Source organism: Cohaesibacter sp. ES.047 (genome assembly GCF_900215505.1).
GTDB lineage: Bacteria > Pseudomonadota > Alphaproteobacteria > Rhizobiales > Cohaesibacteraceae > Cohaesibacter.
The window spans coordinates 4,195,082-4,252,752 of the sequence record NZ_LT907844.1 but is presented as its reverse complement, the minus strand read 5'-3'; the positions used below and the strand labels follow the sequence as shown (position 1 = coordinate 4,252,752).

The 57,671-nt window shown below is 55.4% G+C and carries 51 protein-coding genes (2 of these 51 running past the window's edge); 21 read left to right on the top strand and 30 right to left on the bottom strand.

The features are described from left to right. Nucleotides 1-738, top strand: partial view of a hydantoinase B/oxoprolinase family protein gene (locus CPH65_RS19500; protein ID WP_096175396.1) — the 3' portion only. It extends 885 nt beyond the left edge of the window; 738 of the gene's 1,623 nt are visible here — the last part of the coding sequence; its start codon lies beyond the left edge, outside the window; its stop codon occupies nucleotides 736-738. Nucleotides 739-881: 143 nt separating this feature from the next. Here the strand turns inward: CPH65_RS19500 and CPH65_RS19495 are convergent, their stop codons facing one another. Continuing rightward, a complete protein-coding gene (locus CPH65_RS19495; protein ID WP_096175395.1) occupies nucleotides 882-1,622 on the bottom strand; it encodes a GntR family transcriptional regulator in 741 nt (246 codons plus the stop codon). A gap of 304 nt (nucleotides 1,623-1,926) precedes the next feature. Here CPH65_RS19495 and CPH65_RS19490 point away from each other — a divergent pair, with 304 nt between their 5' ends. Further along, a complete protein-coding gene (locus tag CPH65_RS19490; protein WP_096175394.1) occupies nucleotides 1,927-2,910 on the top strand; it encodes an SIS domain-containing protein in 984 nt (327 codons plus the stop codon). A gap of 295 nt (nucleotides 2,911-3,205) precedes the next feature. Next, nucleotides 3,206-3,946, top strand: coding sequence for a metallophosphoesterase (locus CPH65_RS19485; RefSeq protein ID WP_096175393.1), 741 nt, complete (start codon nucleotides 3,206-3,208; stop codon nucleotides 3,944-3,946). 177 nt (nucleotides 3,947-4,123) lie between these two features. Here CPH65_RS19485 and CPH65_RS19480 read toward each other — a convergent pair whose 3' ends face one another. Together CPH65_RS19480 and CPH65_RS19475 are read right to left on the bottom strand one after the other, a co-directional pair. Next, nucleotides 4,124-5,140 carry an Ldh family oxidoreductase gene (locus tag CPH65_RS19480; RefSeq protein WP_096175392.1) on the bottom strand — a complete coding sequence of 339 codons (1,017 nt, stop codon included), beginning with the start codon at nucleotides 5,138-5,140 and terminating at the stop codon, nucleotides 4,124-4,126. A 98-nt stretch (nucleotides 5,141-5,238) separates the two neighbouring features. Next, nucleotides 5,239-5,673, bottom strand: a complete 435-nt coding sequence (locus CPH65_RS19475; RefSeq protein ID WP_197703891.1) for an aminotransferase class IV — start codon at nucleotides 5,671-5,673, stop codon at nucleotides 5,239-5,241. A gap of 254 nt (nucleotides 5,674-5,927) precedes the next feature. On the opposite strand from CPH65_RS19475, the gene CPH65_RS19470 reads away from it, so the two are divergent. Then, on the top strand, nucleotides 5,928-7,562 hold the full coding sequence (locus tag CPH65_RS19470) for an FMN-binding glutamate synthase family protein (RefSeq protein WP_096175391.1): 1,635 nt from the start codon (nucleotides 5,928-5,930) through the stop codon (nucleotides 7,560-7,562). A gap of 11 nt (nucleotides 7,563-7,573) precedes the next feature. Further along, nucleotides 7,574-9,289, top strand: a complete 1,716-nt coding sequence (locus CPH65_RS19465) for a thiamine pyrophosphate-dependent enzyme (protein WP_096176515.1) — start codon at nucleotides 7,574-7,576, stop codon at nucleotides 9,287-9,289. 50 nt (nucleotides 9,290-9,339) lie between these two features. On the opposite strand, the gene CPH65_RS19460 is transcribed toward CPH65_RS19465, so the two are convergent. From CPH65_RS19460 to CPH65_RS19435, 6 genes are all read right to left on the bottom strand, one after another. Beyond that, complete coding sequence (locus CPH65_RS19460; protein ID WP_096175390.1) at nucleotides 9,340-10,698, bottom strand: phosphatidylserine/phosphatidylglycerophosphate/cardiolipin synthase family protein; 1,359 nt, start codon at nucleotides 10,696-10,698, stop codon at nucleotides 9,340-9,342. A gap of 371 nt (nucleotides 10,699-11,069) precedes the next feature. Then, entirely contained in the window at nucleotides 11,070-12,482 is a 1,413-nt protein-coding gene (locus CPH65_RS19455; protein WP_096175389.1) for an FAD-binding oxidoreductase, read from the bottom strand. 5 nt (nucleotides 12,483-12,487) lie between these two features. Further along, entirely contained in the window at nucleotides 12,488-13,387 is a 900-nt protein-coding gene (gene dapA / locus CPH65_RS19450; protein ID WP_096175388.1) for a 4-hydroxy-tetrahydrodipicolinate synthase, read from the bottom strand. A 71-nt stretch (nucleotides 13,388-13,458) separates the two neighbouring features. After that, complete coding sequence (locus CPH65_RS19445) at nucleotides 13,459-14,760, bottom strand: TRAP transporter large permease (protein WP_096175387.1); 1,302 nt, start codon at nucleotides 14,758-14,760, stop codon at nucleotides 13,459-13,461. Between the two features lie 3 nt (nucleotides 14,761-14,763). Then, nucleotides 14,764-15,279 (bottom strand): TRAP transporter small permease, encoded by a 516-nt coding sequence (locus CPH65_RS19440; RefSeq protein ID WP_096175386.1) that lies wholly within the window; start codon nucleotides 15,277-15,279, stop codon nucleotides 14,764-14,766. 106 nt (nucleotides 15,280-15,385) lie between these two features. Continuing rightward, a complete protein-coding gene (locus tag CPH65_RS19435) occupies nucleotides 15,386-16,411 on the bottom strand; it encodes a TRAP transporter substrate-binding protein (RefSeq protein WP_096175385.1) in 1,026 nt (341 codons plus the stop codon). A 317-nt stretch (nucleotides 16,412-16,728) separates the two neighbouring features. On the opposite strand from CPH65_RS19435, the gene CPH65_RS19430 reads away from it, so the two are divergent. Both CPH65_RS19430 and CPH65_RS19425 read left to right on the top strand, forming a co-directional pair. Continuing rightward, nucleotides 16,729-17,358, top strand: a complete 630-nt coding sequence (locus tag CPH65_RS19430; protein ID WP_244574458.1) for a helix-turn-helix domain-containing protein — start codon at nucleotides 16,729-16,731, stop codon at nucleotides 17,356-17,358. 4 nt (nucleotides 17,359-17,362) lie between these two features. Beyond that, entirely contained in the window at nucleotides 17,363-18,463 is a 1,101-nt protein-coding gene (locus CPH65_RS19425; RefSeq protein ID WP_096175383.1) for an alpha-hydroxy acid oxidase, read from the top strand. Between the two features lie 68 nt (nucleotides 18,464-18,531). Here the strand turns inward: CPH65_RS19425 and CPH65_RS19420 are convergent, their stop codons facing one another. Next, nucleotides 18,532-18,921, bottom strand: coding sequence for a metalloregulator ArsR/SmtB family transcription factor (locus CPH65_RS19420; RefSeq protein ID WP_096175382.1), 390 nt, complete (start codon nucleotides 18,919-18,921; stop codon nucleotides 18,532-18,534). Nucleotides 18,922-18,934: 13 nt separating this feature from the next. Further along, nucleotides 18,935-19,924, bottom strand: a complete 990-nt coding sequence (locus CPH65_RS19415) for a cation diffusion facilitator family transporter (RefSeq protein WP_096175381.1) — start codon at nucleotides 19,922-19,924, stop codon at nucleotides 18,935-18,937. 499 nt (nucleotides 19,925-20,423) lie between these two features. On the opposite strand from CPH65_RS19415, the gene CPH65_RS19410 reads away from it, so the two are divergent. From CPH65_RS19410 to CPH65_RS19400, 3 genes are all read left to right on the top strand, one after another. Further along, nucleotides 20,424-21,551 carry an alpha/beta hydrolase gene (locus CPH65_RS19410; RefSeq protein ID WP_157747817.1) on the top strand — a complete coding sequence of 376 codons (1,128 nt, stop codon included), beginning with the start codon at nucleotides 20,424-20,426 and terminating at the stop codon, nucleotides 21,549-21,551. Nucleotides 21,552-21,617: 66 nt separating this feature from the next. Further along, nucleotides 21,618-23,324 carry a mechanosensitive ion channel family protein gene (locus tag CPH65_RS19405; protein WP_096175379.1) on the top strand — a complete coding sequence of 569 codons (1,707 nt, stop codon included), beginning with the start codon at nucleotides 21,618-21,620 and terminating at the stop codon, nucleotides 23,322-23,324. Nucleotides 23,325-23,445: 121 nt separating this feature from the next. After that, on the top strand, nucleotides 23,446-24,573 hold the full coding sequence (locus CPH65_RS19400; protein WP_096175378.1) for a calcium:proton antiporter: 1,128 nt from the start codon (nucleotides 23,446-23,448) through the stop codon (nucleotides 24,571-24,573). Nucleotides 24,574-24,858: 285 nt separating this feature from the next. Here CPH65_RS19400 and CPH65_RS19395 read toward each other — a convergent pair whose 3' ends face one another. After that, on the bottom strand, nucleotides 24,859-25,848 hold the full coding sequence (locus CPH65_RS19395) for an aldo/keto reductase (protein ID WP_096175377.1): 990 nt from the start codon (nucleotides 25,846-25,848) through the stop codon (nucleotides 24,859-24,861). Between the two features lie 90 nt (nucleotides 25,849-25,938). On the opposite strand from CPH65_RS19395, the gene CPH65_RS19390 reads away from it, so the two are divergent. The 3 genes from CPH65_RS19390 (at nucleotide 25,939) to CPH65_RS19380 (ending at nucleotide 29,408) form a co-directional block, all read left to right on the top strand. Continuing rightward, nucleotides 25,939-26,850: a LysR family transcriptional regulator gene (locus CPH65_RS19390; protein ID WP_244574457.1), complete on the top strand. Its 912-nt coding sequence runs from the start codon at nucleotides 25,939-25,941 to the stop codon at nucleotides 26,848-26,850. A 295-nt stretch (nucleotides 26,851-27,145) separates the two neighbouring features. Continuing rightward, nucleotides 27,146-29,062 (top strand): PAS domain S-box protein, encoded by a 1,917-nt coding sequence (locus tag CPH65_RS19385; RefSeq protein WP_157747816.1) that lies wholly within the window; start codon nucleotides 27,146-27,148, stop codon nucleotides 29,060-29,062. Then, on the top strand, nucleotides 29,034-29,408 hold the full coding sequence (locus CPH65_RS19380) for a response regulator (RefSeq protein WP_096175374.1): 375 nt from the start codon (nucleotides 29,034-29,036) through the stop codon (nucleotides 29,406-29,408). Before CPH65_RS19385 ends, CPH65_RS19380 begins: the two co-directional genes overlap by 29 nt. Nucleotides 29,409-29,549: 141 nt before the next feature. Here CPH65_RS19380 and CPH65_RS19375 read toward each other — a convergent pair whose 3' ends face one another. The 9 genes from CPH65_RS19375 to CPH65_RS19335 all read right to left on the bottom strand — a co-directional run bounded on the left by CPH65_RS19375 (nucleotide 29,550) and on the right by CPH65_RS19335 (nucleotide 38,316). Then, on the bottom strand, nucleotides 29,550-30,371 hold the full coding sequence (locus tag CPH65_RS19375) for a creatininase family protein (protein WP_096175373.1): 822 nt from the start codon (nucleotides 30,369-30,371) through the stop codon (nucleotides 29,550-29,552). 2 nt (nucleotides 30,372-30,373) lie between these two features. Next, nucleotides 30,374-31,426: an ADP-ribosylglycohydrolase family protein gene (locus CPH65_RS19370; protein WP_096175372.1), complete on the bottom strand. Its 1,053-nt coding sequence runs from the start codon at nucleotides 31,424-31,426 to the stop codon at nucleotides 30,374-30,376. Beyond that, nucleotides 31,423-32,367 carry a carbohydrate kinase family protein gene (locus tag CPH65_RS19365; RefSeq protein WP_096175371.1) on the bottom strand — a complete coding sequence of 315 codons (945 nt, stop codon included), beginning with the start codon at nucleotides 32,365-32,367 and terminating at the stop codon, nucleotides 31,423-31,425. The genes CPH65_RS19370 and CPH65_RS19365 overlap by 4 nt, the downstream gene beginning before the upstream one ends. Then, complete coding sequence (locus CPH65_RS24020; RefSeq protein WP_157747815.1) at nucleotides 32,364-33,467, bottom strand: ABC transporter ATP-binding protein; 1,104 nt, start codon at nucleotides 33,465-33,467, stop codon at nucleotides 32,364-32,366. The genes CPH65_RS19365 and CPH65_RS24020 overlap by 4 nt, the downstream gene beginning before the upstream one ends. Then, on the bottom strand, nucleotides 33,460-34,287 hold the full coding sequence (locus CPH65_RS19355) for a nucleoside phosphorylase (protein ID WP_096175370.1): 828 nt from the start codon (nucleotides 34,285-34,287) through the stop codon (nucleotides 33,460-33,462). Before CPH65_RS19355 ends, CPH65_RS24020 begins: the two co-directional genes overlap by 8 nt. Nucleotides 34,288-34,324: 37 nt before the next feature. Beyond that, on the bottom strand, nucleotides 34,325-35,119 hold the full coding sequence (locus CPH65_RS19350; protein ID WP_096175369.1) for an ABC transporter permease: 795 nt from the start codon (nucleotides 35,117-35,119) through the stop codon (nucleotides 34,325-34,327). After that, nucleotides 35,116-35,946, bottom strand: a complete 831-nt coding sequence (locus tag CPH65_RS19345; RefSeq protein ID WP_172891550.1) for an ABC transporter permease — start codon at nucleotides 35,944-35,946, stop codon at nucleotides 35,116-35,118. The genes CPH65_RS19350 and CPH65_RS19345 overlap by 4 nt, the downstream gene beginning before the upstream one ends. Nucleotides 35,947-36,131: 185 nt before the next feature. Beyond that, the gene (locus CPH65_RS19340; protein WP_157747814.1) at nucleotides 36,132-37,136 is read right to left on the bottom strand and encodes an extracellular solute-binding protein; all 1,005 of its coding nucleotides are present in this window, start codon (nucleotides 37,134-37,136) and stop codon (nucleotides 36,132-36,134) included. A gap of 196 nt (nucleotides 37,137-37,332) precedes the next feature. Further along, a complete protein-coding gene (locus CPH65_RS19335; RefSeq protein ID WP_244574456.1) occupies nucleotides 37,333-38,316 on the bottom strand; it encodes a LysR family transcriptional regulator in 984 nt (327 codons plus the stop codon). Between the two features lie 145 nt (nucleotides 38,317-38,461). Between CPH65_RS19335 and CPH65_RS19330 the strand changes: the two genes are divergently transcribed. The 6 genes from CPH65_RS19330 to CPH65_RS19300 all read left to right on the top strand — a co-directional run bounded on the left by CPH65_RS19330 (nucleotide 38,462) and on the right by CPH65_RS19300 (nucleotide 47,649). Then, complete coding sequence (locus CPH65_RS19330) at nucleotides 38,462-39,967, top strand: amidohydrolase family protein (RefSeq protein WP_096175366.1); 1,506 nt, start codon at nucleotides 38,462-38,464, stop codon at nucleotides 39,965-39,967. 72 nt (nucleotides 39,968-40,039) lie between these two features. After that, nucleotides 40,040-41,557: a class I adenylate-forming enzyme family protein gene (locus CPH65_RS19325; RefSeq protein ID WP_096175365.1), complete on the top strand. Its 1,518-nt coding sequence runs from the start codon at nucleotides 40,040-40,042 to the stop codon at nucleotides 41,555-41,557. 1,195 nt (nucleotides 41,558-42,752) lie between these two features. Further along, entirely contained in the window at nucleotides 42,753-43,727 is a 975-nt protein-coding gene (locus tag CPH65_RS19315; protein ID WP_096175363.1) for a substrate-binding domain-containing protein, read from the top strand. A gap of 116 nt (nucleotides 43,728-43,843) precedes the next feature. Next, nucleotides 43,844-45,781, top strand: coding sequence for a sugar ABC transporter ATP-binding protein (locus CPH65_RS19310; protein WP_172891549.1), 1,938 nt, complete (start codon nucleotides 43,844-43,846; stop codon nucleotides 45,779-45,781). After that, nucleotides 45,778-46,728: an ABC transporter permease gene (locus tag CPH65_RS19305; RefSeq protein ID WP_096175361.1), complete on the top strand. Its 951-nt coding sequence runs from the start codon at nucleotides 45,778-45,780 to the stop codon at nucleotides 46,726-46,728. The genes CPH65_RS19310 and CPH65_RS19305 overlap by 4 nt, the downstream gene beginning before the upstream one ends. A gap of 12 nt (nucleotides 46,729-46,740) precedes the next feature. Continuing rightward, nucleotides 46,741-47,649, top strand: coding sequence for an SMP-30/gluconolactonase/LRE family protein (locus tag CPH65_RS19300; RefSeq protein ID WP_096175360.1), 909 nt, complete (start codon nucleotides 46,741-46,743; stop codon nucleotides 47,647-47,649). Between the two features lie 314 nt (nucleotides 47,650-47,963). Here the strand turns inward: CPH65_RS19300 and CPH65_RS19295 are convergent, their stop codons facing one another. Beyond that, nucleotides 47,964-48,701, bottom strand: coding sequence for a GntR family transcriptional regulator (locus CPH65_RS19295; RefSeq protein ID WP_096175359.1), 738 nt, complete (start codon nucleotides 48,699-48,701; stop codon nucleotides 47,964-47,966). A 476-nt stretch (nucleotides 48,702-49,177) separates the two neighbouring features. Between CPH65_RS19295 and denD the strand changes: the two genes are divergently transcribed. Further along, the gene (gene denD, locus CPH65_RS19290; RefSeq protein WP_096176513.1) at nucleotides 49,178-50,167 is read left to right on the top strand and encodes a D-erythronate dehydrogenase; all 990 of its coding nucleotides are present in this window, start codon (nucleotides 49,178-49,180) and stop codon (nucleotides 50,165-50,167) included. Between the two features lie 296 nt (nucleotides 50,168-50,463). Here the strand turns inward: denD and ugpC are convergent, their stop codons facing one another. From ugpC to ugpB, 4 genes are all read right to left on the bottom strand, one after another. Next, entirely contained in the window at nucleotides 50,464-51,513 is a 1,050-nt protein-coding gene (gene ugpC / locus CPH65_RS19285; RefSeq protein ID WP_096175358.1) for a sn-glycerol-3-phosphate ABC transporter ATP-binding protein UgpC, read from the bottom strand. A gap of 2 nt (nucleotides 51,514-51,515) precedes the next feature. Next, nucleotides 51,516-52,352, bottom strand: a complete 837-nt coding sequence (ugpE, locus tag CPH65_RS19280; RefSeq protein WP_096176512.1) for a sn-glycerol-3-phosphate ABC transporter permease UgpE — start codon at nucleotides 52,350-52,352, stop codon at nucleotides 51,516-51,518. Nucleotides 52,353-52,372: 20 nt separating this feature from the next. After that, nucleotides 52,373-53,254 carry a sn-glycerol-3-phosphate ABC transporter permease UgpA gene (ugpA, locus tag CPH65_RS19275; RefSeq protein WP_096175357.1) on the bottom strand — a complete coding sequence of 294 codons (882 nt, stop codon included), beginning with the start codon at nucleotides 53,252-53,254 and terminating at the stop codon, nucleotides 52,373-52,375. Nucleotides 53,255-53,324: 70 nt separating this feature from the next. Beyond that, the gene (gene ugpB, locus CPH65_RS19270) at nucleotides 53,325-54,638 is read right to left on the bottom strand and encodes a sn-glycerol-3-phosphate ABC transporter substrate-binding protein UgpB (RefSeq protein ID WP_096175356.1); all 1,314 of its coding nucleotides are present in this window, start codon (nucleotides 54,636-54,638) and stop codon (nucleotides 53,325-53,327) included. A gap of 194 nt (nucleotides 54,639-54,832) precedes the next feature. Between ugpB and CPH65_RS19265 the strand changes: the two genes are divergently transcribed. Next, complete coding sequence (locus CPH65_RS19265; protein ID WP_096175355.1) at nucleotides 54,833-55,753, top strand: LysR substrate-binding domain-containing protein; 921 nt, start codon at nucleotides 54,833-54,835, stop codon at nucleotides 55,751-55,753. A gap of 198 nt (nucleotides 55,754-55,951) precedes the next feature. Here CPH65_RS19265 and CPH65_RS25100 read toward each other — a convergent pair whose 3' ends face one another. The 4 genes from CPH65_RS25100 to CPH65_RS19250 all read right to left on the bottom strand — a co-directional run. After that, nucleotides 55,952-56,122, bottom strand: a complete 171-nt coding sequence (locus CPH65_RS25100; RefSeq protein WP_197703916.1) for an integrase core domain-containing protein — start codon at nucleotides 56,120-56,122, stop codon at nucleotides 55,952-55,954. After that, nucleotides 56,061-56,762 (bottom strand): DDE-type integrase/transposase/recombinase, encoded by a 702-nt coding sequence (locus CPH65_RS19260; protein WP_197703865.1) that lies wholly within the window; start codon nucleotides 56,760-56,762, stop codon nucleotides 56,061-56,063. Before CPH65_RS19260 ends, CPH65_RS25100 begins: the two co-directional genes overlap by 62 nt. Continuing rightward, the gene (locus CPH65_RS19255) at nucleotides 56,759-57,076 is read right to left on the bottom strand and encodes a DUF1153 domain-containing protein (RefSeq protein ID WP_096175354.1); all 318 of its coding nucleotides are present in this window, start codon (nucleotides 57,074-57,076) and stop codon (nucleotides 56,759-56,761) included. Before CPH65_RS19255 ends, CPH65_RS19260 begins: the two co-directional genes overlap by 4 nt. A gap of 104 nt (nucleotides 57,077-57,180) precedes the next feature. Next, nucleotides 57,181-57,671, bottom strand: a protein-coding gene (locus CPH65_RS19250) for an IS5 family transposase (protein WP_371359465.1) whose coding sequence is annotated in 2 segments (ribosomal slippage) — nucleotides 57,181-57,626 and nucleotides 57,626-57,671 — 810 coding nt in all; it runs 318 nt beyond the window's last position. Because the reading frame shifts where the segments join, the coding sequence is not laid out codon by codon here.

Sequence of the window (57,671 nt, the reverse complement as noted above, 5' to 3'; positions counted from 1 at the left end):
ATCCTGCCCAATGCCGGTCTGGCTCGTCCGTTGACGGTGACCGCGCCAGAGGGGTCGATCCTCAACTGCAAGCATCCAGCCGCTGTTGAAGGGCGCATCGCGGCCTGTCAGCGCGTCGCAGATATCATTCAGGGTGCTCTTGCCAAGGCCATTCCCGGCAAGGTCGCTGCGGCGGGCAACGGCTGCTGCACTGGTGCCATCTTCAATGGTGCCCATGAGGATGGGTCGATCTGGGTCTATCTCGAAACCATCGGCGGTGGGGGCGGTGCTCGTCCGACCAAGGACGGCCTTTCGGGTATTCAGGTGCATCTGACCAACACGTCCAACCTGCCTGTCGAGGCGCTCGAGCTGGAATATCCGCTTACACTGCTGCGCTATGAACTGGTGGATGATTCTGCAGGTGGTGGAGAATATCGCGGCGGCATGGGGATCAGGCGCGTTTACCGCGTTGAGAAACCTTGCCGTTTCACTGTGGAAGGATCTCGGGTCAGCTCTCGCGCTTGGGGGCTGCAAGGCGGCACGCCGGGTGAGATGACGCATCTCGACTATGGCGATGGACGTGACGACTTCAAGGGCATGACTGACCTGAAACCCGGCCAGATCGTTGAAATCGTGACCCCCGGTGGCGGGGGCTATGGTGACCCCTCCAAACGACCGGTCGAGGCCATCAATAAGGATCTTGCAGAAGATCGTATCTCTGAAGACTTTGCGAAACGGGTTTACGGCTATTCCCTTTGATAAGCAGCCTTGGGATCTCTGGCCTGGCTGGAGATCCCGCCTTTTTTTCGCATTTATCAAACAGTGGCAACGGGGAGGCACATCCCGCTGCCCGATGGCCGGACCGGACGGGGAATGGAATTAAACTTTTGCGAGGCTTTGCCTCAGACTTCGATCACGAGATTCATGCGGGTGCTGGGCGTCAGCAGCATCGAATATTGCAGCGGAATCGAGCGATCATCGCCATACACCGTCTTTTCCACCTCGAAGATGATATCTCCGCTTTTGCAGTGGAAGATGGTGTTCTCCTTGGGGGTGGCAACCCGGCAGCTGATGACACGCTTGGCATGCTTCACCTCACGGCCATATTTGGTCTGCAGCAGGTGGTAAAGCGAGGTGTCATCGTGAATTTCGCTCACCAATCCGGGGAAAAGGTCCAGAGAGAAGTAGGAGCTTTCGATCGTGAAGGGCGTGCCATCTGCGGTGATCAGGCGACTGACATGCAGCACTGTGGCAGACGGATCAATGCCCAGCTTTTGGCCCAAATTCTCGCCCGCAATCTCTTCTCCCAGTTCCATAATCGATTTCTCGACGTGAAAGCGACGCAGACCGAAGCTTTCGGAGAAGCCGCCGAGATTCAACAGGCTGGTTTCCATCTTTGGTACTGTGACGAAGGTGCCCTTGCCATGCCGTTTCTCCAGAAGACCTTCGGCCTCAAGATCCGCGATCGCGCGTCGCACGGTGATGCGGCTGACGTTATATTGCTTGCACAGCTCCGGTTCGGTGGGAATGGTGTCTCCGGGACCAAGGGCACGCGTGGAGATCATCTCCTTGAGCGCGAATTTAAGCTGTTCGTAGAGCGGAACTGCTGCGTTTTTTGCAAGTGTGTTCGCATTCTCAGACAATCGCGTGCCTCTCTTTCGGATCTTCCCCTTTCGGATATTCCCAGGGCAGGGGTCCCCAATCAATCCCAGTGTTTCCTGATGCGGCAACCCAAAGGTGCGCAGACAGAAAAACCAAGGTCCTTGTCACTTGCCGCCGCAGACGACGGCTCACTCGCCGACAGACTAGCCGAACGGGTGACGTGCTGCAAAAGCGTAGGCCAGTTATTTCCGCTTTTTGGGGCGGCAAATGAAAACACCGTGTTGACACCGGTCTCAATAGTGGCCTAAGTATAGAGACGTCATATAACGTCATAAGGATCTCATCATGAATGATCAAGTAAAAAATACCGGCCTTGATGAGGCTATTGCTGCCGTTGCAGCACGCGAGTCAGTCACGGAATTCTATTTTGTCGCATGTGGGGGATCCAACGCCCTTCTCATGCAGGGCCAGTATGTCATGGACCGCGAAGCCAAGGGCATCGCTGCATATTCCTACAGCTCCGCTGAATTCATTGCGCGTGCTCCGGTCCGTCTTGGCAAGAACTCTGTTGTCATCACCTGTTCCCATTCGGGCAACACGCCTGAAACCATCGCGGCTACCCGTTATGCCCGCGAAGCTGGTGCGTTGACGATCTGCTTCACCCACAAGCCGGAATCCGAGCTTGATGAAGCTGCTGAAAAAGCCATCTACTATGAATTCGATCCGCTGACCGTTGGCGAAAAACACAACGCTCTGCTGCTGGTTCAGCTGGTTCTTGGCTCCCTGAAAGAGCTGGAAGGCAACACCAAGATCGATCAGGTCAAAGCCGCTCTGCCGACGCTTCATGACAAGGCTGAAAAAGTCAAAGCCGCTCATGCAGACAATGCAAAAGCCTGGGCCGAATCCTACAAGCGCGAACCTGTCATCTACACGATGAGCTCTGGTTCCTGCCACTCCATCGCCTATTCCTTCGCTATCTGTCTTCTGCAGGAAATGCAGTGGGTCCATTCTGCGGCCATCCACTCTGGCGAATATTTCCACGGTCCTTTCGAAATCACCGATTTCGACACGCCGTTCATCGTTCTGAAAACCCTTGCAAATTCCCGCAAGATGGACGAACGCGCTCTGGCATTTGCTGAGAAATACTCCAAGCGCCTGCTGGTTCTTGATGCTGAAGAATTTGGCGTTGAAGAAGTTGCCGGTGATGCAGCGGAATATCTGGTTCCGATTATGTTCACCGCTCTGCTGCGCACCTATGCCGTTGCTCTCAGCGATTCTCGTGGTCATCCGCTGAGCGTTCGTCGCTACATGTGGCGCATGGAATACTAATCAGACTGCGCGGTCGGTCCAGCTCGACCATCCGCACAGTCACCGGGTAAGTCCCCCAGCGTCCTCGCTGTTGCTCCTTCTTCAGGACCGATAGCGGGGGCGTTGTGCGTTTAGGGGGGGCAGGCGCTTCGCCGCTTCAACTGATCAAATGCGCAGTTGTTTTTCGAACCCATCGCTGTTTCAATCAGTAAGAAAGCGAGATCTGACCTGCCGAGCCGGAGAATTCAATAACCGGGTTTCATAGCCACTCTTGCCATGACGATTTCGGCCAAAGAGAGATTGGGATCCAGACGCCATGAAATTTGCCATAATCGCCGACATCCATGGGAACTCCTCTGCGCTTGAAGCGGTTCTCGCGGATATGGACCATCTCGGTGTTGCGGACGTGATCAATCTGGGCGATCATTTCAGCGGCCCGCTGGATGCAGCCGCAACGGCAGATCTTCTGATCGCGCGGGACTTCCCCTCCATCCGTGGCAATCATGACCGATGGCTGATCGAGACCGCCCCTGAAGATATGGGCCCATCTGACCGGGTCGCATTCGAGCAACTTGAGCAATCCCATTTGGAGTGGCTCCGAAACCTTCGCCCGTCCTTTTATTGGAAGGATGAGGTCTTTGCGTGCCATGGTACGCCAGATAGTGATGCGACCTATTGGTTGGAACAGGTTGATCCGGAGGGCACCGTTAGAAGCGCCGGCTTTGATGACATCGAGGCCCGTGCGGACGGCATCAACGCATCCCTTATCCTTTGCGGGCATACCCATATTCCAAGGCTTGTAAGGCTTCGTGACGGCCGCATCATCCTCAACCCGGGGAGTGTGGGCTGCCCGGCTTACGACGACGATGTGCCTGTTTTCCACCTCATGCAAACCGGGACGCCCAACGCTTCCTATGCGATCGCTGAGAAAGCGGGTGATGATTGGTCCTTCACCTTTCGATCGGTGCCGTATGATCCTTCGCGTATGATTGAGCACGCCCGGTCGAACGGCCGGGACGAGTGGGCCAGAGCCTTGGCGACGGGGTGGATTGAATAGCAGATGGCGGCTTCACGTCCAGCAGCGCTTCACCTTCGCCAATCAGAACAGCAACGATCTGAAAAGCCTGCGTTGTGATCGGCAAACCGGCTTCATGGTTCCAACCGGCCACACTTGCGCTATCGGCAGCCCCGCTACCCTTGTTGAGATGGGGTCAAACAGAGCGCGTGAGCGGGGTTACTCTTGCAGCTTGAGAATATCGTCATGCAGTTGTTTTGAAATTTCAACAAAGCCCCGCTCGAGGTTGCGCGCTCTTGCGGCATAGCGGCGCTGTGATGGCAGGCGTGCCCCTTGATCGACGATATCTGCGAACAGGCGCTCAGCCCTTGCGTCGTTCTGATCCGTGTGCGAGCCATTGAATTGAGCAAGATCGAACGCAATGATCACTTGCCCATGATAGGGTGCGCCGCCTCTTCCTTCAGCGTGATCCATGCTTTCCAAACTGGTCAGATCATCAATAAGGGGGCCGGCCAGCAGCTCAATCATGATCGACAGCGCCGAGCCTTTGTAGCCACCAAATGTGAGCATTGCTCCATCCATGGCGGCTTGCGGATCTGTTGTTGGCTTGCCGTCCTTGTCGACTGCCACGCCTTCAGGCAGCGGCTTTCCCTCGCGCCTGTAGAGTTCGATTTCTCCGCGGGCAAAGGCACTTGTCGCGAAATCAAAGGTGAAAGGATTTTTCCCCTGTCTTGGCCAACTGAATGCGAATGGATTGGTCCCAAGGCTTCCGCGGGTTCCACCTGCTGGCGCGACCCAGGATTGACTGGGCACCATGGACATAGCCGCAAGACCGAGCGATGCCAGCTGCTCCACCACCGGCCAAAGTGCGGAGAAGTGATAGCAGTTGTTGATCGCCAAAGCCGCTATGCCATGCTGTCTTGCCTTGGCGATCAGCTCGGGCGACGCTTGCTCAAAGGCCAATTGTGACATGCCATTTGAGGCATCTGCCTTGACAATGGCATTGGAGGAGGAGGCAATCACCGGTTCGGCGTTGCCATCGATTTTGCCGTTGCTAATTGTGTCGATTGCCATGAACAGCCGGAATAGACCATGTGACTGGCAATCATCGAGCTGGCAGGTATAGAGCATATCCGCAATTGCGTCGGCATGTGCGTTGCCATAGCCATGATGGCGCAGGATCTTTACGCAAAATGGTTTGATGTCATCCAGGGCGAGTTGCACGGTTTTGGTCATTCTCAAACACTCATTCTTTCAATCGAAGATCGCACAATATCACGCGATATTCGAGATTTCGCGCCCTATCTGGTGCATGTTCACCAAAAATCGGTGCGTTATTTCACAGTCTTCGCGATGAGCTGCTTGTAGAGGTCTCGTATCCTGCGCGTCACTGGCCCTGCGCCTTTGTCGCCAATCGGCTTTCCATCAATTTCGGCCACAGGGGTTTGCGCGCCAAACGTGCCCGTCAGAAATGCCTCGTCAGCGCTAACCGCCTCATAAAGCGAATAGTTTTTTTCATAGACGGGAATGTCGTTTGCCTTGCAGATATCGGTCACCTTCTGGCGGGTGACGCCATTCATGCAGTAATCGCCGGTTGACGTCCAAACTTCACCCTTGCGGACAATGAAGAAGTTGCAGGCGTTGGTGGTGTTCACAAAACCATGGGGATCAAGCATAAGCGCTTCGTCTGCTCCGGCCTGCTCTGCCTGAAAGCAGCGGATCACGCAATTCAGCTTCGAATGGCTGTTGTATTTTGCATCCTGGCTCATTGGCAGTCCGCTATAACTTTGCGTGCAAGGTGCATGCAAGATAGCTTATGGCAAGGTCCAAGTGGATCGGAAGGGTCATTCACCGCCACTTGATAAAGCCCATCGCACGTATTTCTACGTCAGAAGATAAGGAACAATACTCTGACGTGCTGGACGAGCCGGCAATGGCAGCATAACTTAAGCCACACAGCCTCCGAAAAAATGTGGGGTGGTTCATTATGCGTTCTGTGTGATGGAAGAAATCGGGAGACATTATGCTTGATACAATGAAGAGAGGGATCATCCCGATTGCGGGCGGCATTCTGGCGGTCGTCGCTTTGATTATGGGATGGTATCTCGTTGCGGTGTTGGCGGCCTTGGTGCTGGCGCTTGGCGTCTATGACTGGACGCAAGAGCGCTGGACCATCACCCGCAATTTTCCTGTTGCAGGGCGCATCAGGTGGCTATTTTATCAACTGCGCCCCTATCTGCGGGTCTATATCGTTGAAGATGATCTGAACGGCAAGCCTTATTCATTTGAAGCTCGAAATCTGGTCCATTCCCGGGCGCGGAATGAAACCGATACGCATCCTTTCGGCACCGAGCGCGATGTGGACGCCGAGGAATATCATTGGGTTGGCCATTCGATTGCGCCTGAGCCGGAGCCGGATACGTCACCGCGGGTTATGGTGGGCAGCGATCAGTGCAGCAAACCTTATTCGGCCTCACTCCTCAATATTTCAGCCATGAGCTTTGGCGCCCTTTCTGCCAATGCGGTAAAGGCGTTGAACATTGGTGCGAAAAAGGGCGGGTTTTATCATGACTCGGGCGAGGGCGGTTTAAGCAGCCATCATCTTGAGCACGGCGGCGATATGGTATGGGAGCTGGGGTCTGGCTATTTCGGAGCGCGGGACAAGGACGGACATTTTGATCCCGAGCTCTTTCGCCATAACGCGAGCCATGATGCCGTCAAGATGACCGAAATCAAGCTCAGCCAAGGGGCAAAGCCGGGCCATGGTGGCCTGCTTCCCGCTGCCAAGGTGACCGAGGAAATCGCCAAGATCCGAAACGTTCCTGTCCATCAGGACTGTCTGTCGCCGCGCGGACATTCGGCATTTTCCACTCCAATTGAGATGTTGGAATTCGCGGCACACATGCGTGACCTCTCTGGCGGTAAGCCCGTTGGACTGAAATTCTGTGTTGGCCAGCCGCATGAACCCTTTGCCATCATCAAGGCTATTCTCAAGACCGGCATAACACCTGATTTCATTGTGGTCGACGGCGGCGAAGGCGGCACGGGTGCAGCCCCGCTTGAGCTTTCAGATTGGGTCGGAATGCCTTTGTCCGAAGGGCTGGTTCTTATGCGCAACGCCCTTGTGGGGGCGGGCCTTAAAGGCAAAATCAGGCTTGCAGCCAGCGGCAAGGTCTATTCGGGTATGGGGCTGGCCCGCAACATCGCGCAAGGTGCGGATTGGTGCAACGCCGCCCGGGCCTTTATGTTTTCCATCGGCTGCATTCAGGCCCAGCGCTGCCACTTGGGCACCTGTCCAACTGGTGTGACGGCTCAGGACCAATGGCGTCAGCGCGGCCTTATCCCAGAAGTGCAAGGAGAGCGCGCCGCCCGCTTCCATGCCAAAACGCTGGAAGCCCTTTCCGAAATCATCGCATCGGCAGGCTTGAAGCATCCGTCACAATTGGAAGCGCATCATCTGATGCACCGCGTCGGCCCTGAAAAGGCCGTGCCTATGGACCGCGTTCACACCTTCCTGCCAGAAGGCATCCTGTTGGATGCGCCAGAAGAAACGATCTTTGCAGACTGGTGGAATGCTGCCAGCGCAGAAAGTTTCCGCCCCGTGATCGATCTGGTTTCCACCCGGGCGACCAAGTCAAAAGAAGAGGCAAAGCAATGAAGGAGAAGTTGATGCAGAATACCGTCGCTGAAATCGTCGTTGATACGCTCGTTGAAGCTGGTGCAAAGCGCTGCTGGGGTATCGTTGGCGATACGATCAACCACTTCACGGATGCGGTTCGCACATCGGACTTGAACTGGGTTGGTGTCCGTCACGAGGAAGTCGGCGCCTTTGCAGCTGGCGGCGAGGCCTACATGACCGGTGAGCTGGCTGTTTGCGCCGGAACCTGCGGGCCCGGTAGCCTTCATTTCCTCAACGGCATTTTTGAAAGTCACCGCAACGGCGCGCCCGTCGTGCTGATTGCCTCGGACGTGGCGAGGGCAGAAGTTGGCCTCAACTTCCCACAGGAGGTCGATCAGCGCCGGATTTATGAGCAATGCAGCGTCTTTTGCGAATATATCTCCCATCCTTCCCAAGCGCGCAGGATAACCACACTTGCGGCACAGGCCGCACTGACCCGCGGCGGTGTCGCGGTGGTCATTGTCAACGGCGATATGTTCCGTGAAAAGACTGACGATGATCTGGCATGGTTCGTTCATCGGCCAAAACCCCGATTGCTTCCGTCCGATGATGAACTGGACGCTTTGGCCGATATCCTCAATGACGCCACAAGTGTGACCATCTATGCGGGGTTCGGCGCGCGTGCGGCCCATGATCAGGTTGTCGCTCTGGCCGAAAAACTGAAGGCACCCGTGGCTCACACCAGCCGGGCCAAGGAATTCATCGAGCCGGATAACCCCTATAATGTGGGCATGACAGGCATTCTGGGCAATCGCGCTGGCGCAAATGCGATTGAAAGTGCCGACATTGTGCTTTGCCTTGGAATGGATTTCGCCTGGACGCAATATTATCCCTCCGCTGAGCGGGTCATCCAGATTGACAGTGACCACACTCATATTGGTCGCCGCGCTCCGGTCAAAATGGGGCTCGTTGGCGATGTCGCCTCAACGATTGATGCGCTGCTCCCGAAACTACAGGACCGCGCGCAGGACGAACACCTCAGCAAGATCCTGAAAGAGTGGAAGGGAGATCGGGCCACCTATGAAGACGATGCCGAAATTCATGATCCCGAGCTTATCCACCCTCAGACGGTGACACGCATGCTTGACCGTCTGGCCGAGGACAATGCCATTTTTACCGCTGACGGTGGCTCGCCCATGGTCTGGCTTCTGCGTTACCTGACCGCCAAGGGTGACCGCCGTTTCCTCACCAGCCTTCTGCATGGCACCATGGCGAACGCCTACCCGCAAGCCATCGGTATCAAATCCGCCTACCCGGAACGGCAGGTCATTGCGCTTTGCGGTGACGGCGGCATGACGATGTTGATGGGGGATCTGCTAACGCTGGTGCAACATGACATACCGGTCAAGCTGTTGGTCTTTAACAACGGCTCCCTCGGGTTTGTTGAGATGGAGCAGCGCGTGGAAGGTCTTCTGGATTCCTTCACGGACCTCAAGAACCCCGACTTTTCCAAACTGGCCGATGCATGCGGTCTGGATGCCTGGCGGGTTGAGAACAGCGATGATCTGGAGCCCGCGATGCAAAAATGGCTGGCAGCAAGCGGTCCGGCCTTGCTCGACGTCAAGGTCAACCGGATGGAGCTTGTTATGCCGCCAAAAATCGAGGCCTCTCAAGTCTTCTCCACCGCCATGTTCGGCATGAAAGCTGTGCTGGACGGACGGACTAAGGAAGTTGTTTCCCTGCTTCGCGACAATTTCATCAAGTAGGACATCAGGAAACAATTGTCTGTGTTGGCATTCTCAGTGGGTGTGTCCCTTCAAAGGATCGGCGAGATGAGCCTGAAAACACCTTCTGAGAACCGCCTCCATAGGCTGCTTTTGGCGAGCTCCTCTGAGGCGTCGGTCATGACACCATTCATCCAGCAGGTGAGGGCAGAGATGTCCTCAACTGACCGGACAAACAGCATTGTCTCGTAGTTTAGCAAGAGGCTTCTGGAATCGAAATTGGCAGAGCCGACAAATGCGCTGTCGTCGATCAGGATGGCCTTTGCGTGAATCATCTTCGTCAATGTCAGGATGCGGACACCGTCACAGCCAAGGGATCGCAGCGCGGGGCCTCTCGCCAGATCGGCGAGCCATTGGTTAGACTTTTCTGGCAGCAGAATACGAACGTCCACCCCGCGCCGGGCAGCGATGGAAAGCGCCTGTGTAAGGTTTGGGGTGGGAGTGAAGTAGGGCGTGAAGATCCATATGCGCGCATTTGCCTGATGACAGGCCAGAACCACAGCATCGTAGAGTAAATCGTCTGCCATGTTGGGGCCTGAAGGTATGAGATTGAGGCTAGAGCTGCCTTTCTCTTCTCTCAGTACAGGGCTTTCAGGCCGATGGCTCCCGCCGACAAACGTCCAGTCTGCAGAGAAAACAGCGATATATTGTTCGACAACCGGGCCTTCTACCACGAATGAAAAATCGATCCATCTTTGTTCATCGCTTTGGGGCCCAAGATAATGGGTGGCCACATTGCGGCCTCCGGCCCAGACCCGTTGCCCGTCAGCAATCACCATCTTTCGATGGTTTCGCAAGCTGATGTTCACACCCTTGGCCCAATCGGTGAAGGGCGAGTAGAGCCTGACCTCGGCGCCAGCTGCCTTAAGCCGCCTCAAGGCAGTCCACGGCGCTTGAAGCGAACCGAACCTGTCGAGAATGAGATGCACGGAAACGCCTGCTTTTGCTCTTTCTTCCAAGAGCGCGCAAAAGGCTTCACCGACCGGGTCCGATGCGAGGAGATAAAACGTGATGTCCAATGAGATTTCGGCATTCGCGATGATATCGCGAAGGCTTTCCCAAGCCTTAATGCCATCTTCATGCATCTTGAAGGAATTGCCAGCGGAACCAGAAAATCCGCTATTTTGGAGCAGGTTGATTACCCGTTTTTCCGGATGATCGGGTTTCGGCTGCGCACCGGCACGATCGGCCAGTTGATGGGCGCTGGACGTGCTCTTGCGAAAGCCGAACGTCAGATAGAGCGGCAACGCAACATAAGGCAGGAGAATGAGGAACAGAAGCCATGCGAGGGTGGCTTGTGGGCTTCGCTTCTGCCCAAGAATGACAAGTGCACTTGCCGCGATCACCAAGCTGATCGCGACGATTGCCAAATGCGTTATCAACCAGCTCATGCTTTCCGACCGCCGCTATGATAGTTCAGCGTTCACAATACTATCATTCTGAAAGGCGCGAAAAGCCCGAATAATGCATCCTCCGCCAAAAACTGTCATGTCTCGAAACCGTGGGAAGGTGAGGGGCCTTTATGCCTATTTCTTGTCGAGCTCACAGACACGGAACATTAAATCATGACGTATCTGGGCCATGGCACACCGCAGGTGGTCATCGATAGCTTCTTTCCGAGGATGGCATTGTCAACAATAGGTTCAGTTAGAAGCGGACAATGCCGCGTGGGCGCCTGAACGTGATGCTCTGAGCCCCAACGACAGGAGAGAGTCGGGGCCCAGGTCTGGCCTTATGTTGAAACCGGCATCATGGGTAGTCCTCACGGGATCAAGATGCTTGGATTCATCAGATTGTCAGGATCCAGTGCCGTTTTGATCCGCTTCATGACATCGAGGCGAATAGGATCTATCAGGCGCGTCATTTCATCGGTGAGCTTGCGACCGATGCCATGTTCAGCAGAGAATGTCCCACCCACCGCCTGAGCGACATTGTGGATGGCTTCTTCCACTTCAAGTTCCTTGGCGGGCTTGTCCGGGTAGGTGTCCCAAATATCTCGGGGGAACATGACGATATAATGGACGTTACCATCGGCAAGATGGGCCACGATCTGTCGGCTTGCCTTCGGAAACATTTCCGCGGTGACAATGTCGGCCTGCCTGACAAATTCCTCCACGGCGGATGGTCGCACAGATGTGTCAAGAACAACGCCAACGCCGTTGAGTTGGTTTGCCTCCGTCACAGAATGGCGGAAGTGCCAGATTTCAGCGGCTTGCGTTTCGTTTTGGGCTATGACGGCGTCGCTGATGAGACCTTCTTCCATCGGTGGAACGAGGACCTCTTCGAGCAAGTCATTGAGATTGTCTGTCACGCGCGGCGTTGCGATTTCGATGATGAGAGAATAGGCCGGGACTTCAGAAAGCGGCATACGCACTTCAGACATGTTGCGAAGCACGCAGTTTATCTCGCCATCGTCAACAAGTTCCAGCGCCTCAACATCGGCCCCGAAGGTTGTTCGCACCTTGCTGCCCACTTTCAGGGCCGCGTCGATATCTTCGAACCCTAGCCATGCGACAGCTCGGCTGGTCATGCGAGGAGCCAGACGAAGAACCGCCCCGGTGACGATGCCCAGCGTCCCTTCAGCGCCCGCAACGAGCTGGGTGATATTGTAGCCGGTGTTGTTTTTGCGCAGGCCTTGCATCTCGTTGAGGATGCTGCCATCGGCAAGAACGACTTCTACCCCCGCAGTGAGATCCCGCATGGAACCATAGCGCAACACGCCGGTTCCTCCGGCATTGGTCGAGACAAGACCGCCGATCTGGGCTGTGCCATCAGACCCGAGATAGAGCGGGAACTGCATGTTGAGTTTTTCAGCTTCCTGATGCACCTCGGCAAGGGTAAGGCCAGCATCAACGGTGAGAAGTCCGGAGAGGGGGTCGGCGTTCCGGAGTTTTCTCATGCGCCTGAGGCAAATGACGACGCCCTTGTCAGGGACCGCACCATAACAGAGACCGGTATTGCCCCCTTGCGGATAGACGGCAATGCCGCGGCTCGTAACAGCGGCAACCGCGCGGGAGACTTCCTCGGTGTTGGCAGGCAACAGCACCGCAAGGGCCGACCCGGTGCGGCGGTGACGGAAGTCCGTCACGTAGGGCGCCACATCGTCCGGGGCGGTCAGGACACCCTTGGGACCAAGGATGTCGACCAGTTCATCTATCAGATCTTTGTGTTTCATCGCATTCAGGCTTCCAGATCCCCGTTGAAACCGTCAAGCGCTGCTCGCAGCATGGCGAGCGTTTCCTCGCTCGGGTCACAAAGCGGCAGACGGACGCCGCCGACATCAGCACCCGCCAGACTCATATATTTCTTCAAAGGACCCGGATTGGTCTCGGCATAGATGGCGCTCAGGACCGGATCGATCTTGTTCTGCAGCGCCAGCGCTGCCTTGAGGTCACCGCCCTTGGCCAGTTCGAAGATTTTTAGCCAATATTCCGGATAGATGCTCGCCGAGGCAAGCACACCGCCCACGGCGCCCTGAGCAATATGAGTTGCGAACAGCGGTTCCTCGCCGGAGAGAATGGCGAGCTTGTCGCCTGACTCGCGCAGGCTTGCGATGAACTGCGGCATGTCATAGTTGGAATATTTCATGCCTATGATCGCGCCATCATCGGCCAATGCACGATAGGTATCCGGTGAGAGGGCCGCACCGGTGCGTCTCGGGATCTCATAAGCGAGCAATGGCAGATCAATCGCTTCACGATAGTTGTTGAAATAGCGGCGCATACCGTCCTGAGGTCCGACCGCATAATAGGGCGTGACAAGCATCAGGCCCGCAGCGCCAGCCTGCTTGAAGTCGTGCCCCGCATCAAGCGCATCATAATAGCCAGTGGAAAGAACGCCCGGCATGACAGGGGCATCGCCGGCGGCCTCAACGCAACTGGCCACGACTTCGCCGCGTTCGGCGCGGGACAGTGAGGGATATTCCCCTGTCCCCCCAATGGGCACAATGCCGGTGGCACCTGCTGCCAGCTGGCGTTTGACAAGCGCTTTCAACGCGTCGTGATCAACGGATTTGTCGTCCTTGAACGGGGTGACGATTGCAGTGAACAAACCGGTAATATCGGCCTTGGTGATAGACATGGAAGGTGTCCTTATTGTTGAAACCTTGTGAGACATGGAAACGCGAGCCGGGAGACGCCCGCACTTGCCTCCTAGAGAAATCCGAACAGTCTTGGCAGCGTCAGGGACAGTGCCGGCACATAGGTGACGAGCCCCAGAACGATGAGATTGGAGATGAGAAACGGTAGGGCCGCCACGACGATGCGCCCCAATGGCACCCCGGATATTGATGACCCCAGATAAAGCGCCAGACCATAGGGCGGCGTCATCAACCCGATCATCACATTGAGTACCATCACAACGCCAAAATGCACCGGATCCACACCCATGGACGCCAGAATTGGTGTGAACAGCGGAGCGAACAGCAACAACTGAACCGAGTCGCCGATCCACAAACCATTGATGAGGAAGAAGACGTTGAGCATCAGCAGCAGCACCCAAGGCTGCAGGTCATACTGGATGATCAATTCACGCAGTTGGTACGGCAGGCGCTCGTTGGCGAGGATCCATGAGATGATGGTGGCAAAGCCGACAATCAGATAAACGGAGGCCGATGTCCGCACGGAACGGTCAAGGATTGCCCAAAGGGTCTTCAAAGTCAGATTGCGATAGGCAAGAAATCCCACAAGCAGGGCATAGGCGACGGCAATTGCAGCGGCCTCTGTGGCGGTGAAAACACCGGACAATATCCCGCCAAGAATAATCAGCGGCATGAAGATGGCAAAGAAGGCGTTGTAGAAAATGTGCAATGCTACAGACAGGGTCAGTCCGGCAATCGGGTTGGCTTTGAAGCCGCGGCGACGGGCCATCACATAAATGACGGACATCTGAGCAATGCCCAGCATCATGCCCGGGATAGCCCCGCCCAGAAACAGCGCTGCCACAGACACGTTGGTCAGAGCCGAGAACATGATGAGCGGGATAGAAGGCGGGATGATCGGGCCCTGAATGGCGGAACTAACGGTCAAGGCAGCGGCGAAATCCTTCGGATATCCGTCTTTTTCCATCATCTTCATCTCGATTGGACCAAGAGCGGAAATATCGGCCAGAGCCGAGCCGGATACACCTGAGAAGAGCATCGAGCCAACGACGTTGACATAGGCAAGCCCCCCACGGAGGCGACCAACCATTAGCCGTGACAACGTGACAAGGCGCTCAGTCATGCCGATCGAACTCATGATCTCGCCAGCAATGATGAAGAGCGGAATGGAAAGCCAGATAAACACATCCATGCCGGTGAAGAATTTATGGGCATAGATATGGAGCATGTCGAACATGCCCGGCTTTATGAAAAAGTACGACAACGAGGCGAAGCCGATCGCAAAGATGACCGGGCTGCCCAGAAACATCAGCAACAACAGGATGCCGATGACGGCGAAAAGCGGCTGTTCCATGGATCACAGCTCCGAATTGAGAATGGAAGGACCGGTGTTGGTTGGGCCGTGGCGGAAATCCTTGATCGCCAGTGCCAGCATCTGCACCATCATCAGTCCCGCGCCAACGGGCACGGCAAGATAGATCCAGAAGAAGGAAATTCCGATGGTCACCGACTTGCGCCGCATGCCGAACATGGCGTTGTCGAGGCCTTTCCAGACCAGAACCGCCAGCAGACCGACCAGTAAGAGCCGGAACAGTGCATTGCGATAGCCAAGAATCTTTTTGGGCCAGAAAGCATCGAAAAAATCGACCCGAACGAGTTGATCGTCGCGCACGAGCAAGCTGCCCGCCAGCATCACGACCCATATCATCAGGTAACGGGAGGCTTCTTCAGGCCAGGGCAGGGAGGAGGAAAAGCCGTAGCGCAGAACAACCTGCACAAACAACATGGCGGCAATGGCCAACAGCAGGACCCGCGCAATCGATCCGGCTATGAATGCCAAGGCAGAGGAGATTTTGTCGATAATCGCAATCATGAGCGCCCTCACTAATCCAGGAGAATTGTGATCTGAAAGAAGGACTGATCAGGGAAATGGTGGGCCGTGGCACGCAAGGCCCACCAGATCACAGACGGTCCACGGCTCAGTCAGCGGTGGCTTCAGCCACGGACGCTTTCAGCTCATCAATGATGTCCTGCCCGATTTCCTTGGCAAGAATCTTGGCGACAGGGGCCTGCGCCGCGTCGACAAACTGCTGGAATTCTTCTGCGTTGGGCTGATAGATCTCGACACCAGCATCACGGATCTTTGCCAGATCCTGAGATTCCTTGGCGGTAATCACACCCAGCATCGCAAAAGTCGCGTTGGCAGCGGCACGCTCAAAGGACGTTTTGTCTTCATCAGACAGGCCCTGCCAATAGTCTTCGTTGATGGTGATGAGTGGCATATTCACCAGATGGTGGTCGAGCGTGTAGTACTTCTGCACTTCCTGAAGGTTTGCCATCAAGATGGTATAGGGTGCGTTTTCCTGACCGTCGACAACACCGGTCTGCAGGGCGCTGTAGAGCTCGGCCCATGCGATCGGGGTTGGGGACGCACCAAGAGCCTTGACCATTTCAACATGGATCGGAATCTGCTGGGTGCGGATTTTCATGCCAACCATGTCTGCGGGTGACTTGATCAACTTTGTGGAGCTGGAGAAGTTGCGGAAAGCTGCTGGCAGATAGTTGAGAATGCGGATGCCGGATTGCTCTGCAATTTTGTCGGAGAGCGACTTGCCAAACTTGCCATCAAGCACTTCACGGGCGACCGCAGTGGACGGGAAGGAATAAGGCAGCTCCAGCACGGAGGCAATCGGAGCATAGGAAGCAATGTGCCCAGCATTCAGACCGCCGACCATCTGCAAGGTGCCGCGCGCATTCTGCTCGGCCAGCGATTCCAGATCCCCCATCTGACCGTTCGGGAAGACCTCGACATCGAATTTACCATTCGACAGGACGCTGAGATCAGAGGAGAAAACCTCGGTCCAGGTCCAGTAGGTGTTGTTGAGCAGATCGCCTTCACCGTCTACGTGAGCGAACCGAACCGTATCAGCCTGTGCATTGGCCGCGCCCAGAAGCAGGGCAGCCGAGAGTGTCACGCCAAGGCGCGCTTTTTTCATGAAATTCATTTGTATCCCCTTTTGATTTGGCCTGAAGGTGCATGTTTTTTATTGGCCAGTTGGTCTGACCTTATTGCATCAAGTCTGGCAGGAGATTTTCGCTTAGTCAATAATTTATATTATACGAAAAATATTGTCGTATTGAATTGCTCTTGGCTTTGCAATGGCATACATTCCCGAGGTTCGCTAGAAGTTGCCAATGCCCAACTTTAAGGCGAGGGATCTAAAATTTATATCTTGCGGTTATGGCCGCTTACTGAGATTTTATACGGAGTATATAATGATGCATAGATTTTCCTATAAGAAAATTTTTTACGGAGGATCGTGTGTCTAGTTTAAAATTGGTGGAGGGCACGCCGCTAATGGGGCAAATCAAAGCACGAGAAGCCGGTCTTGAAGAAGAGGGAGAAGCGCTCGCCGAGCGCATCGTCACCTTGCGCAAAGAACGCAAACTGACCCTTCAGGAATGCGCCAAGCTGTCCGGCGTTGCCGCATCTACCCTGTCCAAGATCGAGCGCCGGGATCTCTCGCCCACAATCTCCACGCTACAGAAGATTGCCGCGGGCTTTTCCATGGAATTGACGGATCTTCTCAATTCCAATCGCCCGGTTTTCTCTCCCGGCCGCCGCTCCATTTCCCGCAAGGGAGAAGGCCGCCCGCATACATCCTATTCCTGTGAGAATGCCCTCTTGTGCGGCGAGCTCATGAACAAGCGCATGATCCCCATCCGCACCTTGGTAACTGCTCGCCACCCCGACGATTACGGGGTCTGGCCAAAGAGCGACAACGAGATCTTCCTGTTCGTTGTCTCAGGCAAGATGGTCGTGCATTCAAAGGTCTATGAGCCCCTTGAGCTGTCCGCAGGCGATTCTGTCTACTATGACGCCAGCAGCGAGCATTGCTGGACTTCTGTCAGCGAACAGGATGCCGAAGTCATCTGGGTCATGAGTACCTGAACCGATGGGATTTCTGAACTACGCGCAAGCACGCACGGCCGCCAAGCGCCGTCTGCCCAAGGGCCTGTTCGACTATATTGATCGCGGTGTGGGCGAAGAAGCCTCTCTAAAGGCTCTGAGCAAGTCTCTGAACGAGACCGTCATTGTCCCGCGCATCCTTTCCGGACTTGTCGAGCCAGAGCTATCGACGACACTCTTTGGCAAGCGCTATTCAGCACCGTTTATCATAGCGCCAACCGCCATGGCGGGCCTGATCCATCAAGGCGGCGAAATGGCGCTGGCCCGCGCTGCAAAGACATTCGGAATACCCTTTTGTCTTTCTACCCAGTCCCTGAGCAGCGTTGATGAGGTCGCCGCTGCAGTGCCGGATCTTGATCTATGGATGCAAATTTATCTCTGGCAGGATCTGAGCTATTCCGAGCAGTTGCTAAAGCGGGCATGGGACGCAGGGGCGCGCGTTGCCGTGATGACCGTGGATACACCCAAGGGATCGCGCAAGGAATGGAATATGCAAAGTGGCTTTGACATGCCGTTTCGCATTTCTCCCAGAAGCGTTGGCGATCTTGCGCTACGGCCCGGCTGGCTTTTGCGGGTCATCCTGCCCCATATGCTGCGCAGCGGGCTTCCCGCCATGAACAACTTTCCACACGGCATACAACCCAAGCTGCTTGGTCGTAAAATACATCCCGGACTGACCATGAGACGTGGGCTGTCTTGGGACGATGTCGCGTGGTTACGAGATAAATGGTCAGGGCCTCTGGTCCTGAAGGGCATTCTGGCACCTGACGACGCCGAAAAGGCCATCTCTATGGGCGCTGATGGGATTGTTGTTTCCTCCCATGGTGCGCGTAATTTCGATGCGTCTCCCGCACCGATCAACGTGCTTTCAGACATCTCGTCTGTCTGTGCTGGTCGGGTAACTGTCATGGCCGATAGCGGGATACGCAGAGGACTGGATGTCCTGCGCTATCAGGAAAAGGGAGCGAGAGCCGTGATGCTTGGCAGGTTGCCGATTTACGCCTTGGCGGCAGAAGGCATGAAAGGTGTCACCAAGGCTCTTGAAATCTTGAGTGAGGAGCTATCCGAAGCCCTGCGATACAGGTGACTGCACGCCCAACTCTCTTCTAGGCAGAGCCGGTGCATTTCAAACTTTGCCATGGCTCCTTCAACCTTCTAGTCCTCCGCATGGTCCTCCACGATATGAACTGCCATGTCTTGAAGGACATGGCTGACGTGGTGGTCAGCGATTTCATAAAAGACTTGCTTGGAGCGCCGCTCACCCTTCACGAGGCGGGCACCGCGCAGCAGTCGCAAATGATGGCTGACAAGAGAATGCGACAAGTCCAACTTATCCGCTATATCGCCGACAGAAATCGGACCGGGCAGGCAACACAGCAGAATTCTCAATCGCGACGAGTCGCCAAGCAGCCGGAACGTCTCGGCAAGAATTGTAAACTCGTTTTGCGATAGTGCGCTGTGATCAAGAGGCTGGGTCTCTTCTTTATTGGCATTTTCTGCCGGGCATTGTCCCGCGGGGCTTGGCTTTATGTTCGCCGACGTCATGGTTTTCGCTCATTTAGTGGTTGTGGCCGATATGCGCCGCGTTCAACTGGGGAGGATTTTCAAGGCTACAGCTCGCGTCGCCTTCCAAGTCAAGCCCGATGGTCGAATGCTCGATATTGAATTTCGTTTCCAGTTCATGTTCCACTTGCTTGATCAGGGCGCGAATATCTGCCTGCGCCGTGGGTTGTACCTGAAGCGTTGCGAGGACGCGGCCCGAGGTCAGCGACCAAACGTGGACGTGGTGGACACTCGCGACATCCGGCACATTATCCTGGATATGCTGGATGACCATATCCGAATTTACATTGGCGGGTGCGCCTTCGAACAGAATATGCAGGGTATTTTTGAGAAGTCCCCAGGCACTACGCAGGATCAGCATCGCAACAAAGACCGACAGGATCGGATCAATCGGGGTCCAACCGGTCAGCCAGATGACAATCGCAGCAAGAATTGCCCCGACAGAGCCAAGCAAATCCCCCATCACATGCAACACTGCGCCTTTGATATTCACATGCTCGGTATCGCCCCGGGTCAGATACCACAGCACGAACAGGTTCACGATCATCCCGATTATGGCAACGATGAGCATTGGCGCTGCCATCACCGGCTGCGGTGCCCCAAACCGCCCAATGGCTTCGTAAATGATCCAGCCCACAATACCAAAGAGCGTGACCGCATTGACAAGTCCGGCAACAACCTCAAACCGTGCGTAACCGAATGTGCGCTTTGCGTCCGGCTTTCTACGCCCCAGTCTGAAAGCCAGATACGCCAGACCAAGCGCGATTGCATCGGTCAGCATATGTCCTGCATCCGCCAAAAGAGCGAGGGAGCCGGAAAGAATCCCCCCCACAGCCTCGACCACCATGAAGGACAAAATGACCAGGAAGGACACAAGGATATTGTGTTCATTGTCCTTAGTTACAGCGGGCACATGAGAATGGCCGTGATCATGACTATGGACATGTCCGGTATCTGCGCTGTGATTATGTGGGGAACCAGTCATTGGAATACTTCGCCTCTTTTGGATACAACATATGTATATGTGTTCATATATCGATCTGTCAACAGGAAAGTCATGCATTTACGTCACCGCCGCATCGAGCTTTGTCTCTTCATGCCATTAGAAATATCGCGTGCAAGACCATCCAAATACGACTGCTGGCGCAGCCGCAGCGCAAGCCCATCGTGGCTCATCCGGCAGCAATGGACCGCGATTTTTGGGGCCCTCGCACAGGCAAAGGTCTCCAGCACCAGACTGGTAGTGACACACTACTTTTGCATAACTTCGGGCCATTTATATTAGTTACTCTTTGATAGAAAAGGGAAATTTAAAGGTTTTGGTTTAGAAAACCATCGAATGAATGAAGACGATTTCGATGACGCCATAGTTCAACCGGATCCTTACTTTGATGATTGAAGAGCGTGTTTCAGTTTGCACCGTGTGCTTGGAGGGTCCACAAGCCTCTGAGGTGATCTGGAGAAAAGCATCCACGGCTTGGCTGATGATGCTGTGTTTATGCGCCGTGCTCGCTGGCTGTGCATCGCCCAAGAGCGTCCAATTTGCCGATCCGACCAAGGCCTCCTCAGCAACTCTGGCTGCCATTGAAACTGAAACCATTCTCGTGGCGACAAGCCGCAAACCAAGCGGCAAGGGTGATTTCAGCGCGGAGCGAAGTGACAAACTGGAATTCTCGAAATACTCAGTCTCCATTCCTCCCAACCACAAAGTGGGACAGATTGAATGGCCGAAAGGTGCCCCTGATCTTGCGCGAAATTTTGCTGTGGTTTCGGATCAATCAATTGATGGCCTCAAGGGCCTCAAGCGACAAGTGAACGAAAAATTCAAAAACCCGTCAGTCCGTTCCATCGATGGGAAGAAGGAAGCCATGCTTTTTGTGCATGGATATAACACCAGTTTTTCGGCTGCCTTGTATCGTACCGCACAGATGAAGCATGACTTTGAAATAAAGGCACCGATGACCCTGTTCAGCTGGCCGTCTGCGGGTATTCCTGAGCTGTATATGTATGATCGAGACAGTATAAAATCGTCTCGCGATCAGTTGGAAGCCGTGGTCACGGCTCTTGCGCAGTCTGATGCGCAAGAGGTTACCTTGGTGGCGCATTCTCTTGGCACAGAATTGCTGATGGAAACCTTGCGCCAGATGGCTCGGTCCAACCATGGCCATTTGCCCAAAAAGCTGCGCACGGTCATACTTATTTCACCTGATCTCGATATTGACGTCTTTAACAGCCAACTAGCCGCCATCAAGACGCTGCCACCAGCTTTCGCGATTTTCGTATCCAAGAAAGATCAGGCTTTGCGTATTTCGTCTTTTCTGGCCGGCGACAAAGAACGCGTCGGCAACAATATTGATGAGACGCGGATCAAGCGTAAAGGCATTGTCGTGGTGGATGTGACCGAAGCAACCGGCGGCGATGGGCTGAAGCATATGACCGTAATCACGTCACCCCGTTTGGTGGCCGTGCTTAAGGGTGTTGCCAGATCAGGGCAGAGGGGGCTGATAACGCGATCGGGCGAGCAATCTAGCCTTTCCGATCAGTTGGTCGATGTCGCCACCTTGCCATTCACCTTTGTGATCAAGACCACAGAAGCAATTATAAATCATTAGCTTCAGTAACAAGCTTGCTGAAGCCAATTGAGATGACGTTATCTAGGGCCATTAGGAGGGCAGTTGATGTATCGAGAAAAAGCGACCCAACTTTTTTGTTTGGTGAGTTTTGTAGTCCTTCTTTGTCTTTCGATGTTGATGGCAAAACCGGTTTTGGCTCAAGACAGCCAAACCAGCGCTGCAAGCCAAATGTCGGGCAGTCCTTTGTCACCTCTGCCAATGGCATCGCCACGGCAGACTTTGACCAGCTTTTTGTCTTTGTCCAAAGACGCGGAAAACTATCTACTGGAAGCCATTGATACGGCATCGAGCAATGACGCTTTTTTCGATACGCCAAAGGTTAAGGGGCTCAAACGCGCCGCTATCCTGAAAATGAAAAAAGCGGCGTCGACACTTGACCTGTCCTTTGTTGCGCCGGAAAACCGTCAAACACTCGGAATCAACTCGGTCCTTCTGCTCAAAGAAGTGCTTGAGCGCATCACTGTTCCGCCCATGGATCAGGTTCCTGGTGCTGAAGGGACTGGAGACGGTGGTGGCCAAGCGGATTGGACGCTGCCCGGCACCGAGATCCGCATCGTCAACAACCCCACTGCAAATGGATACCCGCATTTTGTCTTTTCAGAAGACACCGTTCAGCGCTTGCCAGAATTCTATGAATTGGTAAAAGCGCTGCCACAACAAACCGGCAGTTCAGTTGACTTTTATAAGAGCTTTGTTCTTGGCCCAGGTCTTTTGTTGCCCGTCGAGATGTATCGCTACATCATGCAGCTGCCAAATTGGGCGCTATCTGAACTAGCCGGTCAGGCTGTATGGCAATGGGTTGGTTTCATTTCGATCAGCGCAATTTTTGCTGCCCTCATTTTCCTGATGTTGCGCAAAACGCATTGGCGGGCTGGCACTAGCGGCTCGGCTGGGCGCATTGGTGTGCCTTTCGTGATCGCTGCCATGCTTTGGGCTTACGGTGCAATCTGTAACGACATCATAAATTTAACCGGTAGTGTCGAAGCTGTGCTTGAGTTGATCATCATAATCCTGCAAGCCGTTGCATTGGCATTGGGGATTATAACCACCGCCAACACCGTGGCGTATGCGGTGGTGTCCCGGCCCAAGATCAAGGCGCAAGCTCTGGATGCCAGCTTGATCCGGTTGGGTATCCGGGTGGTTGGGATCCTTTTGGCTGGCTATATACTGGCGCTGGCCGCTTCCCGGGTGGGGTTGCCTCTGTACGGGATCATCGCCAGCCTCGGTGTTGGCGGCTTAGCCCTCGCTTTGGCGGTGCGACCCACCTTGGAGAATTTTATCGGCGGCATTATTCTCTATGCGGATAAGCCGGTTAAGGTTGGGGATCTGTGCCAGTTTGGCAGCACCAAGGGGACTGTGGAGACAATCGGGCTTCGTTCAACCCGTGTGCGTGCTGAGGATCGCACTTTGGTCACTGTTCAGAACGCGGACTTTGTGAAGATGTCCATCATCAACTTCTCGCGCAGGAGCTCTGATCTGTTTACGTCCGAATTTACACTGGCACCGAGCATCGAACCTGCCAATAGTTCACAGGTTATTCAGGCCGTTTCCGAGTATTTGAAGAGCGTGGAGCCGGTGAAATGTGAGTCAGTGCAGGTGTTCGTGAATGACATTCAGAACAATGCGCTTAAGCTTCAAGTGCGCGCCTATGTAAGCACAAAAAGTGAGAAGCGATTTACCAAAGTAAGAGAGGAACTTCTTTTGGGTATTGTTACAATCTTGAAGCAGCAGGAAACCGCCGCTGCATCTTGATGTGGGCAAGGGGCTTCCCTAGTCTCTTTGGCATCACCGACCGACACTTTACAAACTTGGCGCATGGGACACTCGCTGACGGCGAGTGTGCCTTGCAATTGCGCACGTGAAAGAGCCTGCTATGCCCGAACTCCAAAGACCGAAATCGCGTTTTGCCAGTTTTCATGCCCTGAAAAAAGAATGGTTTTTAGGCATTGGCTGGGGAAGCTCCGCCATTTTCTGGGCTTGGTCTGGCAGTTTGTTTCGTGGAATGGACAACACGGCCTGGCTTGTCGGGCTGTTTCTCTTTCTGTTTCTGATGGTGCTTGGTTGTGCGGTCAACGTCGTACGCCACGCAGAACATATCTCCAAGCGTCTTGGAGAACCTTATGGGACGCTCGTCCTCACGCTCTCGATTACAGCAATAGAAGTGATGAGCATCTCGGCGGTCATGATGCACGGAGAGAACAACCCGACATTGGTGCGTGATACGCTGTATTCCGTTGTCATGATTGTTCTGGGCGGAATGGTCGGGCTATCGTTGTTGGTCGGGGCTATTTTTCACCGTGAACAAACGTTCAATCTTCAAGGAGCCAACGCCTATCTTGGGGTAATTGTGCCGCTAGCGGCATTCAGCCTGATCCTGCCCAATCTTACGCACACCACCGATGGCCCCACCCTTTCAACCGGCCAACAGATTTTGGTCGGCGGAATGTCCGCTGCATTGTTCGCGACATTTCTCCTGATTCAGACCGGGCGACATCGATCCTATTTCGCACCGCCTATTGATGATGAAGTCATTGAAGCGGGTGAAAAGCCAAAGTTGCTGCCGCATGTCTTGTTGCTAATCTGCTATATGCTCCCCGTGGTCTATCTGGTTGAGCAATTGGCTGTGCCCATCGACTATATTGTCGAGGCACTTCACCCTCCACATATTGTCGGGGGTGTTGTCATGGCGATTTTGGTCGCGGCACCGGAAGCCATTGGCGGCGTCAAAGCTGCGGTTCAAAACAGGCTTCAGTTGTCGGTGAATATTTTTCTAGGGTCCGTTTTGGCGACGATCGGGCTTTCAGTGCCGATCATGCTTATCTTCTCAAACATCGTGGGTCTTGAGTTGACATTGGGGCTGAGTGGCCCGGATATGCTTTTGCTTGGTACAATCCTCGCGGTCTCCACCATCACTTTCTCAAGTGGCAAAACGCATCTGTTGCAAGGTGTCGTCCATATCTTGCTGTTTGTGGCCTTCATCATGCTTGCTTTTGACGGGTGAGGCGAGGCTTTCGGTTCAAGCTTGGTACTTTTAAAGCCCGCGCCAAAAGCTCTTGAGCCATCGCTATATGGTGCTATCCATCGGCCATGATCCTGATGCTTGTTATATTGAACCACGCAATTGACCTGACGGTGGATGACTTCCGACCCTTGGCCGACCCTTGGCCGACCCTTGGCCAACCCTTGGGCCAACCTTGGGTCAACACTGGGCCAGGCCTCGCCAAGTCCTGCCTCGAATGTCCGCCCGGAGAAGCATTCCAATGGCCTGCTTGCGACCCTGCCAGCTCTAAGCGTTGACGCCCTTCATGCCTTCTTCGGTATAGCGTTCACCGGTCACCGGGATAGTGGACAATATGTCGTCCAGAGTTTGCAAATCGGACGCCGTCAGGTTCACACTTGAAGCCGCGACGTTCTCAATGAGGTAGCTCAACCGCTTGGTGCCGGGGATGGGTACAATGTCGTCTCCCTGCGCAAGCAGCCATGCGAGGGCAACTTGGCCAGAGGTGCACCCTTTCTGGTGCGCAATGGTCTGCACGGCTTCCACGATCCGCATGTTCTGGCGCAAGGCGGTTTCCTGAAACCGCGGCAGGAAGCTGCGGGAATCCCCATCCCCGAATTTTTCCGCCTGCTGGAAGCGGCCGGTCAGGAACCCCCGTCCGAGCGGCGAATAGGGGACAAAGCCGATGCCGAGTTCACGACAGGCTGGCAGTATCTCTGCTTCGACACCGCGCGACCAGAGCGAATACTCCGTCTGTAAGGCCGTCACGGGGTGTACCGCATGAGCACGACGCAACGTGGCGGCGCTCACCTCGCAAAGACCGATCCGGTCAATCTTGCCTTCCTCGACCAATCGCGACAATTCACCCATCGTGTCCTCGATGTCCTGGTTCGAGTTCACCCGGTGAACATAATACAGATCGATCCGCTCCACTCCGAGACGTTTCAACGACGCTTCGCAGGCACGCCGTGCATAAGCAGGGCTCATGTCCAGACTGCGGGCGTATTCGCCGGGTTTGCGAACAATGCCGAACTTGGTCGCAATCTTCAACTGCGCGCGGGTGCCGCTCTGCGATAGAAAATGCCCCAGCAGTTCCTCGTTGTGATGGGGGCCGTACATGTCGGCGGTATCGAGGAAGTCGACACCACGGGACACCGCTTCGCCCAGCACCTTAAGCGAGGTCTCGTCATCCCTTGGTCCGTAAAACTCGCTCATTCCCATACATCCCAGTCCCAGAGCCGATACTTCGAACCCCTCTGACAGCTTGCGTCTTTTCATCCCTTTTCCCTTTCAACGGTTGTGTGTTTGCCCGAAATATGCCATTTTCCATAAATGGGTGGTAGGTACTAAAATGGGGATCTAATTTCCGTGAACGGAAAACGCGATACAGATGGTCATCTCGTCTGGGACGATCTACGCATATTCTTGGCCATCAGTCGCGAAGGCACCTTGAGCGGCGCGGCCAAACGTCTGCGGCTTGGCCTGGCCACCGTATCGCGCCGCATGGAGCGGCTGGAGGCGTCTGTCGGACAGCCACTTTTCGTGCGTCAGCAAACAGGCTATCGCCTGACAGAAGACGGCACCGCGATGGTCGAACGCGCCGAGGAGATGGAAGCTACCGCGCGGTCCCTGACTTCCGGGATGGCGGAAAAACCAGAGGTCTCGGGGCGCGTCCGCTTGGCGACCGCCGAGAACCTTGCCACCGGTTTGCTCCTACCCAAACTGCCCGATTTCCGCGCCAAGTATCCACGACTGACAATTGACCTGGTGACGGATATCGCCACGGTGAACCTGCACCGCAGGGATGCCGACCTTGCGCTGCGCATGGTCAAGCCGGACCGAGGGCATGTGTCGCTTCAAAGTTTGGGCACGTTAGGCTACGGGCTATATGCCTCGGATAGCTATCTGGCGCAGAGGGCGAGCAACGCGGATGCGGCCAAATTCGAAGCGGATGACTTTATCACATGGGGCGAGGCACAGGCTCATTTGCCCGCCGCACAATGGATGGAGAGCCGCTTGCAAGGGCGCGCGCCAGTCCTGAGCACATCAAGCGTCGCGACGCAGCTTGCCGCCTGCCGTGCTGGGGTGGGATTTGCGATCCTGCCGCATTTCTTGGCGAGGCGGGAAGGGCTGATTTGTCTGGACGGTGAACTTGGTATCGATCAGACGATCTGGCTCGTCACCCAGTCCGATCTGATACGGTCACGCCGCATCCAAGTTGTCGCAGAATTCTGCCGCAGTATCGTCCGGCAGCATCGCGATGCGCTTGCAACTGCATGAGATTTGCGTTGACCTGCCTTAACCGATCTGCGCGCTCTGCATCCGCCTCACCGACAGGCAAACCCTCCGAAAACATGCCTTTCAGAATGCAATCAATTTAAGCCATAGCGGTTTAGTTATAAATGTGTCATCCTTAATTACGTAGAGTTGCAATGTAACGAGCTGACCTACTCTTTCTCATTTGCGAGAGCGTGACCTGCCCAACCTGTCAGTTGCTGGTCGTGATGGTTCGCTGGAAAGGCACTTGGCTTTGGAGGAGCATACCTATCGAGACCTGAAAAAAGGCCCCGTGGCCATGGGAATCGGTCTGGTATGCCTCGTGATCGGTACGATCATCATCGGCATCTGGTCTTGGCAGCTTGAAGAGGTTGCTCAAAGCTTCCCAATCATTTTAGCGATGCAATTCAATACGGCATTATGCCTTGTGCTGTTGGGCATAGCCTTCATGCTCGCGGTCAAACGGGTTACCCTGCTGGTCTATGCAATGACCGCATGCGTCGCTCTTATCTCTGGCTTAACGCTGTACCAATATCCAAGCGGCATTTCTCTTGGCATCGATACCCTTTTCATTGAACCGTTTGTCACAATCGGGGCTATTGCACCGGGTAGGATGGCGCCCAATACAGCAATTTGCTTTTTGTTGACTGCTGTCGGTATCAGCATCCCCCGCATTCAATTTGCCAATTACAGTCGGTTGGCTCTGGGATTTTGCGTCCTCGGCATCGCCATAATTGCGCTTCTTGGCTATGTCATTCGCCTTGACCGTGCCCATGACTGGGTCGGTCCGGCGCGCATGTCGCCGCACACGAGCATCGGATTTCTGGTTCTTGGTCTGGGGCTGGTCTATCTGGGCACCGAGCGTGGTCGTGGCCATTTCAAGCTGATTGCTTCATCGGTTTCCGTTGTGGCCTATCTCGCTGTATTGATCATCACATACCTTGAGTTCAGCGCTGAGGAAGCGCGGCTCAATCTGCGATTTACAGCCGGCGGCGGCGCAGACGTGCAGCAGACGCTGTCATCACTCGTGCTGATTTCCGGCATCCTCTATCTGGGACTCACTGGATATGCCTTCTGGTATTCGCAGCGCTATGGCCGGAGCGCGGAGTCGTTGGCGGAAAGCGAGGCGCAACTGGCCGCCATAATCGACAATGCCGTCGATGGCATCATCTCGATTGATACAAGCGGTACCATCCTGAGCGCCAACCGTGCTTGCAAAGACATCTTCGGGTTCACGCGCGCCGAAATGATCGGTCAGAATATCAAGATGCTGATGCCAAAACGCTATAGTGACGAGCATGACAGTTACCTCGACAACTACCACCGCACCCATGAGGCAAAGATCATCGGAATTGGCCGAGAGCTGGAAGGCTTGAGAAAGGACGGAACAGAGTTTCCGCTCGAACTGGCGGTGTCTCGTATCGATTTGCCAAACCGGGTCATCTACACCGGTATCGTGCGCGACATAACCGACCGCAAGCGGACGATGGTCGAGCTGCTTGAAGCCAACGCAGAGCTTGAAGAATTCACCTACCGGACCTCGCATGATCTGCGCTCGCCTATCGCATCGTCAATCGGGCTGGTCCGCATCGCCAAGGAACTGTTACGTGACCGTGAGTATGGCGAGCTTGCCAACACTCTTGTTCGCCTCGAGAGTAATTTTCGACGGATGGACATGCTGATTCAGAACATTATCGAGGTTGCCCGTACCCGTCTGATGGTGGAAGGCTTTGAGCCGATCTCGGTGCGGGCCGTCATCGATGAAGCCCTTGATGATTTGTCCCATATGGAGGGATTCTCGGAAATGGCGATTCACGTCGACATCGATCCCGATTTGAGGATCATCAGCAAACCGATAAAGCTTCAGATGATCGTCTGCAATCTGCTATCCAATGCCATCAAGTACAGGGACCCGCAAGAGCCGACGTCGGAGCTGAACATTTCGGTCCGCAACGAAAGAGGGGCGGTCCGCATTGCCTTTGCAGACAATGGACTTGGCATCCCGCCTGAAGCCAGACCCAATCTCTTTGAAATGTTCAAGCGGTTCCATCCCGACAAGGCATTCGGCAGCGGACTGGGACTCTACATCATGAAGAAGAGCACAGAATCCCTTGGCGGGACCGTGACCTTTGAACCCCAACAAAAGGGCTGCCTGTTTGTCGTTGTGCTGCCCAAGGGAGATAAACATGCCGATGCAGACCATCCTGATCGTTGATGACGATGAATCCGATCAATTTATTTGTCAGTACACAATCCGCAAATTTGATGCCTCCATCAAAACGATATCCGCTTACGATGGTCAGGAAGCGCTTGGAATTCTGCGTGAGACCACACCTGATGCGATCATTCTCGACATCAACATGCCGATTATGAACGGCTTCGAATTCCTTGCCCGTTACGAGGCTGACTTTGACCACCATGTCCCCGTGGTGGCGATGCTGACCAGCTCAGTCCTCGGTAAGGATCAAGAGCAAGCCATGCAATATGATTTCGTCCGAACCTTTTTCGAAAAGCCTCTGACGATGGATCATCTGCAGAAGATGAAAGAGCTGCTCGCGTGATCCAGCCAGTCAGCGGGTGAGCATGATTTGTCGGAGCTATGACTGGATGGCGGTGACAAGAAAATTACCATCCGGGAGGATGCCCGACGGTTTATCGGGATCTGGTCATGAGAGACATGTCTTGGAACAGAACTTTCCTCGTTACGCCCGATAGCGTGCGGGTGGCCAGAGGCCGTCGGGCATCGGGTGCTGGGTGAGATCGGCGATCAACTCGGCAAGGCATGTAGCCGCATGATCAAGAAGGATCTCGCCTTTCTGGGCACTGGCGAGGGATGCATTGCCGGTCACGCCTTCCAGATTGAGATCCTGTGCCTTCCAGCCAAGTCCGCCGACGCGGCCCGCGGATGGATTGGCGGACAGTTGCTTCGTTCCTGCTTCGATCTCGCCGACCGCCGGATGGAAATCGGCAGCCTTGTCCATCCTGACGAGTTCGGGATGCAGTGCGAGCATCATCGAGGTCTCGATATCTCCGCCGTGAAAGCCGGTGCGGATTTCCTCCTCGGTGAAGAGGCCTTCCGGGTAACCAGCGTCAAACCATGTGGCATAGGCTCCCAGATTATTGTGCCGAACTCTCTGATCGAGAGCGACCGCGGCGAGCAGGCCTGACTGACCACCGTGGCTGTTGAACAGAAGAACCCGCTTGAGCCCGGTTGACTGAACGGCGCAATCAAGAACACGGGTCCATGATTGCATCAACTCGGGTGCGGGATGGGCGAGGGAGCCCGCATAGTCCAGATGTTCCTGCGAGGCACCAACCTGTTGCAGAGGCAGAACGACAGCGGGAATGTCATCGGCCAGTTTGGCAAGCGCCCTTGCAACGATGCCGTTGTTGATCAGACAGTCTGTGCCAACCGGCAGATGCGGTCCATGCTGCTCCACCGCAGCGACCGGCAGGATGGCGAGTGTGCTGTCCGGAAGGCTCGCATGTTCGGGCGAGGTGAGTTCAAGCCAGTAGCGTTTCATGATCAGACCTCCTGAATGAAGCGTTGGTTGAAGGCAGCAAGCCCGGCAGCAACACCCGCAAGGTCAAGCTGGTTGACGGCGGCGACTTCCTCGATCAAGGCTCCCGGAATGCTCCCGGTTCCTTTCCAGGCGGCTGCAATTGACCCGGCGAACATCGCGATCGTGTCACTGTCATTGCCGCCGTTGACTGCGGCGGTGATGGCGCCCCAGGCATTGCCATCCGCCGCCTTGACGAGGCCGAAGGCATGAGGGACCGCTTCGGCCATGGCGACGCCATTGCCGACCACTTCGGTCAGTTCGCTTCGCGCCGCTTCGAGATCGCCGTGATACTTGTTGCCAATCTCGAAGGCCAGATCGATGCGGCGAAACACACCGGCACCACCGACAATGCGTCCGCTTATCTTTGCCTGTTCTTCGCCTAGGCGTGCACCCTGAAGGGCGGCCTCTTCAAGGCTCATGGCCGCAGCGCCGCCAAGGCCCGCTGCGATGGCGGCGGCGATTGCGGAGGCACCCGCATAGGCAATCTGGGTGTTGTGGGTGGGCGAGGACAACAGACAGGCAAGCCGCACAGCCTCGTCAATGTCGCCAGCTGCTGCGCATCCGGCAGTCGGCGCACGCATCGCCCCGCCGTTTGACGTACCGAACATGCACGAATAGGTCGCGGGTGTAGCGACATCCTCAACCGCGGCTCCGGCGCGCATGGATTCCACCGCGATGCGGGTTGTGGGGCCGGCAAAGCGCTGGAACATCTCCTCGTCGTGGGACCAGTCGATGAAGCCGGCAATCGCATCGGCAGAAGCCGGCGCCTTGCTGAGGCCGATCAGGCGCTTGGCCATGGCCAGCATCTGGGTGGCGTCGTCGGTCAGCCTGCCCGGTGCAAGGCCCTTGGCAAAAGGGGATTTTTGCGGCGGATGCTGAAAACTGGTCACCGGACCGCCAAACACCTCAAGAATATCCTGCGGGTGCATGCATTCGGTAGCTGCGCCAAGCGCATCGCCCACGCAGGCCGCGGCGAGGACGCCTTCAATGGATTTGGGATCAATGGATAGGGTCATGAGTCTTGAGCTTTCTGATGAACGTCTTTCATCCGGTATTCAGCCATTTTGAAGTCGCAGCAACCGCTTTCAAGGAAAGTGCCCGAGCAGGTGGTTGCAAAGATGAGGGCGCGGTCAAACGTCCGTCCGCGTCGCAGGGCCGTGGTCAGCCCGGCCAGAAAGACATCGCCAGCCCCGGTCGTGTTGCGTGGCGTGACCTTGAGGGCGGACAGGCGGATTTCTTCCGCCCCATTGCTCGCCACAAGACCATCGGCTCCAAGTGTGATGACCACGCGCCGCTCGCCATAACCGGACAGGAAGCGGGCGAATTCCAACGCTGCGTCCTCGACAGGGGCTTCTTTTCCGGCATGGGTCATCCATGCCTCGAGCACCTGCCGGTTGGTGACCACAAGTGACGCATAGGGCAGGACCATTTCCATGGCCTTCCAGCCCCAGCGTTCAATCTCCGGCAGTTCCAGATCAATCATCCGGTCAAGCCCGAGAGCCCCGGCGCGACTGAAGGTGCGGGCTATGGCTTCGGGCTGGTAGAAGTTGGCAATGACGCAGTCACCAGCTTGAAACTCGATGCTCTCTCCGATGGCATTCAGCATGGACATCGGCATCGGATCAATGAGGATGGCCTTCTCGCCCGTGCGGTCGACGATGATTGTCGCAGACGCCGTGCCCGCCTCCATATCCACCTCGACGGCTTCTGTGCTCATGTCCTGGTCGGCGAGCCATTGCAGCAGGGTTTTACCGTCGGTGTCGTCGCCGATGATGGAGACCAGCCGTGCATCCTCGCCGAGCTGGGCAAGGGCGTGCGCACAATTGAGCGGCGGTCCGCCCGCTCTTTCTTCCTTGGCCTTGATAAAGGCCTTCTCGTCGTGGCCGGGCAGATCATCGACCTGAAGGATCCTGTCCAGCACAAGCGGGCCGAGACAATAGATGGCTCCCCGGCTCATGACAGATCCATCCTGTCACCGCTATCGGGATCAAACAACAGGGTCTGAGATGGCTCGAAACGCAAATGTGCCGGAGCGCCGAAATGGGATGGTTTATCGCGGGATTGAACCGCGATGCGATGCTCGCCGATTGCCACATGGGCGAGCCACGAACCGCCCACATATTCGCTCGAATGCACTTCCCCTGCGACCATGCCCTCAGAAGCATCGGCGAAGGACAGCTGGTCCGCCCGCAAGGCCATCTCGGCAGTCCTGCCCTCGAGCTGGTCGAAAACCGACTTTGTGGAGGAGGAGGGCGAGAAGGGCGCGCCTGCGAGGGCATACCCATCGGTCCCTCGCTGCGCTACCGGCAGCAGGATCGCAGGCGGATTGCCCACAAAGCTGGCAATGAAGGCCGAGGCTGGCTGCTCGAAAATGACTTCCGGCGTGTCGTGTTGCAGGACATAGCCGTTGGCCATCACGGCCACCCGGTCCGCCATGCTCATGGCCTCTTCCTGATCATGAGTAACCATCACGGTGGTGAGGCCGATCCGCTCATGCAGCTCGCGGATGTCAACACGGACATTCTTGCGCAGCACCGCGTCGAGGTTGGAGAGCGGCTCGTCAAGCAACAACAGCTTGGGACGGATGGCAAGAGCGCGGGCAAGGGCGACCCGCTGCTGCTGGCCACCGGAAAGCTCATTGGGCATCCGCTTGCCAAGGCCTTCCAGTTTGACCAGGTCCAGTACCTCGGCGACCCGCTCGTCGGCTTCCGCGCCCTGCATGCCGCGCATGTCGAGGCCGAAGCGGATGTTGGCATCCACGGTCATATGCGGGAACAGCGCATAGGACTGGAACACGATGCCGATATCGCGTTTGTAGGTCGGAATGGTGTCGAGACCTTCGCCCGCAAGGGCCATCGAGCCTTGTGTCGGCTCTTCCAGTCCGGCGATGATCTTCAATAGGGTGGTCTTGCCGCAGCCAGATGGCCCGAGCAAGGCAAGGAACTCACCTTCGGAAACATCAAGCGACACGCTCTTGAGTGCCGGTTCCGGACCGCCATAAGACTTCATCACATTCTCGATCAGCAGATGATTGCGGCGCATGGGATGATCAGCCATGGGTGTCTTCCTTGAAGAGGCGGGCAAGAGCAGCAAGACCGACCTTGATGGCCGCAGTCTGGCCGGAGCCGGACTTGTGCACCTCGCCGGTGACCACATTGTCGCCGACAGAGCAGACCGCTCCGCCACGGCGTCCATAAAGGCTGCACAAGGTCAGAATGGCCGCGCTCTCGCGGTCGGTGTTGAGGATGCCTGCGCGACGCCAATAGTCGATGATGCCCTTGTGCTCTTCCTGCAGGTAGCCGCCGGGGCCGGGCTTGCCCCAACCGCAATATTCGCTGTCGCCCGATCGCGTGATGCCAATGTGATAGGGATGGCCGACCTCATCCGCGGCGGCCTTCATTGCTGCGACCACCTGCCAGTCCGCAACGGCCGGATATTCGGCCTTCACATGGGCCTTGGTCATGCCTTCATCGCGCACGGCACCGGATGTGATGACGACATCACCCACACCGACCTTTTCGCTCCATGCACCGCAGCCGCCAATGCGAATAACGGTGGTGCAATCGGTGTGATTGAACAGATCCATCAGCGCAAGTTCTGCCTCGGGCGAGCCAGAGCCACCCGAAACAATGGAGATGGGTGCACCCTGATAGCGACCGGTGAGAGTGGTGAAGAGGCCGGTCTGGGCGCTGATCTCGGCGCCATCAAGTGCGCTCGCAAGCGCATCTTCTCCGGCACCCTCTCCAACGACGAGTGGGTCTTTCACCGCCAGCACCACATAAGGAGCGATCCGGTCGCGCTTGAAGCCGGTCAAGAGCGGCACCCCATCGCGGATGAAATGCGGCATGCTTTTCAGGTAAGGATAATCTTCGCTCATCGGTAAACGGCTTTCTTGTTGGCTTGAGGCGACGGGATCAGAGACGACGGGACCATTTGAACAGGAACTCCCCGACGAGGGCGGCAATAAGGATGAATGCGATGATGGCTGCCCCTATGGCAAGGGTGATGGGATCGATGCCCTGACCGCGCAATTCCGCATAGACGCGCACCGGAAAGGTCATCCAGCGGGCACCGGCAATCAGCGCCGAAACAATGACATCATTGAAGGAGATCAGCAGCGAGAAGGCCGCCGACGAGATCAGCCCCGGCATGGCAAGAGGCAGTGTGACGCGTTGGATCACTCTGATGGGGGAGGCACCAAGACTGGCTGCCGCCTGCTCCAGCAGGGGATCCAGGTCGGCAAAGGTTGCGATCATGATGCGGATGGTGAAGGGCATCGTGATCACCGCATGGGCCAGCACCAGAGCGGGCAGCGTCCCGGACATCCCCAGTTTCGAGTAGATCTGCAACAGAGCAATGGCCCAGACGATCAGCGGCAGCACCAACGGAGCCATCAGCATCGCTTCGATCACCTTTGCTCCCTTCGGCTTGTAACGGGCAAGGGAGAACGCCGCCAGCGCCCCCAGACCCACTGAAAGGAAGCCGGAGAGAACCGCGACGATGAGGCTGACCGAAAGCGCACTCTTGTACTCGCGGCTTTCAAGCACCGCCTCATACCAGCGAAGGGAATAGTCCCGCGGCGGAAAGCGAAAGAAGCTCGCATCGTCAAAGGAGGCAAAGACCAGAACGCCAATCGGGGCTAGCAGGAAGACAAAGGTTAGAATGGTCCAGACGAAACGGGCCGAAGCACCGACACCATAGGTTTTCATGGAGCCCTCCTGACCAGGATGCGCGTAAGATAGGAACTGATGACAAGTCCGAGAGACAGGATCAGCAGCATCACCACCGCGATGGCTGAGGCAAAGGGCCAGTCGAGCACCAGGGAGGCCTGCTGATAGGCCATCGTGCCGAATGTGGCAATCTTGCCCTGACCGAGGATCTGCGGGGTGACAAAGGAGGTCAGAGACGCGGCAAAGACCAGAACCGACCCGGCTACGATGCCCGGCGCGATCAGCGGCAGGATGATCCTGCGCCAGATCGTGCGGGTTGGTGCGCCAAGCGTCCTGGCGGACGCTTCCACGTCGCGGGGCAGGTGCGACAGGGCATTGACGAGCGGCAGTAGCATCAATGGCAAGAAGGCCTGCACCAGCCCGATCGTGACACCGGTCGTGGTGCCAAGGAATTTCACACTCGATGAAATAAGGCCCATCTGTTTCAGCAGGCTGTTGACCACACCAAGAGGGCCGAGCAGATGCAACATGCCAAGGGTCGGCAGCAGCGCTCCGGAGACGAGCGGAACCAGAATGATTGCGAGAAGGATCCCCTTTGCGCGACCGGCACTAAGGGCGATCTGCCGCGCCACTGGCAGCGCGATGACAAGACACAGAAGGGTCGCCAGCGCGGACAACAGAAGCGTGCGCAGAAAGATTTCCGCAAAGTAGCTGTCCGAGAGCAGGCGTCCGTAATTGGCAAGAGAGAAGCCTGCTGCCATCAGAAGCGAGCCATCTCCCTGTTCCCGGAAGCTCGTGACCAAGAGCCACAGGAAGGGCAGAAGGAAAACCACGCCCGAGAGAAGCAGCGCAGGGAGGAGCAACATAAATGCACGCTTTTGCATTCTTTTGCCTTCGCTTGGGTTGGGGCCTTGAGAATTGCGGGGCCTTGAAACGGAAATGGGGGAGTCAGCCTGAGCTGAGGAGCAAGGGGCTGGTTTCACCCGCGTCAAACCAGATGGAGCGTGACGCGGGTGAGGGGGTGAGCCGAACCAGCAAACCTTATGTGAGGTTACTGGCCAAGAAGCTCCTTGTTCCAGCGTTGGGTCCAATCGCTGCGCTGCTTGATGACATAGGGCCAGTCAAGCTGCACAAGGCTTTCGACTTCTTCTGGCGTATCGATCACATCGGCAGAGGCTTCTTCGGACAGCTTTACATTCTTGTTGGTGGGCCCGAAGAAAATCTGCTCGGCATAGTCGGTCTGGTTTTTCACGCCAACGGCCTTTTCGATAAACATCTGTGCCAGTTCCTGTTCTGGCGACCCCTTCACCGCACATACCATGTCACGGACCAGAACGGAGCCGGGATCGGTGGGGAAGGAAAAACCGATCTCGGGATGCTGTTTCAGCGCAGCCAGAACATAGCCGGAGATCATCGGAGCCATGGCCACTTCACCGGCTTCCATCAGGGCGAACACTTCGTCCAGATTGGTGTAGGTCATGGCGATGGGCTTAAGCTCGGAAAGCTTGGCAAAGGCCTTGTCCGCATCATGCTCGTCGGCACCGGCGAGGCGGGCAGCAACACCGATCAGTCCATCCCCTTCAGAGCCGGGATATTGCGAGACGGCGATCTTGCCGCTAAATTTCGGATCCCACATGTCCGCCCACTCGGGAGGGGTGTCGAGCATCGACTTGTTATAGGCAATGCCGAGACCAACAAGAGACATGGCGTAGCAGCCATTGTTCATGCCGTCCCAGATGCTTTTGTAGACGTCGCTTTCAGGATCGGGAGCGACTACGATGCCATCTTGTTCGGCCTGCGGGGCTTCATAGATATTGAGAAATGCTACATCCATGGTGGGATTGTCTTTTTCTGCATAAATGCGCGCCATGCGATCGCCGGAGCCGCCAAGAACAAACTCGACCTCCGCGCCGGTTTCCTCTTCGAGTGGCCCGGCAACGTTTTCGCGAAGAAGACGCTCAATATCGCCCCCCCAAACGCCAACAACGAGCGTATGGCCGGCATAGTCATCCGCAGCAATGGCACTGGCTGCAGGAAGTACAATTGCACCGGCCAAGAGAAATTTTTTTAATTTTCTAAGCATAAAAGTTTTATCCCCTTGGTAAAAAACAATAACTCTGGACTGCCGCGCGCACTCGTGCGTCAAGCCTGCCGCAGAAAGAAAGCAATGCGGAAACTGCATCGTTTCTCGCAAGGGAATTAAACTACAGGAATGTACGTGGAAGGAAGTCGGGTCAGGCTAATAGACTCTATTAGGTTTTCTGAATAGCCTTGTCTCCTATTTTGTTGGATATAATCGGGATGTCTTCATTTATTTCTTTCGCGACCCGGCGCAACAACTTTCGAAACCATTGATTTCCGGGTGAGAGATGTGATCGTTCATGCCACAACGTATAGAAACGCATTCGAGCAAGTTCCGGCGGCGCCTTGACAATCGTCAGGTTGCCCGACTGTGCCATCTGCTCGGCAAAGGGCCAACTGCTGGTGAAAACCAGATCGGTGCGTTCGAGCATGTGCGGGACGAGCGTAAACTCGGCGACGGACATCAAAATCTGCCGTTTGGCATCAAGCTGCGCCAGCTGTCCGTCTATCGGGCTGATCGCCGGACTGGTGTGCGGTGTTGGCGAGAGATGTTCGAGAGCCAGATATTCGTCGAAGTCGATGCTGGATCGATGCGCCATCGCATGATCGTTACGCATCACGAGCACAATCTCGGTCTCCAGCAGGGGTGCAAAGCGCAGATATTCGCGAGGCATCGGCCAGTTGCCGATCACCAGATCGAGCTTGCCCTGTTCAAGCTCGGAAAAGATCTGTGTCTCGTCCGGAATGGTGCAGAAATCAAGCGGCATGTTGGGCGCTTCCTGCCTGACAAGCTCGCCGATGCGCGGCATGAAAAAGGTGCCAAGACAGTTGGCCGCATAGACCCGGAACCGGCGATCAAAGCGGGAGGGGTCGAACTCTTCTTCGGGTGCAGCCAGCGCATCAATCTCGCACAGAATATTGGCAACCTGTTCCTTGATCTTGAGGCTCTTCTCTGTGGGGATCAGCCGCACGCCACTGCGAACCAGAAGCGGATCGCCCAGGATCTCGCGCAGCCGCTTCAGCGCAAGCGAGACAGAGGGCTGGCTTTGTCCGAGAATCGTTGCGGTTTTCGAAACGCTGCATTCATCGAGAAGGACGTTCAGGATGCGCATCAAGCGCAGATCAAGCCCGTGCTCGCCAGTCAGGTTCGCCATGAAAGACAGGTCCTTTCTATCGAAAAACATCGTTGCTTCGCACGCCCTCGCCACAAAGGGGTTCGAATGCAAGACCATCCATACGGCATGAAGAGAAGCAAATTCCGTGCCGCAACGCTCAAATTTCCATCAACTGGAGTAAAAAATGGCAATCCTGCTCAAAAATGGCCTCACTATCAATCAGAGGCCTTCGGCACACAGCTTTGCAACCGGCGACATTCTGATTGATGGTGACCGAATTATAGGCAAAGGTACGGATCTGTCAGCACGGGCCGCCGAATTCAGAGACCTTGAAATCATCGATGCCACTGACAAGATCGTCCTGCCCGGCTTCATCGATGCGCACATGCATTCGAACGAAGGCTTCGAGATGGGGCGCTACGACAACCTGCCGCTCGAGATCTGGCTGTCAGAGGTTTACCCGCCGCTCGGTGCTTTCCATTTGTCATGGCGCGACCATTATCTCCGGGCGATGCTGATTGCCATCATCTCCCTCAAGTCCGGTGTCACGACCCTGCAGGATGATGTTATCAACATTTCGGGCACTCCGGATGCGGTGGACGCCACCGCGACCGCCTTCCGCGATGCCGGACTGCGCGGCTGGATCACCGCCTCAATGTGGGACGAGAGCTATTGCAACAGCCTGCCTTTTGTCGGTGACCTGATGCCAGCAGACCTGAAGGCACAATTGGATGCCAAGCCTGCTCCGGACTGGAAAGCGCAGATTGACCTGTTTGAAGAGCTGTCCGGGAAATGGCACGGCACGGACAACATGCGCATCATCCTTGGCCCGTGTGGCCCTCAGCGGTGCTCCGAGAAACTGCTTCAGGAAGTGGCATCCCTGTCCGGGGCGCGCGATCTTCCCGTTCATTGCCACGTGCTCGAAACCAAGACCCAGGCCGTGACCGGCGAGGAAAAATATGGCCGGACGCTCGTCCAGTTCCTCAAGGACATGGGCCTGATGACCCACCGCCTGACCATGAACCACGCCATCTGGCTCACCGACGATGATATCGCTACCATGGGCGCTGCGGGCTGCTCGACGACACACAATCCGCTCGCCAACCTCAAGCTCGGCTCTGGGGTCTCGCCGGTCCGCAAGCTCAAGAACGCCGGGGTGAATGTCGCCCTCGGCTGCGACGGGGTTGCCTCGGCTGACACGGCGGACATCTTTGTGGCTTTCAAGGCAGCCGCGGGTCTGCACAAGATTGGCAGCTTCGACTATCAGGACTGGGTGTCCGCCCACGAAGTTTACGACATGGCGACCACCGCCGGGGCTAGCTCCAGTCTCATGGAGGAGGAGGTTGGCACCCTTGAAGAAGGCATGCTTGCCGATGTCATTCTGCTCGACAAGACGGCCTGGGCTTTCATGCCCCTGCATGATCCGATCAAGAAGATCGCCTTCTCGGCCAATTCCGACGTGGTGACTCATTCCATTGTCGGCGGCAAAATGGTGATGCGCGACCGCAAGCTTGAACGTGTCAATGAAGCGGATCTGCGCGGCGAGATCGCAGAGGCCGCCGCCCGCTTTGAGCGGGACACCTGCCCGCAGATGAGCAAGGGCGCCGCCCCGGTTCGGCCCTATCTCGATCAGATGTATGAAAAGGCAATCGCCTGCGATGTGGGCCTCAACCCCCGCGTCAAAATCTAGGCTCAAAACGACAAAACACACCGAACATCCGGACTTGACCTGTCTATCAGGGAATGAAAAAGGAAAGATTTCATGTTGCTTCACCAGCTTGTAACAGATGGCGCAATGCATCGTCCCGACCACACCGCCTTCCACTGGGTCGAACGGAACAAGTCCCTGACCTATTCGGAGGCGGTGGCACAGATTGAAGCCGCTGCCGGAGCCTTTCATGAGTTGGGTGCTCGCAAAGGGGACCGCATCACCATCTTTGCCCACAACGGCATGGACTATTTGCTATCGATGTTCGCGGCCTGGCGCATCGGGGCCATCTCGTCGCTGGTCAACATAAAATTCGCCGACGAGCTGGACTATTATTTTGCAGATCACACGCCGAGCCTCGTCGTCTACACCCATGACAAAATGGCCGAGGTGAAGGCCGCTGCCGACAAGGTGGGAACCGTCAAGCATCTGATCTGCATGGATGGGCACCAGGAAGGGGCGGCCAGTTTTCCCCAGCTACTTGCTGCCAATCTTCCCGCTCCCGCTGATCCGGGTGATGAAAGTGCGATTGCCCATCTCTCCTACACCTCCGGCACCACCGGCCAGCCCAAAGGGGCCTGCCTTGCCCATGAGCCGACCCAGACCGCCGCAGCCGTGATCGGCGAACGGCTGCGCTATTCGCGCGATGACATTTCCTTCGGGCCTTCCGCGCTCTCCTCGTCCTATCAGCTCGTTGCCAACCTTCTGCCGCCCTTGCGCAATCATGCTACGACCATCGTGATGAAGGACTGGACGGCAGAGGCTGGCTATGCGGCTCTGAAGAAGACCGGGGCGACCATTCTGGTCGGCAACCCGCCGGTGCTGACCGATCTACTGGAGCAAGCCCGCCTCAATGGCGGGGCACCGGAGAGCCTGCGTCTGAGCATGTCCGGTGGCGGACCGGTTCCGCAGGCACTCAAGAAGGGTTGGCGTGACGAGCTGTCTTTGCCACTTGTTGAAAGCTACGGTCAGAGCGAAATCGGAGGCTTCTTCGGCCTTGCGGATCCCGTTCTTCCCACCGATGAGCATCTTGGGGCAGTCGGTCGCCCCCTGCCAGACAAGGAAGTCCGGATTCTCGGCGCAAATGACGAGGAATTGCCCATTGGTCAGGCCGGGGAAGTCTGTCTGCGCGGTGGCTGCATGACCGGCTATTGGGGCAAGCCCGAGAAAACCGACGAAGCCTTGCGCGGTGGCTGGCTCCATTCGGGCGATGTTGGTCAGATGTCTGCTGATGACTTCCTCACCATGCGTGGCCGGGTGAAGGAATTGCTGCAAGTCGCTGGCAAAACTTGGTTTCCGCGTGATATCGAAGAGGCACTGATGACCCTTGATGACATCCGCGAAGCCGCGGTGGTGGGCCTTGACGATGGCAAGGGAGAGCACAAGCCAATTGCCTTTGTCACCAGTGCTTCGGCGGTCGATCTCGAGCAAACCAAAGTGAATATCGTCGGCAAGACGCCCTACGACATCGTTCCACTTGAGCTCAAACAGATCGCGGAATTTCCGATGACCCCGACGGGCAAAATTGCCAAAGCCACTCTACAGGAAGAGGCGCAAGAGGACTTCGGCTGAGGCTGTGGTCGGTGTGTTTCTAGCTGATGATCGGCGCAAGATTCTTTGAATTTATGTGCGGCTTAGCCATGCGCCTTTGCTGCTCAAATGAGCCAAGCTCGAAAAGTGGCTTAAGCCTCGGCTTCGTTGCGAGGAAGCCGAAGTTTCAAGCCAAGCCCATCAATTGAGGAAGGCAGGTGCGCGAGACTAGGAGAAAAATGAATCTTCTGAATTTGAAATCGAGGCTTTCCTTGGCTCCGCGCCCTCGGAAGAAGCACGGAAATATGCGAAGAAAGCAAACAGAAGATTGATGTGCAACAATGCACCGTGGGGCTGACGTGATGACCAAACTGCGCCGATTGGATAAACAAGAATCCCTCGCAATTTCTTGATCAAAAGGGCTTTTGTCGAAATCTGTGCCCCCTTTGGGAGTGCAACAATCACAATATTTCAATAGCTTGATAGTGCCCAACCACGCGAACAGCCTCGTTGAGTTTATTGATCAATTTTCGCAAATATCCATCTAGGTGCTCGTAGAACCCCAGCGCTCGGCATCAAGCGCGAGTTGCAGACTTATCTTCGGAAAGAATGTTGAAAGATCGGCTTCAAATGCCATCCGGTCACTTGGATCAAGGACGTCTTCCTGAGCGTTGTCTGACCGATCGAATGGCGCCTCTACGGCAAAGAAGGCAAGGGCGTCGCGCTTCTATGCATCGCTCAAACCTCTACCCAGTCGTTTATCCTCATATGTGCTGCAAGCTTATGCCTTGGTCCAGTGACTCAATCCTTGCCGGCTTCGAGAGCGAACCGGGCTGGTGATTGTCACCCGCCATGACGAGGTTGTGAAAAAGCCCTAAGGACAATCAGAGATTTTACTTATGGGGGAGGGCTCTTTTATTGTGGTGTACAATCCTGACCAATTCATCGATCATGATAGCCTGACATCGTCAATTCTGAAATAATAAACAATGTGTAACAGAGGTTGAAATCCCAGATCCCTTGTGATCTCGACCGAAAATTATCTCTTAAAAACAACATCTTATTCCAATAGTAACCGGCGGTATTCCATTTTATGGTTTGAGTTGACAGACTCTCAATTTGGTATACCATATACTGCATCTTGGAGCATTTCGTGAGGAGTTCGGGCCGAAGTCGGCGCGAATGAAATGCTTTGAAATGTCGGAGCCAATCCGTCATCACAACGGGAGGATACCAAATGAAACGTCACATTACTTTTGCTGCATCCATTGCTCTTGTCGGCTCGCTTCTGCTGGGCGGCAACGCGGCAGTCGCGCAAGACAAAAATATCGCCTACCTTACCCCTTCGGTTAACGTGCAATTTTGGAGATATGTTGCCACTGGTGCCGAAGCCGCAGCAAAAGAGGGTGGATATACCATCAAAACGCTCGATTCTGCGAATGACGCCAAAACCCAGTTGCAGAATGCCCAGGACGCCATCGCACAGGGCGTTGCCGGTATCGTGATTTCTCCGACCGACAGCTCGACCGCGCCAAGCGTTCTCAAGCTGGCAGAAAATGCCGGCGTTCCCGTTGTGATCGCCGACATCGGCACAAACGAAGGTGAATATGTTTCCTTTGTTGGTTCCGATAACTACGGCGGAGCAGTCGGCATTGGTAAGGAAACCGCCAAGATCGTCAAGGAGAAGGGTTGGACAGACGGATCCTTTGGTATTATCGGCATCCCGCAGGCCCGCATCAACGGTCAGCTTCGCTCCAAAGGCTTCCGTGAAGCCATGGCAGAAGTCGGCATGACCAAAGAAGTGCCACTGCAGCAGATGCAGACCTTCACTGCCGAGGAATCCTTCCGTTTCGCGCAGGACATGATCACCGCAAACTCCGATCTTCGTGTAATCTTCGTTGAATCCGACGTCCAGTCGATCGGTGCCCAGCAGGCGGTCCGGGCTGCCAGAAAAACTGATGACATGATTATCGCTGCCTTTGATGGAACGCCCGAATTGGTCGAAAAGATCTCAAATGGCTCCATCATCGGATCTGGCATGCAACAGCCATATCTGATGGGCTTTTCAGCAGCAGAAGCACTGATTAAGCACATTGCTGGTGAAAAGGTCGAAAAAGAAATCGCCTTGCCGGTCCTGATTGTCACGGGATCAAACATCGACGAGCTGCACGATGAAATGAAACTCAACGTGTTTGCAGGCGAGTTGAAATAGTGCCTCCTCCAGTGGTGGCTGGCGCCCGCATGGGTGTCGGCCACTTCATTCCCATGAAGTGAGTGTGATTTGGATGAAGCTGTCGCCTTCGAGGCGTGAGTGGATGGAGGATATGTGTGTCAATCAATAGTGAACTTCTTTTCAAAGCAGACGAAATCTCGAAGGTTTTCGGGTCGTTTTCTGCTCTGAAAGGAGTCAGTTTCGAACTGGCTGCCGGAGAGATTCATGCGCTGTTCGGGGCGAATGGAGCCGGTAAATCGACACTGGCAAAAGTAATTTGTGGACATATCGTGCCGACAAAGGGAGCCTTGGAAGCGTTCGGCGCACCGGTCAAATTTGCCCGCCCACGCGACGCGATGAATGCCGGTATCGGCATGGTGACACAGGAAACCAGCTTGGCGGGCGATCTGACCGTCTGGGAGAATATCGTCCTGCCGGTTTATGGTGGCAAGAAGAAGCCGTCGCAGGCCACTCTTCGGCGGAAGGCTTTGTCTGCGCTCGAGAGTCTTGGATTTGCTGAGGAAATCGACATTCGTCGAGACTGTAGTGAATTGTCTGCAGCCCATCGACAGTTGGTCGAAATTGCCCGGATCGTTGCACTTGGAAGTCGGATCATCATACTCGATGAACCAACCGCTGCCCTCAGTCCGGGAGAAAGTGCCCGACTGTTCAAGGTCATGGATGCGCTGCGCGCTGAAGGACGGGGCCTCATCTTCGTCTCCCATCGCCTTGAGGAAATCTTCGCAATGACCGACCGGATCACCATCCTCAGAGATGGCCATTCGGTCAAGAGCAACCTCGCGACTGCCGATCTCACACAGTCGGAACTGATCAGTCTCATGGTCGGACAGAATCTCGAGGCTCTAGCCGCCGAACCCATTCCGGACACGTCGAAAGAGCCTGTTCTGCTGAGCTTGCAAGATGTGCGATCGACACCTGAGGTTCAGTCCGCGAGTTTGGAAATCCATGCCGGAGAGATCGTCGGTCTTGGCGGCCTGGTTGGTTCTGGCCGCTCCGAGCTGGCCGAGGTGCTGCTCGGGTTGAGGCCGATGGACACGGGAACCATAACACTGCTTGGCAAACCCTATACGCCGACCAATTCCCGAACGGCACTGTTGTCCGGGCTTGGTTTCTTGCCCGAGGATCGCCGCCGCCAAAGCATTGTGCCCGACTTTTCCGTGCGGGAAAACATTTTGCTCAATCACTTGAGTAGTCTGTCTGGCCCGCGCTTGAAATACAGTTCCCGGAATGCCCGCATCGATGAGCTTGCCGAGCAGATGGGACTGGCGCGAGACCGTCTGGATGACAGTTCCTTGCTGAATTTCTCCGGCGGAATGCAGCAGAAGGCACTTGTCATGCGCGCCCTGTTGCTCAATCCGAAGGTTCTGATTCTTGATGAGCCGACCAAGGGTGTCGACATCGGGGCGCGCACGACGATCTACAAGATCCTGCGACAGCTCGCGGCAGAAGGGGTGGCGATGTTGCTTATCTCTTCGGATTTCGAGGAACTGTTGGCCCTGTCCCACCGGATCGTACCGATTAGTGATGGGCAGACCATCGGCAATGTTTATGCCGCCGAGATCAATGAGGAACAGTTGACGCTCGTTTGCGCCCCGCGCAGTTCGATGGATCGCCAGAAGCAAATGCTCGGTCGTCTAGCAGAGCAATTCGGCGTTCAGACCGGATGGCTGCTGCGCGCTGGCAACAATGTGCTGTGCCTGACGCGACAGGGAGAAATTGGCGAGCAGGGCCTGCCTGAACCCGGCGTGGTCATTCCGGCAGACGACACGTTCATCAGGAAGGCTCTTGGTTGCCAGGCTGGCACGCTTTGCGATGAAGACGGCGACCGGCAGTCCTTGCTGATGACCGTCAACAACAGGCGCGGCATCAACATGGGCACGATCGCCGTCCTGTCGCGGTCGCAGGAAAAGCTGAGCAGAGATGACATTTTCGCTCAGACGACGAAGGAGCTATCGGCCTTTGAGGAGGGGCAATTTCAGCTGGCCTCGGACGAAAGCGATCAAAATGTAATTCCGGTTGGAGGCCAGAAATGACACAGGTTTTTACAAAATATTCTAATATTCTGGAAGTGCGTATGGCGGGCCTGACCTTGTTGATCGGCATCGCCCTGTCTCTGGCGTCTCCATATTTTCTGACGACTGCCAATCTGTTCAATCTGATGGACCAGTCGGTGGTTACCGGGATTGTTGCCATCGGGATGACTTTTGTCATCCTGACCGGTGGCATCGATCTGTCAGTGGGGTCTGTCATCGGCGTTACGGGTATTTTGCTGGGACTGGCCATGCGGGAAGTCCCGATCCCGGTTGCGATCGCGTTCGCAGTCATGGCCGGTGCATTCATTGGCTCGATCTCAGGCATATTGGTCGCTGTCTTCGGCCTCGCGCCTTTTGTGGTGACTCTGGGCTCGATGGCGATATGCCGGAGCCTTGCCTATGTGTTCTCGAACCAGAGAACCATTTCAGATGTGCCTGATGCGCTGTCGGGGCTGGTTTATGACAGCTTGTTCGGGTTGCAGATGAATGTCCTGATCCTGATTGTTCTTTATATTGTCGCCTGGATTTATCTCACCCATTCGAAAGGTGGCAGAACGATTTATGCCGTCGGCTCCAACAAGGAGGCCGCGCGCATCTCGGGCTTGAATGTTCGGTTCTACAGCATCCTGCCATACGTTGTTTCGGGCGCTCTTTGCGCCGTGGCGGTCACACTGATTGCCGCGCAGATCGGCTCTATCGACCCCCTTGCTGGCAATGCCATGGAACTCGATGCGATTGCCGCAGTCGTCATTGGGGGAGCCAGCCTGTTTGGTGGTCGCGGATCCATTGTGGGAACTCTGTTCGGGGTTCTGATCATGGTGATGATCCGCAACGGCATGAACCTGCTCGGCGTTTCGCCATTCTGGCAGGGCACGGCCATCGGCACGATCATCATTGCCGCAGTTCTTGCCGAGAGGCTCCTTTCGGGGCGCTCGGGACAACATTGAGGGAGGAAAATCATGTTTCTCGATCATCTGGAAGTAATCGATCCCGCATTCAAAAAGCTCATCCTGATGAACACACATCTGGAGAGGCTGTGGCAGGGAGCGCGCTGGATGGAAGGGCCGGTCTGGTTCGGCGCCGGGCGGTATCTGGTCTTTTCGGACATCCCCAATTGCAGGATGATGCGTTATGACGATACCGATGGATCCGTGTCGGAATTTCGCAATCCATCCAACAATTCCAACGGCAATACCATGGATCGTCAGGGCCGATTGATCACATGTGAGCATCTGGGGCGGCGCGTGGTGCGAACAGAATATGACGGTAGCCTGACGGTTCTGGCTGACAATTTCAAAGGCAAGAAGCTCAATTCGCCTAACGATGTCATCACCGACACCTCGGGAGCGATCTGGTTCACCGATCCTTCCTATGGCATCGACTGGGAATATGAAGGGGCCAAGCTGGACCATGAAGTCGGATCGAACAATGTCTATCGAATTGATCCGGCGTCCGGAAATCTCGAACTGATCGCAGATGACTTTGTTCAGCCCAACGGACTGGCCTTTTCTCCAGACGAGTCGATCCTCTACATTGCTGACACAGGAGCAACCCACGTTGATGGTGGTCCGGCCCACATCCGGAGATTCAAGGTGGAAGGCTCGAGGCTGTCTGGTGGCGAGGTTTTTGCAACCTGCACCGCAGGCCTGTACGACGGCTTCCGCGTGGACCATCACGGCAACATCTGGTCAAGCTCGGCCGAAGGTGTGCATTGCCTGACACCTGAAGGCGAGTTGATCGGCAAGATCAAGGTGCCGGAAGTGGTCTCCAACGTCTGTTTTGGTGGGCCGAAGCGCAATCGCTTGTTCATTTGCGGGACCACCAGTCTTTATGCGACGTTCCTCAACACCAAAGGTGCAACGATCTAGAGCCGCGTAAAAACAGCGCGCACCATAGCTTTAGTGCAACCGCAGTATTTTAAACAGCGCTGCATCAATCAGGGCAGATAGTCCCGAGAAATTCTCTAGCGCGTAAAGTCACGAAGGCCGCCCTGTCTGCAAGGCGGCCTTTATCTGTTTTGTCGCAAGGCTCCGTCAAATCTGTTGGATGGCGCAGCTTGTCTCGTTTAATTGCATCCGAGCGGTATCATCCCAAGGCATATGATCCTCCATCTTCTCAGCAAAGACGGTGTGACTTCAACCTATTGATGTCGCTTGAAAACTTGTAGATCTAGCTCTTGGAATCAGGTGTCTGATTTTTTCTTTTTGCCTTTTCCCTTTATGGCTTCCGTTTCGAGGCGCAGGCGTGCGTGGTTGGCCTTGCCAGTCATGAGGTGGGTTGTCAATGACGCAGACAAGCGCGCGGCATCCCGCGCAAGGATTGCTTCCATAATCTCTTCATGCTCGGCCATTGTCGTGTCGCGCCAACGCATGTGTTCTGATGACAAGTAGCGGGCACGGAAGAGGGCTGCATTATACTGCCGATGTGTTTCCGCAAGGACGGAATTGTCTGAAAACTGGACGAGCGTGGTGTGATATTCCATGTCGAGCCGGAAGAATTTCATGGAATCCTTGCTGGTTGACAGCTTGATGAGCTGCTTGTGAAGCGCGGCCAACCGGTCAACTTTCTCGTTCGTTGCGCGCTGGATGAGAAGCTTGCCGGCCAGAGCTTCGAGGGCGGCCTGCACGTCGAAGAGATCATTGATCGACTCTGTGGATGGATCGGCGACCCGGGGGCGGCGATTGGGAAGGATTTCGATCAGCTTTTCGGCTGCCAGCTCTCTGATCGCTTCGCGCAAGGGGGTGCGAGAAATCTGCAATTTGTCTGATAGTTCGCGTTCGGATAGAGCCTGGCCGGGTGGCAATGTTCCAACCAGAACCAAATCACGCAGACGTTGCGCTGCAATTTCTGCGAGAGAAATGCGTTTGACTGACATTTCGTCGTCGAGTTGAGACAGCTCAACCTTGTCTTTTCGATTCATGTTCCGGTCCCTATCCAGTTTGCGTATCAGGGTATGCTGAAGTCAATCAAAACACAAAACCTCTCAGAGTGCTAGAATGACATATGGTATTTGGTATACATTTTCATTGAACCAAACGCCAAGACGTGACATAGTTTCGACGTTGGTTGTACGACGTAAATCCTTGTGACTTTCATGCTGCGATCGGAAAGGTTCGTTGCTGTTGGAAGGAACGGGTCCGTATCGCATTGTTCGTGCCGACCGGACGGATTTGTTCAACCAGCCCGTTCTCGTGGAAATGCCGCCAGTCTGTTGGGAGAACACTCTCCAGATTCAGGACATCACAGCGAGGTTCGGCGGACCTCCGTACGACCGAGTACATGCAATTTGCCTTGATTCTCACCCGGCGTGATCGAGAAGGCTGCGCGAGGAACAAAGCCCGAGATGCGGAACACAAGACTGGTGCCTGGATGGTGCCTGATAGGGAGAATGAACGCATGAAAGTACTTGTCATTGGCGCAGCAGGTATGGTTGGTCGCAAACTGTCAGATCGGATTGCCGAGGTGCCAGAGATATTGGGCGGTCCCATCGAAAAACTGACACTGGTCGACGTGATCAAACCGACAGCTCCGAAAAAACTTGCCGACATCAGCGATTGTCAGGCGGTTGATCTCAGGCAGGCTGATGCAGCCGAGACGCTGATTGCAGGCAGACCAGACATGATCATCCATTTGGCTGCAGTTGTTTCGGGCGAAGCAGAAGCTGACTTTGACAAGGGATATGACGTCAACCTGAAAGGAAGCTACTCGCTTCTTGAGGCTATCCGGGCAGAAGGCAAAAAGGAGCCCTACAAACCTCGCTTCCTGTTTGCGTCTTCCATCGCTGTTTTCGGAGCCCCATTCCCTGAAAAGATCACGGACGAATTTTTTACCACCCCGTTGACCAGCTATGGCACGCAGAAAGCGATTATCGAGCTGCTTATTGCTGATTACAGTCGCAGGAACATTTTGGACGGAATCGGTATCCGCCTGCCGACGATTTGTATTCGCCCGGGAAAACCCAACGCAGCCGCTTCGGGCTTTTTTTCCAACATTCTACGCGAACCGCTATCGGGTGTTGAGGCTGTGCTACCGGTTGAGCATCATGTTCGGCACTGGTTCGCAAGTCCTCGCGCTGCGGTTGGCTTTTTCACCCATGCCGCAACCCTCGATCTGGAGAAGGTCGGCCCACGGCGTAATCTGATGATGCCGGGTCTTTCTGCTACCGTCGGGGACGAGATCGCTGCGCTTGAGCGGGTTGCCGGACCCAAGATCGCAGGCCTGATCCGTGATGAGCCGGACGAAACCATTCGCGGAATCGTCGATGGCTGGGCGCGTGACTTTAGCGTCAAGCGTGCTCTGGAACTTGGCTTCACCGCCGAAAAGACCTTTGATGAAATCATCAAGATCCATATCGATGATGAACTCGGCGGGAAAATTGGAGGCTGACGCCTTGACCAATTCCCGTTACTAACACCCTAGTCATATGGAACAGATATCAATTATGATGCCTGTTTCTGTTCCATATGACTAATACTCTGAGTTACGTTTCGTCGACCCGCCAACCGGGCGATTGAGGCGATTGCCACTGCCAGCCCGGTCGCCGTGCGATTTCACGGGGATATTTCCGAAGCTAGCGTTAGATCGTCGAGTGATCCACGGCACGCCGCGTTCTATCATCCTTTGCTCAAGATCCCTGTAGCGTATGCCTACCGGCAATACCACGGACCGCCCACAAGAGCCCATCAAAGCCGCTTGGCCGTGATCGGGTCGAAGATATGCAGGTGGTCCGTTTGGGCGGAGAAGGTCATGTGAGGGTGATCTCTCGTCAAGACATGGACACCGGGAAGGCTGACAGTGATGATCTCGCCTGTGGTGGTGAGATGGCCGTGCAGCAGAGTGTTGGCGCCCAAAGGCTCGGACATATGGACGTCAACGCTGAAGGGGCCGTCCGGATCCGGGATCATTTGCTCCGGGCGTATGCCGAGCTTTACGGGACCGTCTTGTAGTTCGGTTTGAGTCAGCCGGATCTCACCGACCCGTAGGAAGCCGTCCTCGACATGGGCATCGAACACATTCATGGCGGGACTGCCAATGAATTGTGCGGCAAACAGGGTTTGAGGCGTCTCATACACCTCAAGGGGCGTGCCGATCTGCTCGGCGACGCCAGCATTCATGACGATCATCCGATCGGCCATGGTCATGGCTTCCACCTGATCATGGGTCACATAAAGTGATGTTATGCCTAGCTGGGATTGCAGCTCCTTGATTTCGAGGCGCATTTGCACACGCAGTTTTGCATCAAGGTTGGAGAGTGGCTCATCAAACAGGAAGACTGCGGGTTCTCGCACAATGGCGCGCCCCATGGCAACGCGTTGACGTTGGCCGCCTGACAATTGGCGCGGCTTGCGGTCCAGCAACGCTTCGAGTTGAAGCAATTTCGCCGCTTCCTCGACCTTTGCCTCGATCTGATCTTTTGGCAATCTGGCGATCTTCAGACCATAGCCCATATTCTGGCGGACCGACATATGAGGATAGAGCGCGTAGTTCTGGAACACCATCGCGATGTCCCGATCCATCGGTTCCTTGTCATTGGCGCGCTCGCCACCAATGAGGACATCGCCGCTTGTTACCGTTTCCAGACCCGCAACCATGCGCAAAAGCGTCGACTTGCCGCAGCCGGACGGACCGACGATGACGATGAATTCACCGTCGGCTATGTCGAGGCTGATCCCGTGAATCACATGGTCTGCACCGAAGCTTTTCTTGATGTTTTTCAGTTCTACAGTTGCCATAGTTATTTCTCGCTCTCGACCAGGCCGCGGATGAAGAGTTTTTGCATTGACACCACGATGATGACGGGCGGGATCATGGCCAGGATTGAGGTTGCCATGATGACCGGCCATTCCGCGACATCGTCGCCGGAGGGGAACATCTGCTTGATGCCCATAACAATTGTGTTCATGTCCGGGTCAGTGGTGATCAGAAGCGGCCAGAGATACTGGTTCCAGCCGTAAATGAAGAGGATGACGAAGAGCGCGGCGATATTGGTCCGGCTCATCGGGACGACAATATCGATGAAGAAGCGCATCGGTCCCGCTCCGTCGACGCGCGCCGCCTCTGCCAGCTCATCGGGGATGGTCATGAAGAACTGGCGAAACAGAAAGGTTGCCGTCGCCGAGGCGATCAGGGGAAAGATCAGCCCCGCATAGCTGTTGAGCATGCCAAAGCCAGCAACGACCTCAAAGGTCGGCACGATCCGCACCTCGACCGGCAGCATCAGGGTGAGGAAGATCATCCAAAAGAAAAACGTCCGTCCGGGAAAGCGGAAATAGACGATGGCAAAGGCAGATAGCAGCGAGATGATGATTTTGCCGATGGCAATGCCAAGGGCCATGATCAGGCTGTTGACCAGCATGGTGAGAACCGGAACATTGACCCCTGAGAAGAGAGCTGCCTTGTAGTTTTCAAGAAAATGCTCGCCGGGCCAGATCGGCATCGGGGGCGAGACGATTTCGGGTTGGGTGACGGTCGAGGCCACGAAGGCCAGCCAGATCGGGAAGAAGACCACGAGAACACCGCAGATCATGAAGACATGCGTGAGCCACAGGCCCCAGCCGCGCTTCTCGACCATTCCATGCACTTCTTTTGCCATCAGTAGTGCACCTTTTTCTCAATGAATTTGAACTGGACCACAGTCAAAAGGCCGACAACGATCAGCAAGATGACGGATTGTGCAGCGGACGAGCCCAAATCCTGACCAACGAAACCATCAGAGAAGACCTTGTAGACTAGGATCGTGGTTGATTGCTGCGGCCCACCTGCAGTGATGGTGTGAATGACACCGAAGGTCTCGAAGAAGGCATAGACGATGTTGACCACCATCAGGAAGAAGGTGGTAGGCGACAGAAGCGGCAGAACGATCGTGAAGAACCGTCGCCAGAAGCGCGCGCCATCAATGGCGGCCGCCTCAATCACCGATCGCGGCACGGATTGTAGCGCTGCGAGGAAGAAAAGGAAATTGTAGCTGATGCGTCCCCAGGAAGAGGCCACGACAACCAGTCCCATCGCCTCGCCGCCGTTAAGCACATGGTTCCAGTCATATCCCAACTGGCCCAGATACCATGACACAATACCAACGCGGGTGTTGAACATGAAGAGCCACAAGACGCCCGCGACCGCAGGCGCGACCGCGTAGGGCCATATCAGCAAGGTGCGATAGACCCCGGATCCCTTGATCAGCCGGTCTGCGATGACCGCGAGGAATAGGGCTGGGATCATCGAGCAGAGCGTGACCAGTATCGAGAAAATGGCCGTTGTTACAAAGGAGGCCCGATAGAATTTGTCGGAGAGCAGAAACTCGAAATTGCCCAAGCCCACAAATTGGGACGACAGACCAAACGGGTCGGGTATGAAAAGTGATTGCCAGACTGCCTGGCCGGCTGGATAGAAGAAGAAGACTGCCGAGATGATAAGCTGCGGGGCGATCAGCAGCATTGGCAACAGCCAGCCTCGAAATTTGACGCGCTTTTCCACTTTAAGGCCCCGTCATGACGAAGTGAAGCATGGGAACGGGCCCGCTTGTGGGCCCGTTCGATTCTGGACCTTAGCGGTTTGCCTGCTCAAACCGGCGAAGCAAGGCGTCACCGCGCTCTTTGGCGCTATCCATTGCTTCCTGAGCGGTCTTGTCGCCTGACCAGATGGCTTCCATCTCCTCGTCAATGATGCCGCGGATCTGATCAAAGGAGCCAAGACGAATGCCTTTGGAATTCGCGGTCGGCTGGTTCTTCGTCATCTGCTTGACGGCGATGTCGGTGCCCGGATTCTCATCGTAGAAGCCAGACGCCCGGGTGGCTTCGCCCGCAGCGATCGTGATGGGAAGATAGCCGGTATTCTGGTGCCAGGCAGCCTGAACATCCGTAGATGACAGATAGCTCAGGAACTCGCCGACGCCCTTGTATTCAGCGTCATCATGGCCGTTGAGGACCCAAAGCGATGCGCCACCAATGATGGTGTTTTGCGGCGCTTCGGCGACGCTTTTCCAATAGGGCAGCGGACGCACATCGAACTCGAACTTGGCTTCGGACTTGATGCCAGCATAGCCCGCGGAGCTTTCAGTGAAGAGAGCGCAGTCACCGGCGCGGAAGTTTGCCCCGCCTTCATTGCGGCGGCCGGTATAGATGAATTCGCCATCCTTGGCCCATTCGCCCATTTTGGCCAGATGTTTGACCTGAACGTCGCCATTGAGCATGAGTTCGGTATCAAGACCGGCAAAGCCATTCTCTTTCGAGGCAAAGGGGACATTGTGGTAGGCAGACAGATTCTCAAGATGGATCCAGCTCTGCCAAGCGGTGACCATCGGGCAATCCTCGCCGCCTTCCTTGAGTTTGCCAAGCACCTCGTCCACCTGCTCCCAAGTCGAAAGGTCTGTGTCTGGATCAACGCCAGCGGCGGACATTGCATCGCGGTTGACCCAGAGAACAGGAGTGGACGAGTTGAAGGGCAGGGACAGCATGTCGCCATCAGTGTTGGTGTAATAGCCCTTGACCGCGCCAATATAGGCGTCGGGGTCAAAGGTAGCGCCGCTTTTGCTCATGACCTGATAGACAGGTTGCACAGCCCCCTTGGCCGCCATCATCGTTGCTGTGCCGACTTCGAAGACCATCAGAATGTGCGGCTGTTCACCGGCCCGAAACGCGGCAATCCCTGCATTGAGCGTTTCTGAATAGTTGCCCTTGTGGCTCTCGACGACAACATAGTCGCTCTGGCTTGCATTGAAGTCAGCGACCTGAGTCTTGACGAGTTCACCAAGGCGCCCCGTAAAGGCATGCCAGAACTGGATTTCTGTTTGCGCCATTGCTGCAGCAGGCGCCAGCATTGTGCCCGCCAATGCGATGGCTGCGATCATCTTGCTATACATAGGTTTTCCTCCCAATCACCGTGCAAGGTGTCTTATTCCAAGACCCCGACTTCGGTCCTCCAACCTTGTCGACGTCTGTTGCATGGATTAGGACATACGTTACACGCAATGTTTCATAACGCAAGTATCCAATATTTGGAGTAGACATAATGCGGTGTTATGTTTCTGTAGTATTGACGTGTGGAGGGGATGGGATGACATCGATTTTGCGGTTGCGCCAGCTAGAGGCCTTGTTGGCGGTTGCCAATCACGGCTCAATGACCGTGGCGGCCTCGGAGCTTGGAATTTCGCAACCGGCGGTGAGCCGCCTGCTGTCGGATCTCGCAAAGGAAGTGGGCTTCGCTGTCTATGATCGCAAGGATGGCCAGATCGTGCCGACACAGGAAGCGTGCTTCCTGTTGCCAAGCATCCGACAGGTGCTCGAACTGATGCAGCGAATCGCCGATGTCAGCCACGAGATCACGAAAAGGAGGGCAGGGCACATCCGGGTTGCCTGTCTGCCGGGATTCGCAACAAGCCATTTGCCGGATGTTGTCGCGACCTTCCTCAAGGAACGGCCCGGGGTCAGCATGACCATTGAGCCGGACCGGCCGGAGCGGATCCTTGAGTGGATGATCGGGGAGCAGTATGATTTTGGCATCACCGATGGTTTCGCTGGCCATCCATCCCTTGAGAGCAGCTCCGTTGAGATCCGTACCGTGTGCGTTTTTCCTCGTGGTCACCGGCTGGCAGGGCGTGATGTCGTCGCTCCTGCCGATCTCCTCGAGGAGAAGATTATCCATTCACGTCGGGACAGCGAGTTCTTCGGGCGTCTTTCGAGCGCATTTCAGGATGCGCATGTTGCGCTGAACTCCCATATTGAAGTGCGGCAGTTTACGGCGGCTTGCGAATTGGTATGCCGCGGCGCTGGGGTCTCCGTTGTCAGTGAACTCGATGCTGTGCAATTTCGTGAGCGCGGGCTCGACTTCCGCCCGTTCCTGCCCAGAACGCCTCATGTGCTCTCACTCGTTCGGCCACTTCTCTCCCGGCCATCCATGATTACGGCGGAGTTTATGACGAGTTTCCTCAAGAGCCTGAATCCCTATCTGGAGTGTTATCCTGATACCGGCTTATAAGTTCAATGGGACTTGTCAGGGTTTGGTTTCGCGACGAGTGCTTATGTCGGCTGCTTTTCACTCGAAAGCCAAGGGGCTTTTTAGCCGAGAGCTGAAGCTTTTCTTCGCTGATTATAGAAGCCATTGACGGACTCAAAAACTGCCACTCATTGAGACAGCGAAGCCATCCTTGTATTGACCCATCGGAATCTGCACAGTTTATGCTGCTAATTTGAATGCCTCAGCGGGTGTCCGCATGGCGAGTGCTTGGTGCGGGCGGTAATTATTGTAAAAGGCAATCCAATCGCTTATAACCCGATTTGCATGTTTAATGGTTTCGAAGCGGTGTCTGTGAATGCATTGTTCTGATAACACGTTCGACCATTCCATTCTGTTGCGGGCAATGCGGAGTTATGAACTCCTGTTTAAGACCATAACTTCGAACCATGGCTGTGAAGTGCCTGCTGGTAAAAACCAATCCATTGTCAGAGCGGAGCTGGAACTCGCGATCAACTCGACCAAGAGTTCCAAACCGACTGATCAAGGCATGTTCCAGAGCGGCTGTCGCAGTCGTCGCTTTTCCTGTGCGTGATAGATGCCATCCAAGAAGCTCTCGAGTATGGCAATCAATCACCAACGCCAATGATGCCCAGCCGTCCTTTCCCGTCCATACTCGGGCTAGGTCTGTTGACCATCTTTCATTGGGCGCGGTGGCGACAGAAGGCACGGCCTCTATCCGGGGACGCATTCCGACGGCCCGTTTGCGAACGTGCCACCCCTTGATCTGGAAGATGCGCTGTACGGTATTTTTGTTAAAACCCAAGAGCCAGGCAACTGTCCGATAGCCGAAGGACGGTTCCTTCTCGACCATGGCTTTGATCGGCTCAGCAAACCGGGGATCGACTTTGGGTGCTGATTTGGTTGGCCGGTAATAAACGGTCCTGCGAGGAACGCCAAACCATGCGCAGAGCTTGGCAATCGGCACACGCACACCTTCCGATAGGAGGCCCTCATGAAGCGTCCGGATCAATTGTCGTCCTCCCGCTCCATGAGGGCCTGCAACTTTTTTCGTGCACGCAATTCAAGCGTGGCCTCGCCATAGGCTTCCTGAAGATCCTTCAATTGCTTCTCATATTGGGCGTGAATGTCGAGCGGATTGGCTCGAAGAGAGTTCTCCATGCCTCGTTTGGCATCCTCAACCCATCCTTCAATCTCAGAGGGGGAGAGATCATAAGAGCGGCTCGCCTCTGAAACAGATGTTTTTCCCTGAATGATCTCGATCACAAGCGCTGATTGGCGCTTCGCTGTCCAACGTTTGACCTTGCCGTCCATCGTAATACTCATCGCTATTTTCCTTACTTATAGCATGAGCAGATTTTCAATGGCTCAATACACTTCTCTGCTGGCATCTCTCACGAACAGGCAAGGCAACGACGGCTACAGCAGCCCTAGGTTCTGTTGACAAACTTTTTGATCCAAAGCCTTGCTGATACGATGTGAATGAAGTCCAGATAGCTATTTGCCGTTTTGTCATATCGGGTTGCCAGTCGTCTGGCATTCTTGAGTTTGTTGAAGCATCGCTCGATCTGGTTGCGTAATGCATAGACGAAAGGGTCGAGAAAGGGCTGTTTCTTGCGATTTGATCTTCCAGGAATAATGGCAATCCCTCCCTTGCCCTCAACATCCTCTCTGATTGCATTCGCGTCATAGCCCCTGTCTGCAATGAAGACCTTTGGATCTGGCAAATCCTCATCTTGCAACAGGTCATAACCGGTATAGTCGGAGCACTGCCCCGGTGATATCTCGGCCTTGATGGGTAAGCCATGCGCATTCGTGATCAGATGAATTTTCGTCGTGAAGCCACCTTTTGAACGGCCAAAACCTTCTTTTGGAGTCCCCCTTTTGCGCCCGCGGCCTCCTCTCTCGGGACATTGCTAAC

Coding starts and splice junctions, on each gene's coding strand:
- CPH65_RS19490 (WP_096175394.1), top strand. CDS start 1,927: ATGAATGATCAAGTAAAAAATACCGGCCTTGATGAGGCTATTGCTGCC.
- CPH65_RS19485 (WP_096175393.1), top strand. CDS start 3,206: ATGAAATTTGCCATAATCGCCGACATCCATGGGAACTCCTCTGCGCTT.
- CPH65_RS19480 (WP_096175392.1), bottom strand. CDS start 5,140: ATGACCAAAACCGTGCAACTCGCCCTGGATGACATCAAACCATTTTGC.
- CPH65_RS19475 (WP_197703891.1), bottom strand. CDS start 5,673: ATGAGCCAGGATGCAAAATACAACAGCCATTCGAAGCTGAATTGCGTG.
- CPH65_RS19470 (WP_096175391.1), top strand. CDS start 5,928: ATGCTTGATACAATGAAGAGAGGGATCATCCCGATTGCGGGCGGCATT.
- CPH65_RS19465 (WP_096176515.1), top strand. CDS start 7,574: ATGCAGAATACCGTCGCTGAAATCGTCGTTGATACGCTCGTTGAAGCT.
- CPH65_RS19460 (WP_096175390.1), bottom strand. CDS start 10,698: ATGAGCTGGTTGATAACGCATTTGGCAATCGTCGCGATCAGCTTGGTG.
- CPH65_RS19455 (WP_096175389.1), bottom strand. CDS start 12,482: ATGAAACACAAAGATCTGATAGATGAACTGGTCGACATCCTTGGTCCC.
- dapA (WP_096175388.1), bottom strand. CDS start 13,387: ATGTCTATCACCAAGGCCGATATTACCGGTTTGTTCACTGCAATCGTC.
- CPH65_RS19445 (WP_096175387.1), bottom strand. CDS start 14,760: ATGGAACAGCCGCTTTTCGCCGTCATCGGCATCCTGTTGTTGCTGATG.
- CPH65_RS19440 (WP_096175386.1), bottom strand. CDS start 15,279: ATGATTGCGATTATCGACAAAATCTCCTCTGCCTTGGCATTCATAGCC.
- CPH65_RS19435 (WP_096175385.1), bottom strand. CDS start 16,411: ATGAATTTCATGAAAAAAGCGCGCCTTGGCGTGACACTCTCGGCTGCC.
- CPH65_RS19425 (WP_096175383.1), top strand. CDS start 17,363: ATGGGATTTCTGAACTACGCGCAAGCACGCACGGCCGCCAAGCGCCGT.
- CPH65_RS19420 (WP_096175382.1), bottom strand. CDS start 18,921: ATGACGTCGGCGAACATAAAGCCAAGCCCCGCGGGACAATGCCCGGCA.
- CPH65_RS19415 (WP_096175381.1), bottom strand. CDS start 19,924: ATGACTGGTTCCCCACATAATCACAGCGCAGATACCGGACATGTCCAT.
- CPH65_RS19410 (WP_157747817.1), top strand. CDS start 20,424: ATGATGCTGTGTTTATGCGCCGTGCTCGCTGGCTGTGCATCGCCCAAG.
- CPH65_RS19405 (WP_096175379.1), top strand. CDS start 21,618: ATGTATCGAGAAAAAGCGACCCAACTTTTTTGTTTGGTGAGTTTTGTA.
- CPH65_RS19400 (WP_096175378.1), top strand. CDS start 23,446: ATGCCCGAACTCCAAAGACCGAAATCGCGTTTTGCCAGTTTTCATGCC.
- CPH65_RS19395 (WP_096175377.1), bottom strand. CDS start 25,848: ATGAAAAGACGCAAGCTGTCAGAGGGGTTCGAAGTATCGGCTCTGGGA.
- CPH65_RS19385 (WP_157747816.1), top strand. CDS start 27,146: ATGGGAATCGGTCTGGTATGCCTCGTGATCGGTACGATCATCATCGGC.
- CPH65_RS19380 (WP_096175374.1), top strand. CDS start 29,034: ATGCCGATGCAGACCATCCTGATCGTTGATGACGATGAATCCGATCAA.
- CPH65_RS19375 (WP_096175373.1), bottom strand. CDS start 30,371: ATGAAACGCTACTGGCTTGAACTCACCTCGCCCGAACATGCGAGCCTT.
- CPH65_RS19370 (WP_096175372.1), bottom strand. CDS start 31,426: ATGACCCTATCCATTGATCCCAAATCCATTGAAGGCGTCCTCGCCGCG.
- CPH65_RS19365 (WP_096175371.1), bottom strand. CDS start 32,367: ATGAGCCGGGGAGCCATCTATTGTCTCGGCCCGCTTGTGCTGGACAGG.
- CPH65_RS24020 (WP_157747815.1), bottom strand. CDS start 33,467: ATGGCTGATCATCCCATGCGCCGCAATCATCTGCTGATCGAGAATGTG.
- CPH65_RS19355 (WP_096175370.1), bottom strand. CDS start 34,287: ATGAGCGAAGATTATCCTTACCTGAAAAGCATGCCGCATTTCATCCGC.
- CPH65_RS19350 (WP_096175369.1), bottom strand. CDS start 35,119: ATGAAAACCTATGGTGTCGGTGCTTCGGCCCGTTTCGTCTGGACCATT.
- CPH65_RS19345 (WP_172891550.1), bottom strand. CDS start 35,946: ATGTTGCTCCTCCCTGCGCTGCTTCTCTCGGGCGTGGTTTTCCTTCTG.
- CPH65_RS19335 (WP_244574456.1), bottom strand. CDS start 38,316: ATGGCGAACCTGACTGGCGAGCACGGGCTTGATCTGCGCTTGATGCGC.
- CPH65_RS19330 (WP_096175366.1), top strand. CDS start 38,462: ATGGCAATCCTGCTCAAAAATGGCCTCACTATCAATCAGAGGCCTTCG.
- CPH65_RS19325 (WP_096175365.1), top strand. CDS start 40,040: ATGTTGCTTCACCAGCTTGTAACAGATGGCGCAATGCATCGTCCCGAC.
- CPH65_RS19315 (WP_096175363.1), top strand. CDS start 42,753: ATGAAACGTCACATTACTTTTGCTGCATCCATTGCTCTTGTCGGCTCG.
- CPH65_RS19305 (WP_096175361.1), top strand. CDS start 45,778: ATGACACAGGTTTTTACAAAATATTCTAATATTCTGGAAGTGCGTATG.
- CPH65_RS19300 (WP_096175360.1), top strand. CDS start 46,741: ATGTTTCTCGATCATCTGGAAGTAATCGATCCCGCATTCAAAAAGCTC.
- CPH65_RS19295 (WP_096175359.1), bottom strand. CDS start 48,701: ATGAATCGAAAAGACAAGGTTGAGCTGTCTCAACTCGACGACGAAATG.
- denD (WP_096176513.1), top strand. CDS start 49,178: ATGAAAGTACTTGTCATTGGCGCAGCAGGTATGGTTGGTCGCAAACTG.
- ugpC (WP_096175358.1), bottom strand. CDS start 51,513: ATGGCAACTGTAGAACTGAAAAACATCAAGAAAAGCTTCGGTGCAGAC.
- ugpE (WP_096176512.1), bottom strand. CDS start 52,352: ATGGTCGAGAAGCGCGGCTGGGGCCTGTGGCTCACGCATGTCTTCATG.
- ugpB (WP_096175356.1), bottom strand. CDS start 54,638: ATGTATAGCAAGATGATCGCAGCCATCGCATTGGCGGGCACAATGCTG.
- CPH65_RS19265 (WP_096175355.1), top strand. CDS start 54,833: ATGACATCGATTTTGCGGTTGCGCCAGCTAGAGGCCTTGTTGGCGGTT.
- CPH65_RS25100 (WP_197703916.1), bottom strand. CDS start 56,122: ATGGAATGGTCGAACGTGTTATCAGAACAATGCATTCACAGACACCGC.
- CPH65_RS19255 (WP_096175354.1), bottom strand. CDS start 57,076: ATGAGTATTACGATGGACGGCAAGGTCAAACGTTGGACAGCGAAGCGC.